General features: G+C 71.8%; 40 protein-coding genes, 1 tRNA gene, 2 pseudogenes and 1 riboswitch (1 of these 44 running past the window's edge). Of the genes and pseudogenes, 23 read left to right on the top strand and 20 right to left on the bottom strand.

Translation table 11 applies throughout. The features are described from left to right. The first annotated feature begins 223 nt into the window (after window positions 1-223). Both E0L36_RS23795 and E0L36_RS28025 read left to right on the top strand, forming a co-directional pair. A complete protein-coding gene (locus E0L36_RS23795; protein ID WP_180931321.1) occupies window positions 224-2,554 on the top strand; it encodes a sigma-70 family RNA polymerase sigma factor in 2,331 nt (776 codons plus the stop codon). 294 nt (window positions 2,555-2,848) lie between these two features. Continuing rightward, the gene (locus E0L36_RS28025) at window positions 2,849-7,447 is read left to right on the top strand and encodes a BTAD domain-containing putative transcriptional regulator (protein ID WP_374705580.1); all 4,599 of its coding nucleotides are present in this window, start codon (window positions 2,849-2,851) and stop codon (window positions 7,445-7,447) included. Between the two features lie 87 nt (window positions 7,448-7,534). Here the strand turns inward: E0L36_RS28025 and E0L36_RS23780 are convergent, their stop codons facing one another. The 3 genes from E0L36_RS23780 to E0L36_RS23770 all read right to left on the bottom strand — a co-directional run bounded on the left by E0L36_RS23780 (window position 7,535) and on the right by E0L36_RS23770 (window position 11,766). Next, a complete protein-coding gene (locus E0L36_RS23780; RefSeq protein ID WP_258016531.1) occupies window positions 7,535-8,119 on the bottom strand; it encodes a GrpB family protein in 585 nt (194 codons plus the stop codon). 274 nt (window positions 8,120-8,393) lie between these two features. Next, complete coding sequence (locus E0L36_RS23775) at window positions 8,394-9,371, bottom strand: phosphotransferase family protein (protein ID WP_180931320.1); 978 nt, start codon at window positions 9,369-9,371, stop codon at window positions 8,394-8,396. A gap of 223 nt (window positions 9,372-9,594) precedes the next feature. After that, window positions 9,595-11,766, bottom strand: coding sequence for an asparagine synthase (locus tag E0L36_RS23770; protein ID WP_180931319.1), 2,172 nt, complete (start codon window positions 11,764-11,766; stop codon window positions 9,595-9,597). Window positions 11,767-12,444: 678 nt separating this feature from the next. Between E0L36_RS23770 and E0L36_RS23765 the strand changes: the two genes are divergently transcribed. The 5 genes from E0L36_RS23765 (at window position 12,445) to E0L36_RS23745 (ending at window position 20,103) form a co-directional block, all read left to right on the top strand. Next, entirely contained in the window at window positions 12,445-13,950 is a 1,506-nt protein-coding gene (locus tag E0L36_RS23765; protein ID WP_180931318.1) for an MFS transporter, read from the top strand. Between the two features lie 562 nt (window positions 13,951-14,512). Beyond that, window positions 14,513-15,781 (top strand): L-2-hydroxyglutarate oxidase, encoded by a 1,269-nt coding sequence (gene lhgO / locus E0L36_RS23760; protein WP_180931674.1) that lies wholly within the window; start codon window positions 14,513-14,515, stop codon window positions 15,779-15,781. Between the two features lie 182 nt (window positions 15,782-15,963). Continuing rightward, window positions 15,964-16,806: a tRNA (guanosine(46)-N7)-methyltransferase TrmB gene (gene trmB, locus E0L36_RS27175; RefSeq protein ID WP_308416904.1), complete on the top strand. Its 843-nt coding sequence runs from the start codon at window positions 15,964-15,966 to the stop codon at window positions 16,804-16,806. Between the two features lie 556 nt (window positions 16,807-17,362). After that, window positions 17,363-18,109 carry a D-Ala-D-Ala carboxypeptidase family metallohydrolase gene (locus E0L36_RS23750; RefSeq protein WP_180931317.1) on the top strand — a complete coding sequence of 249 codons (747 nt, stop codon included), beginning with the start codon at window positions 17,363-17,365 and terminating at the stop codon, window positions 18,107-18,109. A 284-nt stretch (window positions 18,110-18,393) separates the two neighbouring features. Continuing rightward, window positions 18,394-20,103 (top strand): PrsW family glutamic-type intramembrane protease, encoded by a 1,710-nt coding sequence (locus E0L36_RS23745; RefSeq protein WP_308416903.1) that lies wholly within the window; start codon window positions 18,394-18,396, stop codon window positions 20,101-20,103. Window positions 20,104-20,739: 636 nt separating this feature from the next. Here the strand turns inward: E0L36_RS23745 and E0L36_RS23740 are convergent. Together E0L36_RS23740 and E0L36_RS23735 are read right to left on the bottom strand one after the other, a co-directional pair. Next, the gene (locus E0L36_RS23740) at window positions 20,740-21,882 is read right to left on the bottom strand and encodes a M23 family metallopeptidase (protein ID WP_180931315.1); all 1,143 of its coding nucleotides are present in this window, start codon (window positions 21,880-21,882) and stop codon (window positions 20,740-20,742) included. A 12-nt stretch (window positions 21,883-21,894) separates the two neighbouring features. Next, a riboswitch (cyclic di-AMP (ydaO/yuaA leader) is annotated at window positions 21,895-22,109 on the bottom strand. A 331-nt stretch (window positions 22,110-22,440) separates the two neighbouring features. Beyond that, entirely contained in the window at window positions 22,441-23,709 is a 1,269-nt protein-coding gene (locus E0L36_RS23735) for a PP2C family protein-serine/threonine phosphatase (protein WP_308416902.1), read from the bottom strand. Window positions 23,710-23,969: 260 nt separating this feature from the next. Here E0L36_RS23735 and E0L36_RS23730 point away from each other — a divergent pair, with 260 nt between their 5' ends. Together E0L36_RS23730 and E0L36_RS23725 are read left to right on the top strand one after the other, a co-directional pair. Then, window positions 23,970-25,172 carry a PP2C family protein-serine/threonine phosphatase gene (locus E0L36_RS23730; protein WP_308416901.1) on the top strand — a complete coding sequence of 401 codons (1,203 nt, stop codon included), beginning with the start codon at window positions 23,970-23,972 and terminating at the stop codon, window positions 25,170-25,172. A gap of 418 nt (window positions 25,173-25,590) precedes the next feature. After that, the gene (locus E0L36_RS23725) at window positions 25,591-26,292 is read left to right on the top strand and encodes a DUF1772 domain-containing protein (RefSeq protein ID WP_180931314.1); all 702 of its coding nucleotides are present in this window, start codon (window positions 25,591-25,593) and stop codon (window positions 26,290-26,292) included. A gap of 105 nt (window positions 26,293-26,397) precedes the next feature. Here E0L36_RS23725 and E0L36_RS23720 read toward each other — a convergent pair whose 3' ends face one another. Then, the gene (locus E0L36_RS23720; protein WP_180931313.1) at window positions 26,398-28,509 is read right to left on the bottom strand and encodes a serine/threonine-protein kinase; all 2,112 of its coding nucleotides are present in this window, start codon (window positions 28,507-28,509) and stop codon (window positions 26,398-26,400) included. A 298-nt stretch (window positions 28,510-28,807) separates the two neighbouring features. Between E0L36_RS23720 and E0L36_RS23715 the strand changes: the two genes are divergently transcribed. Both E0L36_RS23715 and E0L36_RS23710 read left to right on the top strand, forming a co-directional pair. Beyond that, window positions 28,808-29,737 (top strand): NADP-dependent oxidoreductase, encoded by a 930-nt coding sequence (locus E0L36_RS23715; protein ID WP_180931312.1) that lies wholly within the window; start codon window positions 28,808-28,810, stop codon window positions 29,735-29,737. A gap of 229 nt (window positions 29,738-29,966) precedes the next feature. Then, complete coding sequence (locus E0L36_RS23710; protein WP_180931311.1) at window positions 29,967-30,314, top strand: SH3 domain-containing protein; 348 nt, start codon at window positions 29,967-29,969, stop codon at window positions 30,312-30,314. 369 nt (window positions 30,315-30,683) lie between these two features. Here E0L36_RS23710 and E0L36_RS23705 read toward each other — a convergent pair whose 3' ends face one another. Together E0L36_RS23705 and E0L36_RS23700 are read right to left on the bottom strand one after the other, a co-directional pair. Then, complete coding sequence (locus tag E0L36_RS23705; RefSeq protein ID WP_180931310.1) at window positions 30,684-31,325, bottom strand: NAD(P)-dependent oxidoreductase; 642 nt, start codon at window positions 31,323-31,325, stop codon at window positions 30,684-30,686. A 5-nt stretch (window positions 31,326-31,330) separates the two neighbouring features. After that, window positions 31,331-32,221 carry an EamA family transporter gene (locus E0L36_RS23700; protein ID WP_180931670.1) on the bottom strand — a complete coding sequence of 297 codons (891 nt, stop codon included), beginning with the start codon at window positions 32,219-32,221 and terminating at the stop codon, window positions 31,331-31,333. 282 nt (window positions 32,222-32,503) lie between these two features. Here E0L36_RS23700 and E0L36_RS23695 point away from each other — a divergent pair, with 282 nt between their 5' ends. After that, window positions 32,504-33,046, top strand: coding sequence for a MarR family winged helix-turn-helix transcriptional regulator (locus tag E0L36_RS23695; RefSeq protein ID WP_180931309.1), 543 nt, complete (start codon window positions 32,504-32,506; stop codon window positions 33,044-33,046). A gap of 141 nt (window positions 33,047-33,187) precedes the next feature. Here E0L36_RS23695 and E0L36_RS23690 read toward each other — a convergent pair whose 3' ends face one another. Further along, entirely contained in the window at window positions 33,188-33,478 is a 291-nt protein-coding gene (locus E0L36_RS23690) for a GNAT family N-acetyltransferase (RefSeq protein ID WP_180931308.1), read from the bottom strand. Window positions 33,479-33,720: 242 nt separating this feature from the next. Between E0L36_RS23690 and E0L36_RS23685 the strand changes: the two genes are divergently transcribed. Then, on the top strand, window positions 33,721-35,550 hold the full coding sequence (locus E0L36_RS23685; RefSeq protein WP_180931307.1) for a ubiquinol-cytochrome c reductase cytochrome b subunit: 1,830 nt from the start codon (window positions 33,721-33,723) through the stop codon (window positions 35,548-35,550). On the opposite strand, the gene E0L36_RS23680 is transcribed toward E0L36_RS23685, so the two are convergent. Both E0L36_RS23680 and ctaD read right to left on the bottom strand, forming a co-directional pair. Beyond that, a complete protein-coding gene (locus E0L36_RS23680) occupies window positions 35,510-35,899 on the bottom strand; it encodes a cytochrome c oxidase subunit 4 (protein ID WP_180931306.1) in 390 nt (129 codons plus the stop codon). The two genes, E0L36_RS23685 and E0L36_RS23680, sit on opposite strands and share 41 nt — an antisense overlap. Continuing rightward, complete coding sequence (gene ctaD, locus E0L36_RS23675) at window positions 35,896-37,647, bottom strand: cytochrome c oxidase subunit I (RefSeq protein ID WP_180931305.1); 1,752 nt, start codon at window positions 37,645-37,647, stop codon at window positions 35,896-35,898. The genes E0L36_RS23680 and ctaD overlap by 4 nt, the downstream gene beginning before the upstream one ends. Window positions 37,648-37,983: 336 nt before the next feature. On the opposite strand from ctaD, the gene E0L36_RS23670 reads away from it, so the two are divergent. Then, window positions 37,984-38,057 (top strand) — tRNA-Thr (locus tag E0L36_RS23670). Window positions 38,058-38,189: 132 nt separating this feature from the next. Here E0L36_RS23670 and xerC read toward each other — a convergent pair. Both xerC and E0L36_RS23660 read right to left on the bottom strand, forming a co-directional pair. Continuing rightward, complete coding sequence (gene xerC / locus E0L36_RS23665; protein WP_180931304.1) at window positions 38,190-39,767, bottom strand: tyrosine recombinase XerC; 1,578 nt, start codon at window positions 39,765-39,767, stop codon at window positions 38,190-38,192. Beyond that, entirely contained in the window at window positions 39,764-40,429 is a 666-nt protein-coding gene (locus E0L36_RS23660; RefSeq protein WP_180931303.1) for a helix-turn-helix transcriptional regulator, read from the bottom strand. The genes xerC and E0L36_RS23660 overlap by 4 nt, the downstream gene beginning before the upstream one ends. 98 nt (window positions 40,430-40,527) lie before the next feature. Between E0L36_RS23660 and E0L36_RS23655 the strand changes: the two genes are divergently transcribed. The 4 genes and pseudogenes from E0L36_RS23655 (at window position 40,528) to E0L36_RS23640 (ending at window position 44,860) form a co-directional block, all read left to right on the top strand. Next, the gene (locus tag E0L36_RS23655) at window positions 40,528-40,764 is read left to right on the top strand and encodes a hypothetical protein (protein ID WP_258016528.1); all 237 of its coding nucleotides are present in this window, start codon (window positions 40,528-40,530) and stop codon (window positions 40,762-40,764) included. A gap of 550 nt (window positions 40,765-41,314) precedes the next feature. Then, window positions 41,315-42,457, top strand: coding sequence for a DUF3631 domain-containing protein (locus tag E0L36_RS23650; RefSeq protein WP_219637053.1), 1,143 nt, complete (start codon window positions 41,315-41,317; stop codon window positions 42,455-42,457). Window positions 42,458-42,721: 264 nt separating this feature from the next. Beyond that, window positions 42,722-43,156, top strand: a complete 435-nt coding sequence (mobC, locus tag E0L36_RS23645) for a plasmid mobilization relaxosome protein MobC (protein ID WP_308416900.1) — start codon at window positions 42,722-42,724, stop codon at window positions 43,154-43,156. A gap of 4 nt (window positions 43,157-43,160) precedes the next feature. Continuing rightward, window positions 43,161-44,860: pseudogene (locus tag E0L36_RS23640) on the top strand (relaxase/mobilization nuclease domain-containing protein). A 48-nt stretch (window positions 44,861-44,908) separates the two neighbouring features. Here E0L36_RS23640 and E0L36_RS23635 read toward each other — a convergent pair. Genes E0L36_RS23635 through E0L36_RS23615 form a run of 5 tightly spaced genes read right to left on the bottom strand, consistent with a single transcriptional unit; the run spans window position 44,909 to window position 49,429 of the window. After that, window positions 44,909-45,427 (bottom strand): ATP-binding protein, encoded by a 519-nt coding sequence (locus tag E0L36_RS23635; RefSeq protein ID WP_180931301.1) that lies wholly within the window; start codon window positions 45,425-45,427, stop codon window positions 44,909-44,911. Window positions 45,428-45,465: 38 nt separating this feature from the next. Continuing rightward, window positions 45,466-46,341 (bottom strand): glycosyltransferase family 2 protein, encoded by an 876-nt coding sequence (locus E0L36_RS23630; RefSeq protein WP_180931300.1) that lies wholly within the window; start codon window positions 46,339-46,341, stop codon window positions 45,466-45,468. Next, window positions 46,342-47,571, bottom strand: a complete 1,230-nt coding sequence (locus tag E0L36_RS23625; RefSeq protein ID WP_180931299.1) for a glycosyltransferase — start codon at window positions 47,569-47,571, stop codon at window positions 46,342-46,344. Next, complete coding sequence (locus tag E0L36_RS23620; protein WP_180931298.1) at window positions 47,568-48,272, bottom strand: hypothetical protein; 705 nt, start codon at window positions 48,270-48,272, stop codon at window positions 47,568-47,570. Before E0L36_RS23620 ends, E0L36_RS23625 begins: the two co-directional genes overlap by 4 nt. Beyond that, a complete protein-coding gene (locus E0L36_RS23615) occupies window positions 48,269-49,429 on the bottom strand; it encodes a glycosyltransferase family 1 protein (protein WP_180931297.1) in 1,161 nt (386 codons plus the stop codon). The genes E0L36_RS23620 and E0L36_RS23615 overlap by 4 nt, the downstream gene beginning before the upstream one ends. Window positions 49,430-49,576: 147 nt before the next feature. Between E0L36_RS23615 and E0L36_RS27170 the strand changes: the two genes are divergently transcribed. The 4 genes from E0L36_RS27170 to E0L36_RS23600 all read left to right on the top strand — a co-directional run bounded on the left by E0L36_RS27170 (window position 49,577) and on the right by E0L36_RS23600 (window position 55,737). Further along, window positions 49,577-50,551 (top strand): helix-turn-helix transcriptional regulator, encoded by a 975-nt coding sequence (locus tag E0L36_RS27170; RefSeq protein WP_219637003.1) that lies wholly within the window; start codon window positions 49,577-49,579, stop codon window positions 50,549-50,551. Continuing rightward, window positions 50,548-51,117 (top strand): peptide deformylase, encoded by a 570-nt coding sequence (locus tag E0L36_RS27165; protein WP_308416898.1) that lies wholly within the window; start codon window positions 50,548-50,550, stop codon window positions 51,115-51,117. The genes E0L36_RS27170 and E0L36_RS27165 overlap by 4 nt, the downstream gene beginning before the upstream one ends. A 315-nt stretch (window positions 51,118-51,432) precedes the next feature. After that, the gene (locus E0L36_RS23605) at window positions 51,433-51,747 is read left to right on the top strand and encodes a trypco2 family protein (RefSeq protein WP_219637002.1); all 315 of its coding nucleotides are present in this window, start codon (window positions 51,433-51,435) and stop codon (window positions 51,745-51,747) included. Between the two features lie 9 nt (window positions 51,748-51,756). Then, a complete protein-coding gene (locus E0L36_RS23600; RefSeq protein WP_180931296.1) occupies window positions 51,757-55,737 on the top strand; it encodes a hypothetical protein in 3,981 nt (1,326 codons plus the stop codon). Window positions 55,738-55,974: 237 nt separating this feature from the next. Here the strand turns inward: E0L36_RS23600 and E0L36_RS28020 are convergent. Then, window positions 55,975-56,325: pseudogene (locus tag E0L36_RS28020) on the bottom strand (site-specific integrase); the annotation flags it as partial. 44 nt (window positions 56,326-56,369) lie between these two features. Between E0L36_RS28020 and E0L36_RS23590 the strand changes: the two are divergent. Continuing rightward, the gene (locus E0L36_RS23590) at window positions 56,370-57,167 is read left to right on the top strand and encodes an SDR family oxidoreductase (RefSeq protein ID WP_180931295.1); all 798 of its coding nucleotides are present in this window, start codon (window positions 56,370-56,372) and stop codon (window positions 57,165-57,167) included. A gap of 56 nt (window positions 57,168-57,223) precedes the next feature. Here E0L36_RS23590 and E0L36_RS23585 read toward each other — a convergent pair whose 3' ends face one another. Further along, window positions 57,224-57,671, bottom strand: the end of a protein-coding gene (locus tag E0L36_RS23585; protein ID WP_180931294.1) for an SAV_2336 N-terminal domain-related protein. 5,309 nt of this gene lie beyond the right edge of the window; the window shows 448 of its 5,757 coding nt (coding positions 5,310-5,757); its start codon lies beyond the right edge, outside the window; its stop codon occupies window positions 57,224-57,226.

The following is a 57,671-nucleotide window of genomic DNA, read 5'->3' as shown; positions in this document are numbered from 1 at the left end:
CCCGCCAGCGGCCGCACCGCACCAGCGGCCGCCCTCCGAGGCGCTGCCCACCCAGACCCCACCCACCGGGGGCGTGCCGCAGCAGGGCACGCCGCCCCCTACCCCGCCCAGCGAGAGCGTGCCACCCCAAGCCCCGCCGCCCGAGAACCCGCCGTCCCAGGGAACGTCCGCCGACGGCGCCCCGCCCCACGGGGTCCCGTCCCAGGCTCCACCGTCCGAGAACATGACCGCTCAGAAACCGTCAGCCGAGAACCCGTCGCCCCAGAATCCCCCGCCGGAGAAGATGACCGCCCAGAGCCGCCCGCCGGAGAACGCTCCGCGAGCGCAGGGCGCTGCGGAGCGGGAGGGGCCCCCGGAACGGGAGGACGCCGCGCGGGTGCCCGGCGCCGGGCGGGAGCAGGAGGTGGCGCCGGGGTCCGGAGCGGCGGAACAGCCCGGAGACGGCGTTCCCGAGCAGCGAGCCGGGGGGAGTTCGTCTCGGCGCGCGAAGCGCGGGCCGGGCGCGCGGCGGCGGGCGACGGAGGAGGAGCGGTCGGTGGACGCCGTTCCCTCGGACGCGGAGCTGGTCGCGCGGATGCGTCGGGGCGAGGCCGGGGCGTACGAGGAGCTGTACCGGCGGCACGCCGAGCCGGTGCGCCGCTACGCGCGTACCTGCTGCCGGGACGCGCACACCGCCGAGGACCTCACCAACGAGGTCTTCGCCCGGACGCTCCAGGCCGTCCAGCGGGGTTCGGGGCCGGAGAGCGCGGTGCGCGCCTATCTGCTGACCTCGGTCCGGCGGGTGGCGGCGGCCTGGTCGAAGTCCCGGAAGCGGGAGCACCTGGTGGAGGACTTCGTGGTGTTCACGCAGTCCGCCGCCGCGGTGGGCGCGGGCCCGGTGGAGAACACGCAGGAGGTGGCCGCCGAGGTACGGGCGATGGAGGAGGCCGAACAGAGCCTGGTACTCCGGGCGTTCCGCAGCCTCACCGAGGAGGAGCAGACCCTCCTGTGGCACACGACGGTCGAGGGCGGAAAGCCGCGCGAGGTGGCGCCGCTGCTGGGCAAGACGCCGGAGGCCACCGCGACGGCCGCGCACCGTGCCCGGGAGAGTCTGAAGCAGGCGTACCTTCAGGCGCACGTGAGCCGGGCGCGTACCACCGGTGGCGACTGCGCGCGCTACGCGGAACGGCTGGGCGCCTTCGCGCGGGGCGGGTTGCGGATGCGGGCGGAGCGCGGGCTGCGGGCGCACCTCGCGCAGTGCGCCGAGTGCAGCGAGGCGGCGGTGGAGGTCCGGTCCCTCAACGAGCGCATCCGTGTGCTGGTCCCGCTGGCGGTGGTCGGCTGGTTCGGTACGGCGGGCGCGGAGGCGTTCGCCGCGCTGATCACCGGTACGGGGGCGACGCTCACCGGTGGCGCGGCGGCCTCCGGTACCGCGGCCGCGGCGGCCGCCGGAACCGCGGCGGGTGGCTCGACGGCGGGCGGTGGCGCGGGCGCGGCGGGCGGTGGCGCCGCCGCCGAGGGCGTGGGCGCGCCGGTGAAGGTGAGCGTCGCGGCGGGGCTGGTGGCCACCGCGGCCGGGGTGGCGCTGGCGATGGTGCTGAGCGGCAGCGGGGACAAGCCCAACAAGCCTGAGGCGAAGAGCAGTTCGTCGGCCGAGGTACCGTCAGCGCCCGCCGCGGAGCCGAAGCCGGATCCGCCGGCGCCGCGCCCCGAGCCGAGCGCGCCGCCCGCCAAGCCCCGGCCGGAACCGTCGAAGCAGCGGCCGACGCCGTCTCCGAAGCCGACCCCGACCCCGCCGCCCCCGCCGAGCCAGGACCCGCCGCCGTCCGCGCCCACCCCCACGCCGCCGCCCAGTGCGCCGTCGGCTCCGGTCCTCTACTACCTGCACAAGCTGAAGTGGGATGTCATCGGACGGCAGTTCCCACCCGATGCGATGAACTCCATGGCGGACAGGGTCGATCAGGACGCTCACGAGCGTGTCCGGAGTGCCGGAAACGATTCGGCGCGGGTCTGGACCGACCGGACGGACGCACACGTCTCGGTGAACGGCCCCTATTCGCCGATCAATTCGTCGACGTATCTCGGGTCCTTCGCCGGGACGGTGTCGTCCGGTCCGGGCGGTGAGGAGAGGCGCCGGGGAGCCCGGGCGGAGACGGCCACCTGGCCCGTCCCGGACTCCCCGGAACGCCCGAAGGTCCCCACCATCCGTGCGCTGGGCAGCGGTTGGCTCTGGCAGCGGGACGGGGGGCTGCGGATGGGCGGTGAGCGGCACGCCAACGGCGTGACTGTCCCGGCGCGTTCGTCGGTGACGGTGGACCTCAACCGCTCGTGCTCCGTGTACGAGGCGAGGACCGGGGTGGACGACCTGTCGCCCTCCGGGCACTCCGTGCGCTTCTCGGTGTACGGGGACGGCCGGAGGCTCTGGCGTTCGGGGGAAGTCAGCCGGGGCGAGCGGCCGTTGACCGTACGGGTGCGGTTGGAGGGCGTGCGCAGTGTGCGGCTGGTGGTCGATCCGGTGCGGTCCCACGACCATGTGGCGCTCGCCGACTGGGCGGACGCCAGGCTGAGTTGCTGACGCCGCTGGACATGCTGGCGAAGAGGGTGACTTCCGGCGCGGTCCGCGTCCGGAGGCGGGCAGGCACGCGCACGTTCCCCAGTGGGTCGGCGTGCGGGGCCTGTTCGGGGACGGGTGCGCGTCGCGTCGCGCCCGTCCCGCTCTTGCGATCGCGCTCGGTCCGGTTCTCCGCCGTCCGCCGTCGCGGGGCGGTGCTCGCGGATGCGGGCGCCCCGGGCCGGAGCCGCCGGGCGGAAGGGGCGTCCGGGCAGAAATCCAGCGGCGTTCGGACGGCGCTCGGCGACAATGGGGGGCGTGCGCTATCTGATCCTGGGCCCATCCGAGGCGCGAGACGAACAGGGCGAACGGGTGTCGCTACGCGGTCAGCGGCTCCGGACGCTGCTCGCGGCGCTCGCGTTGCGGGCGGACGGTGGGGGCGCCGTGCCGGTCCAGGAGCTGATCGAGGAGGTCTGGGCGGGCGCGGACTCGCAGCCCGAGGACGCCCCGGCGGCCTTGCAGGCGCTGGTCGCGCGGCTGCGCAGGGCGCTGGGCAGGGAGGCGGTGGAGTCGCTGCCCGGTGGCTACCGACTGCGCGCCAACCCGGAGGAGGTGGACCTCTTCCGCTTCCAACGGCTCGTCCACGAGGGGGATCGTGCCCTGGCGCGGGGCGAACCCCAGTACGCCGCCGAGGTGTTGCGTACGGCACTCGGGCTCTGGCGGGGACCGGCACTGGCCGACCTCCCGGACCGGACCTCGGTGGCGGCGCGCGCCTCGGCACTGCGGGCGGGCGCGGTGCGGCGGCGGATAGCGGCCGATCTCGCGCTCGGCCGCGCCTCTCATGTTCTGCCGGAACTGAGGGAGTTGGTGACTGAGCAGCCGCTGGACGAGCCGGTGCGGGCCTTGTTGATGCGGGCGTTGCACGCGGTGGGGCGTACCGCCGAGGCGCTGGAGACCTACGAGTCGGTGCGCCGGGCCATCGCGGAGCGGCTCGGCGCCGATCCCGGGCCGGAACTGCGGGCCCTGCACGCGGGGTTGTTGCGGGGTGAGCCGGAGTTCGCCGAAGGCGCACGTGGCCCCGTGGGGCTGTCCGGTTGGTGCGCGCGGCCCGGAGGTTCGGACGGCGGCGAAGGGGCCGTGCCGACGCGGGGCGCGTCGTCCCACGACATCGCCCCTACCGAGGGGGAGTTGAGGCTCCCGGAGGGCTCCGGGTCCACCCCCGTCGAGGATGTCTCGGACTCGGGCGGCGCGAGGGAGGCCGCCGGATCGCCGGAGACCACGAGGCGAGCGGAGACCGTGGGGCTGCCGGAGGGCGCGGGAGTGACCGAGGCCCCGTGGTCCGGTGGCTCCTCCTCGACTCCGGGGACCTTCCAACAGGCGCGAATACGCGCGGAGTCGCGGATCGTCGGAGGGCCCGGAGGGCCCTCGGAGACCGGGCTCGGCCCTGATCCTACCGAGGGCGCCTCCCCGGCGACGGAACCGCACGCGGATCCGGAGCCACCTCCGTTCGCGAGCGTCCGCCCGGTCCCGGAGGCGTACCCGGACGCCGACGGGGCGGCCCCTGGAGCCCAGCGGCCGGAGACCCTTCGGCCGGGGCGGCGCGAACGGAGCCGGGCGTCCCGGTCCTCCCCGGTTCCGAGGCCGGAGGCGGACCCGCCGAGTCCGTCAACGATCGTCCCCGGCACCGGTGTTGGGGGTCGTCCTGCCGTCGAGGCGCGGGGCACGGTGGTGGGGGCGCCGCAGCGGTCGGGGACCGGCGGGGTGGACGGCGGAGTGGGCGAGGCGGCGCGGCGGACGGGCGTCCGGCCCCGGCGCACCCCGGGCAACGTCCAGGAACGGCTCACGAGTTTCGTCGGCCGGGAGGACGAACTCGCCTCGCTGAGCGCGGAACTTCTCGGCACGCGGCTGGTGACGCTCACCGGGTCGGGCGGCTCCGGCAAGACCCGCCTGGCCGAACAGACCGCGACGGCGCTGGCCGAGCACTATCCGGACGGCGTCTGGTTCGTGGGGCTGGCCCCGCTCGACCACGCCTCAGCGCTGCCGGGTGCGGCGCTCAGCGCCGTCGGACGACGGGAGACGGCGCTGCTCGCGCAGGGGACGCAGGGAAGCCAGGGCGCCCAGGGATCGCAGGCGGCACACGGCGCGGCCGCCGCGTACGGGAGTCCGGCGACGTCCGAAGCCTCCACGGCCGACCGCATCGTGTCCGAACTCCCGTCTGTGGAGGGCGCGATGGAGCCCGTCGCGCCAGACCGGAGCGGTGTGACTCCGGTCGACGGCACCAACGCCCCCGGCGCCGGGACCGGTTCGGCGACGGCCTCCCCCGGTCCATCCGCCACGCCCGCCCCGCCCGACCCCTCCGGCCGAACGGCGTCGGGGGGCCGGGCGAACCACGGGGCGGGGCGCGGGTCCTCGGACGGTGGCTGGCCGGGTCCACAGACGCCGGGAGCGACGCCGGGCCCACGGGGGCAGGCGGGACACGAGGCGCTGGCGCGGCTACTCGAACACTGCGCGCATCGGCGTCTGTTGCTGATCCTCGACAACTGCGAGCACGTCATCGACGCGGCGGCCCGGTTCGCGGAGACACTGCTGGCGCACTGCCCCGACGTGACGGTACTGGCCACCAGCCGGGAGCCGTTGAACATCCAGGGCGAGACGGTGCGCCCGGTGGAACCGCTGCGGCCGGAGTCGGCGTACCGGTTGTTCGCCGAGCGGGGTGCCGCCGCCCGCGCGGGGTTCCGGGTGGAGAACGATCCGGCCGCCGTCGGCGAGATCTGCCGGAGGCTGGACGGGCTGCCGCTCGCGATCGAACTCGCCGCCGCGCGCCTGCGGTCGCTCGCGCCGCGCCAGATAGCGGACCGGCTGGACGACCGTTTCCGGCTGCTGACCGGCGGCAGCCGCACGGTGCTCCCCCGGCAGCAGACGCTGCGGGCGGTGGTCGACTGGTCCTGGGATCTGCTGGACGAGGCCGAACGCACGGTCGTGCGGCGGCTGTCGGTGTTCTCCGGTGGCTGTGTGCTGGCCGCGGCGGAGGCGGTGTGCGCGGACGAGGACCTGCCGGAGGGGGCGGTGCTGGACCTCGTGGGTTCGCTGGTGGACAAGTCCATCCTCGTCGCGGACCAGCACCGGGACGCGGGGGCCGCCGGTGTCCGCTACCGCATGCTGGAGACGATCCACGAGTACGCGCGCGACCGCGCAGCGGAGCATCCGGCGGAGCGGTCCGCGGCGGAGGAGCGGCACACCGCACAGATGCTGCGGTTCGTCTCGGCCGCCGAACCACGTGTCCGTTCGGCCGAGCAACTCGACTGGATGTGGCGGCTGGAGGCCGATCTGGACAACATCCGGGCGGCGCTGCACCGCACCATCCGGTGCGGCGACCACGCCACGGCGGCCCGTTTCGCCCTGGCCGTCGGCTGGTTCTGGTGGCTGCGTAACTACCGTGACGAGGGCGCCCAGTGGATCCACCGGATCATGGAGTCGTTCCCCGCCCGGTCCGAGGACCGCGACGCGGCGCAGGAGTCGGACTACCGCCAACTCCAGTTGCTGAGCTACTTCCTGCTGGCGGAGCAGTACAGCCAGGTGCTTCTCGGCTCCGAGGAGCACGCCAGGGGCGCACAGGCGTTGCTGGAGCGGTACGAGACGCCCGGACCGGAGTCGGCGCGGTTTCCCGGCATCCTCTGGCCGTTCATGGCGTTCCTGCTGGAGGGTCCGGCCTCCGTGGTCCGCCGGATGGAGACGTGTGTGGAGAACTGCCGTCAGTACGGCAGGGACTGGGACGTCGCCGCGGTGCTCCTCTTCCGCGCCCACATCCACGTCACCTCACCCACCGGGCGCCCGCTCGTACCTTCGGACATGTCGGAGCTGGAGGCGGTCTCCCGGGCGAGTGGGGACCGGTGGCTGCTCTGCCAGGCGTGTGGGGTGCGTGCCGAACTCGCCTTCGCGCGGGGCGACTTCCCGACGGCGCGTGCGGAGTACGCGGAGGCGATGCGGCACGCACGGGAGTTGGGTGTCCGGACGGAGATCCCGATGATCCTCGTCCGGATCGCCGACATCTGGTACGCGGAGGGCGAGGCGGACCGCGCCGACCGGCTCGCGGAGCGGGCGCTGGAGGACGCGGAGAGCCTGGGCATCGCGGACACCATGGGTTTCGCGTCCTATCTGCGATCCCTGATCGCCCTGGACCGGGGGGAGTTGGCCCGGGCCCGGGTACTGCGGGACGCGGCCTGGGGCCACGCCTGCCAGGGCACCCCGCCACACGTCATGTGGGTGGCGATGGGCGTGCTGGACGCGCGGATCACCGCGCTGGAGAGCCCGGCCGGGGACGCGCTGGAGCGGGTCGGCCGCACGCTGCGGCTCACGCTGCGGTCCGACTTCCCCGAGCGCTTCTTCGGCCACGTCCTGGTGAGTACGGCGGCGGTCGTTGTGGACACCTGCCTGACCGCCGAAGAAGCCCTATCCGCCCGGATGTTGGGCGACGGCGCAACCGACCCCCCGGCGTGCGCGACCGGTTCCGGCGCGGCGGCCGCGCCGTCGACCTCGGCGCCGCGCGCGGTCGCCGTTCCGGACTCAGACGTCGGCGTGCTCGTACGGAAGTTGCTGTACCTGGCCGACCGGCACCTGGACTGCCCACCGGGGCACGTGCCCGACACGCGGCTGGCCCGGCGGATCCGCGGATCCCTGCCTCCCCCCACCGCGCCGCCGGTACCGGCGGCGCGGTCCACGGGAACGACGGACGGTCCGTCCGGGCGGGAGCCCGGCGGGGAGGGGATGTGGCATGCGGAGCCGATCGGGACCGAGGAGCGTGAGCGTCGGCTGCGCGAGGTCGTCGGTCTGCTGGAGACCCTCGCCGCCTCCCGCGCCGAGCGTCGCGCTGCCCGCCAACCGCTGGGCCACGGTGGTCCGTCGACTGTCCCCCAGTGAACTGATCCCTGGTGTCCGGTCGTTGGCGCCGCAGCCTGCGGTCGGGGGTGGCGGTGCCTGAGCGGTGCCCGCTCGGCGAGCACCGCCTCAGGTGGTCCGGCGGGGGGCGGGGCGCCAGCCGGTCTCGGTGGCCCAGCGTTCGGCCGCCGCCATCAGTACGGTCGTGGCGGGGGCCTTGATCTGCCCGTTGTCGGAGAGGTCGGGCACGCTGAGCGCCAGGCGCTTCTTGAAGTCGCCCCACCCCTGACGGGCCGTTCCGTCGGCGCGCAGGTAGTCACGGAAGAGGAGCGCGAAGCGGGCGTTGGGGCCGTCCAGGCGTCGCAGGTGGACGTTGCACCGGCGGGCGCCGATCGGCGGCGCGAACACCAGCTTCCGGCACTCCTGTCCGGAGGAGGTCTCCGTGCGGTTCCAGGGCTCCGGGCGGCAGCGGAAGCCGATGGCGGCCAGGAGGGCGACCTGCCGGTCCTCCTCGATGTCGTCGACGAGGACCTGGGCGTCCACGCAGTCCTTCGCGGCCAGTCCGGGTACGGCGGTGGACCCGACGTGGTCGATCGCGCGGGCCTGGTCGCCCAGCGCGTCGCGCAGTGTCCCGGCCAGTCGCTCGAAGTCGGCCACCCACCGGGGCTGGTAGTCCAGCACGGCGACCAGGTGTGGCTCATCGGGGAAGGGCATGCCCGCCAGCATGAACCGCCACCGCCGTCGAGGACCAGGGACGGGCGTCGGCGGCGGGCCGGATGGCGCCTGGCCGGGGAAGGCCGGGGCGCGGCCGTGTCACGGAACCGGCCCTACGAGAGGGGTTGTTGGAACCGGGAGGTGACTCGGCGGCCGAGGGGTGCGGCCCCGCGCGTGCGGGGCCGCACCCGGCCAACTCCCCACGTGGCCCGGCGGGGGTACCGCGAGCCCGTCATCCGGGGCGGAGCGGAACGGGGGGGGGCGGGAAGCGGGGTCAGGGGCGGACGGCGTCGAGGCAGCGTTCCGACCAGCCGGTGTGGCGGCGACGCAACTCGGCGGCGTCCAGGTCGAGTCGGCCGAGGTCCGCGTAGTTCGGCACCCAGGTCTCGACGGTGCGGTGACCGCGGGCGACGCTGTACAGATCCCAGAGTTCCGCGTCGGGCGGGGACACCCCGGACGCCGTCCGGTAGGCGGCGGTGAAGGTGTCGACGGTCGTGGTGTCCGGGCCGTGCAGCAGTGCGAGGTCGAGGCGGAGCCAGCCGATGTCGAAGCCGCGCGGGGCGAGGCCCGCGCCGGACCAGTCGACCACCCCTGTGAGGGCGCCCTCCCGCCACAGCACGTTGCCCGACCAGTAGTCGAAGTGCGTCAACACCCGGGGCTGCGCGGCGAGTCGGTCGCGCTGCCCGGCAAGCGCCACGGCGGCCGGTCCGGTCACGCTGCGGGGGGCGGCCATACCGTCGCGGAGACCGGTGAGCCGAGCGCCCGGCACGGCGTGCAGCCGCGCGAGGGCGCGTCCCAGTTCGGCGGCGGCGCGCTCCGGATCGTCGGGGGTGATGTCGGCCCACCCGGGGAGGCGGCTGATCAGGACGGCGGGGACGCCGCACCGTTCGCCGTGCGGGTCGGCGCCCAGCAGGCGCGGGGCGAACCCGTCCAGTCCGTCCAGCGCGTCGAGAACCCGCGCCTCCCGCGCCGCGGCGTCGTCTCCGGGCCCGAACCGCCTCAGGACGGCGCTCTGTTCGGGATCGTCGGTCTCCAGGAGGTGGGTGGAGGCGTGGCTGCCGCCGTCGAGCCGGCGGACCGTCCGCACGGTGGCGCCGGAGGCCGGGCTCGCCTTGGCCAGCCGTTCGAAGGCCCAGTCGAGCGCGGCGGGCGAGGGTTCGGAGGGCGGTGGTTCCGGGTCGTCCAGCGGGTCGGCGGCGGCCGGTTCGGGTTCGGGTTCGGGCGCGGCGTCGCCGTACGGGGAAGTGGTCATCCGCACCACCCCAGCACGCCGACTCGGTCCACGGCGAGCGATTTCCGGGGCGACGGGCGGCCGCCGGGCCCGGCGGCCAACCGGCGTCAGCGCGGCTCCACGCCGAACCGGGTCAGCGACGGAGGACGGCGAGGGACGCGGCGGACCACGGCGCACGGGCACCAGCTACGGGCCTCAGCCCACGGGCGTCCGAGCCGCGGAGGCCGTTCCCGGTCAACGCCCCTCAGAGGGCGGGGCGTTGGGGGGCGGGGGCCACCCCGCCCGCACCGGCCCGCTGCCGTGGGGCGGCGGCGCCCGTCCAGCAGCTGCCGCGCCGGGCCATCAGGCGGCGGAGCCACAGCTCGGTGGAGACCAGGTCCGCGATGCCGTCCAGCGGGAGGCAGGCGCCCTCGGCGTCCGGTGACTCGGCGGCGGCGTCCGCGACCGCGCGGATGGCCTGGCGCACCACCCGGGCCTCGATCAGCCCGGCGTCGGCGAGCAGCGGCGCCGCGAACAGCTCCATCAGGTCGTCGGCGGCCAGCCGCAGTCCGGCGCGGACGGCGGCGGTCTGCGCGGCGTGCGAGGGGGCGCCCCAGCCGAGCGGCAGGTCGTGCACCCCCGCTCCGGCGAGCACCGCGCGCAGCACGGAGGCGCGGGCGCCCGGTTTGACGCGCAGGGCCTGTGGCAGCGCGCGGGCCGCGCGCACCACCTGGTTGTCGTAGAACGGGGCGTGCAGCCGCTGGCCGCGCACCTCGGCGGCCTGCTCGAAGATCCGGTGGTCGGCGGCCTGCCGGGCGAGGGCGGCGCGGGCCCGGCGTTCGCCGGGCCGCTCGATGGAGGGACGGGCGTGCGCGGCGGCCTCCAGGCGGAGGGACACCTGGGCCAGCGCCTCGCCGGTGAGCCAGCGGGCGGCCGGGCCGGGACGGCACCAGGTGAGCGCGGCCACCGAGGCGTCCACCGCGCTCTCGCCGTTCCACACCGGGATGTCGCCCTGCCGGAGCCGGGCGGCCGTGTCGTAGACGCCGTCCCGGTAGGGGGTGCGGGCGAGGCGGCGGGCGGCGCGGTACACGGTGAGCGGAACGAGCAGGCTGCGTCCGGCGGGTACGCCCTCGGCCTTCGCCAACGCGGTGACGGGGCGCAGGAGATGGCGTCGTCTTCGGTCGAGGAGGAGGTCGGCGAGACGGGCCGGGTGGGCGTCGAGAACGGGGCGGGCGCCGTGCCCGACGAAGTGGTCCGCGCTGCCGGAGGAGAGCCAACCGCGGTGGCGTTCCGAGCGGATGAGCGCCGGGGCGGGCTCGTCGGTGAGCGGGAAGCTCTCCAGGTCCGCGTAGGGCAGGGCCTCTTCACCGGCGGCGACGATGACGTGGCGCAGGCGCGGGTTGTCGCCGAGCACCCGGGCGCGTTCGAGTTCGGCGTCCCGGCCGGAGGGACGGTGCGTCACGCCGCCCGGGGCGTCCGACTGCTCCCAGGGTGAAGTGGGCCTGGTCGCCTGGTCGTTGAAGGTGACCGCGAGCAGCCGTTCGCCCGCCTCGGCGGCGCCGGTCCCGGCCACCGTGCCGGGCATGCCGGGGAGTCCGGCGGCGAGCAGCGCGAGGGTGCTGGATGCCGGGCCGCCGGAGAGGTCGGCGCCGATGCCGGGGGCCGGGCCGCCACGGGCCGCCCGGCGTTCGGCGGGGCCCATGCCGGGGACGGGACCGGCGTCGAAGTCGCTCTCGGCGGCGTGCCGGGGGGCGGCGAGCCGGGTGCGGACGGCCTCCACCAGGGCGTCGCGCACACCCTGGACGGCGGTCTCGGTCTCGACGGTGGGCGCGGAGACGACGAGCGAGGCGGCGGGTTCGTAGCTGGCGATCTCGCGGCTGCTGCCGTCCCGCAGGATCAGCGCGTGCCCGGGCGGGACCCGGCGGACGCCCTCGTAGGGCGTGCCGTCGCCGAGGGCCTCGGGGGCGTCGGGGCAGGCCAGCAGGGCGGCTAGGTGCCCGATGTCGAGTTGGGCCTCGATGAGGTCGGCGAGCGGCAGCGCGGCGGTGGCGTAGGCGGTGCCGCCCGCCCAGGGGGTGTGGAAGACGGGGCGGGCCCCGGCGAGGTCCCCGGTGATGGTGAGGCGGCGGCCGACGCAGGCGACGGCGGTGTAACTGCCGGACCAGGCGGTCAGATGACGGAAGGCACCGCCGCGCGCGGCGTACAGCCCGGCCCGCAGCTCCTCGTCGGTCGCACCGCAACTGCCCAGCACCGCGAGGCGGTTGCCGGAGTCGGCCCGGATGACGCGTACTTCGTCGGGCCGCCAGTCGCCGACCGCCCAGAGCGGGTCCGGGTCGCCCCACAGGGAGTGGGCGCCGACGGGCAGGACGGTGGCGCTGTCGGGGTCGGCACCGGTTCCGGCCGCTGCCGTGCTGCTCCACCCCACCAACCAACGCATGCGGTCATGTTGCCATGAGAGTGCCGTGCGGGAGGTGTGCGGATGCTGTGCGGCAGGGGGGCGGGGCGGGTTCGGCCACCGTGGCGCGGGCCCGCCGGGGGCGGCATATTCCGCTGGCCTCCGCACCCGGCACCCCTCATTCGACCGATGTCATTCGGCCAATTACCGGATGGTTGCGGGGAGTTGGACACGTCCGGAAGAGGAGCGGAACACTTCGGTCCGTACTGTCAGTCCGGGGGGCTCCACACCCCCCGGACCGAACCGTCGCCCGCGGGGAATGAGGCGACGGTGTCCCCCAGCCCACTGACCGCGCGGTGACGAGGTGCAGCGGGCCGACCCACGCACTCTCCATGGAAGCGGCCCCACGACCCCCGGCACAGGCGCATTCCCGGGCGCACGGCCACACGGCCGGAGCACGCGCCCCGGCGCCCCGCGCAGCCGATTTCGGCCGACCGCCCGCCCCCGGCGCACGGTTGGCACGTGACCCGCGCACGTACACCGATGCCAGAAAACCGGTCAGGAATGACCAATCTGGATCCCGCCATCCGGGAGACCGCCCCTTAACGGTCGGGATCCGGCGAACTACTCTGGGTTGGCGGTGCTCCTCGCCCCGGCTGTGCGGGGGGCACGCCCCGCGCACCGCCGTGGGGCGGCCGTCGGTGTGTGTCAGGGGTGCGCATGTCCAGGGAGTCACGCGGGCCGAACGAGAAACTCGGCACCGTCCTAGCCCTCGCGGGGATCAGCAATGCCGGGCTCGCCCGCAGGGTCAATGATCTGGGAGCACAGCGCGGTCTCAGTCTGCGCTACGACAAGACCTCGGTCGCCCGCTGGGTCTCGAAGGGCATGGTCCCGCAGGGGGCCGCGCCCCACCTGATCGCGGCGGCCATCGGCAGCAAACTGGGCCGCCCGGTCCCCCTGCACGAGATCGGTCTGGCCGACGCCGACCCCACGCCCGAGGTGGGCCTCGCCTTCCCCCGGGACGTACGGGCCGCCGTGAAGTCGGCCACCGACCTCTACCGGCTCGACCTGGCCGGGCGGCGCGGCGGCGGCAGCATCTGGCAGTCCCTCGCCGGGTCCTTCTCGGTGAGCGCCTACGCCACCCCCGCCTCCCGCTGGCTGATATCCCCGGCGGACACCTCCGTCGCCCGGGAGGTGGACGCGGCGGACGGCGCGAACGGCGTGCCCGCCCACCCGGCGAACGGCGCCCGTGGCGACGATCCCGTGCGGGACGCGCAGGACGCCGACGCGCCCCCGGGTACCCCGGCGCTGCGCGTCGGCCACAGCGACGTCTCCAAACTCCGGGAGGCGGCCGACGAGGCCCGCCGCTGGGACTCCAAGTACGGCGGGGGCGACTGGCGTTCGTCGATGGTGCCGGAGTGCCTGCGGGTGGACGCCGCCCCGCTGCTGCTCGGCTGCTACTCCGACGAGGTCGGCCGGTCGCTGTTCGGCGCGACCGCCGAACTCACCCGCCTCGCGGGCTGGATGGCCTTCGACACCGGTCAGCAGGAGGCGGCGCAGCGGTACTACATCCAGGCGCTGCGGCTCGCGCGCGCCGCGGCCGACGTCCCGCTCGGCGGGTACGTCCTGGCCTCGATGTCGCTCCAGGCGACCTACCGCGGCTTCTCCGACGAGGGCGTCGACCTCGCCCAGGCCGCGCTGGAGCGCAACCGCGGCCTGGCCACGGCACGCACCATGAGCTTCTTCCACCTCATCGAGGCCCGCGCGCACGCCAAGGCGAACGACAGCCACGCCTGCGCCGCCGCGCTCTCCTCCGCCGAGGGCTGGCTGGAGCGGGCCCGCGCGGGAGACGGCGACCCGCAGTGGCTCGACTTCTACTCCTACGACCGGCTCGCCGCCGACGCCGCCGAGTGCTACCGCGACCTGAAGGCCCCCCGCCAGGTGCGCCGGTTCACCGAACAGGCCCTCTCCAGACCGACGGAGGAGTTCGTCAGATCGCACGGACTGCGGCTGGTGGTGTCGGCCGTCGCGGAGCTGGAGTCGGGCAACCTGGACGCCGCGTGTGCCGCGGGGGCACGCGCCGTCGAGGTCGCCGGGCGTATCTCCTCCGCCCGCACCACCGAGTACGTACGCGACCTGCTGAACCGCCTGGAGCCGTACGGGGACGAGCCGCGGGTCGTCGAACTCCGCGAGCGTGCCCGTCCGTTGCTCATGACCCCGGCCTGAGGCACGACAACCACGCCGCACGGAAGGGGAGTTCGTCCCACGGGGCCCGGCACGGTGCTCCGTCCCACGAGGCGGGGACGTCGTCCGCGCGGCCCCAGGCCCGTCGTCGTCCTCGTTTCCCGGGCGTTCGGCCGCCTCCGGCGAACCGGCCGTCGAACTCGCCGCGCTTCCAGGGCTCTTGGCGTCAGCGCGCGACCGGTCGCGTGGCGCTCGCGCCCGGGCGGGGCTCCCGGCCGTCGGGCCCCGGCAGCGGGGGTCGCCCCGCGGCCGGGCGGCCGTGGCCGCGCGACCCGAGCGACCGGTGGCCACCTCCGGCACCCGGGTTCCGCACCGGGATCGTCCGGGGACGAGGCCAGCTGTCGGTGGTCCGGGCCATGATGGGGACGTGTCGTCGAAGCGCAGTACCGCAGCGGAACGTCCGCCCTTCCCGGACACCGGTTCCGGGCGGCCGGAGGAGAGCGGCGGCGGCCGCCCGCCGGAGGCCGGGGCCGCCGAGCGACCCACCCGTCCCCCGTCCACCGCCCCCACCGGTTCCCCGGTGCCCGCCAGCTCCTCCGTGCCCGTGGGGGACGCCCCCCGGCCCGCCCCGTCCGGCGGCCGCCGTCCCGCCGTCGACCGTGACGTGCTGGTCGTCGGCGGCGGCATCGTCGGCCTCTCCACCGCGTACGCCCTGACCCGGGCCGACCCCCGGCTGCGGGTCACCGTGCTGGAGAAGGAGCCCGGCCCCGGCCGCCACCAGACGGGCCGGAACAGCGGCGTCATGCACAGCGGCATCTACTACCCGCCCGGTTCCCTCAAGGCCCGCTACGCGACCGAGGGCGCCCGCGAGATGGCCGGGTTCTGCGCGGAACACGGCATCGCCCACGAGATCACCGGCAAGCTGATCGTCGCCACCGACCGCTCGGAACTCCCCCGGCTGCACGCGCTGATCCAGCGGGGCAGGCAGCACGGCATCCCCGTCCGGGAGCTGGGGCCCGCACAGCTCGCCGAACACGAGCCGCACGTCAACGGCGTCGCCGCGATCCACGTCGGCACCACCGGCGTCTGCGACTTCCCGGCGGTCGCCGACCGGCTCGCCACCCTCGCCTGGGAGGCGGGCGCCACCCTGCGATACGGGGCCCACGTCACCGCGATCGACCGGCGCACCGGCCGTGGGGTCGCCGTACGCCTCGCGGACGGGGCGACGCTGCGCGCCCGTGCCCTGGTCAACTGCGCGGGACTGCACTGCGATCAGGTGGCCCGGCTCGCGGGCGACGACCCCGTCGCGCGGATCATCCCCTTCCGGGGCGAGTTCTTCGACCTGGCCCCGGACCGCGCGAGCCTCGTGCGCGGCCTGGTGTATCCGGTGCCCGACCCGGCCTTCCCCTTCCTCGGCGTCCACCTGACCCGGGGGGTGCACGGCGGCGTGCACATCGGCCCGAACGCCGTCCCCGCGCTGGCCCGCGAGGGGTACGACTGGCGCACCGTGCGGGCGGCGGACCTGCGCGGCATCGCCGCCTACCCGGGCACCTGGCGGATAGCCCGCCGCCACTGGCGGTACGCCACGGGCGAGCTGCGCCGCTCGCTGTCCCGGCGGGCCTTCACCCGGGCGGTGCGCCGCCTGCTGCCCGAGGTCTCCAGCCGCGACCTGCGTCCCGCCCCGGCCGGCGTCCGGGCGCAGGCGGTCCTGCGGGACGGCACCCTGGTCGACGACTTCCTGATCACCGAGGCGCCGCACACCGTCCACGTCCTCAACGCCCCCTCCCCGGCGGCCACCGCCGCCCTGCCCATCGGCCGCGAGGTCGCCCGCCGCGCGCTCACCGCCCTGGCGGCGACCCCGTCCTCCCGCTGACCCCGGCCCCGGGCACCGCGCCCCGGACCGCGCGCCGAAGGGCGGGGTCGCCGCACGGCGGGGCCGGGCTCCGGGGGTCCGGGTCCCAGGGGGGCGGGCTCCGGAGGGCCGCGTCGCGGGGGTGCGGGAGGCGCGGGCGGCGGACCGGCGGCGGCCGGGCGGCACGTACCATCGTGCCCACTGTGACCAGGCGAACCCCTCACTCCAGCGACCGTCCGGGACCGGCCCCCGATCCCGCCGGAGACCACCACGAGCGGCGCATCCGCAGCTTCCAGCCGCGCCGAGGCCGCGTGACGACGGCGCAGCGCGGCGCGCTGGAACGGCTCTGGCCGCTCTGGGGCGTGGAGGTCGACGGCCGCCACCGCCTCGACCTCGCCGCCCTCTTCGCCACCACCCCGGCCCCGGACGCCAGCCCGGACTCGGACCGTCCGGCGGAGGGCGCGGCGCCCGAGGGAGCCCGGCCGCCCGAGGGTGGGGCGCCGTCCGAGGAAACGGAACTGCCCGTCGTCCTGGAGGTCGGGTTCGGCATGGGCGAGGCCACGGCCCGGATGGCCGCCGCCGACCCCACGACCGGCATCCTCGCGGTGGACGTGCACACCCCCGGCCAGGGCAACCTCCTCCGGCTGGCGGAAGCGGCGGGCCTGGCCAACGTCCGGGTGGCCAACGGCGACGCGATCATCCTGCTCCGCACAATGCTGGAGCCGGACTCGCTCGCGGGGATGCGGGTGTACTTCCCCGACCCCTGGCCGAAGGCGCGGCACCAGAAGCGCCGCCTCATCCAGCCCGAGTTCCTGGACGTGGCCGCCGGACCCCTACGTTCCGGAGCGCTGGTGCACTGCGCCACCGACTGGGCGGACTACGCCGAGCAGATGCTCGACGTGCTGACCGCGCACCCGGAGTACGAGAACACGCGGGCCGACGGCGGCTTCGCCGAACGCCCCGCGTCCCGCCCGCTGACCCGCTTCGAGGGGCAGGGGCTGGACAAGGGCCACGAGGTCTTCGACCTGCTCTTCCGCCGTCGCTGACCACCAGCCACCGGCCGGGCCACCCCGACCGCACGCCCCGGACCGCGCACCACTGACCGCCCACCCGAGCCACCCGGACAGCGCACCACTGGCCACGCGCCCCCTACTCCCCCGCGACGGGCACGACGGGGGCTCCGGGGGCCGAGCACGCGGACTCCGGTCGACGGGCACGAGGGCTTCCGGCGACGGGCACGCAGCCCCGCCGCCTCCGCCACCACTACCGCCGCCGCCTGAACTGGCCCCGCCTCGACCGCGGTTCAGCCCTCCACCACAGCCACCCACAGCCACCCACGACGGGCCCGCGACGCGTCCGCATGCCGGGCCGGAACCGGAATCCGGTGAAAATCGCACGCCGCACCCGGCTCGTTTGCGCAGCTCAGAAACGCGTCTACTGGTGGAGACCACTGCCGACCCCCGCCGGGTCTTGAACGTTGGTCCAGCTCATGCCCTAATCATGATCTGCTCTTGGCATGCCCGTGACGGGCGCCCGAGCAGCGTCGTACGGCCGTGACCGCCCGTACGGCCTTCGAGCACCTTCTCGCGATAGGACCATCCATTGACCACGAGACCCAGATCCTCCCTGCTCGGCAGCGCGGTGTTCGTGCTGCTCGCCGCCCTGCTGGCGTTCGGCGTCCCGCAGATAGCCGCCCCGTCCGAGGCGCACGCGTACAGCTGGTCGGGCACGCTGCGCGAGGGCTCCAAGGGCGCGGACGTCCGCGAACTCCAGATCCGCGTCGCCGGATGGGCGGCGGACAGCGCGAAGCGCACACACGTCGCGGTGGACGGCGAGTTCGGCCCGGGCACCAAGGCGGCGGTGATCCGCTTCCAGCGCGCCTACGGGCTCTCGGCGGACGGCGTCGTCGGCCCCGACACCCAGCGCAAGCTCAACTCCCTTGAGGACTCCGACGGTTCGACGGACCACTTCAACTTCTCGGAGTTCTACTCCAAGGACGGTTCCAAGTTCAACGGCGGCAAGGTCAGCGCCAGCACCGTCAAGGAGAACATCCGCCGCCTGATGTACAAGCTCGAAGCCGTACGCAAGAAGGCCGGCGACCGGAGCATCACCGTCAACAGCGGGTTCCGCAGCAAGCGGCACAACTCCAACGTCGGCGGCGCCTCCAACAGCCAGCACATGTACGGGATCGCGGCCGACATCGTGATCAGCGGGCGCACGGTCAGCAACACGATCTCCTACGCCCAGAAGTCCGGCTTCTCCGGCATCATCCGCTACAACACCTTCACCCACGTGGACAACCGGACCGAGTACTCCTACGGTTCCGGCGGCTACTACTGGGCCGTCTGACCGAACCACCGGTCCAGCACACGGCTCGCGGTGACGGAGCCCGTCTCACCACCGCGAGCCACCCCCTCACGCGAGCCACCCCGCACACGGCCGCCCCCTCTCGCGGGCCGGGCCGCTCCCCAAAGGCCCGGGGCCTTCGCCGCGCCCGGAACCGGGGGTTCCCGGCCTCCCGGCCGGGCGGGCTCACTCGTTAGTGTCGTCGGGTGAACCCCGAGGCAGCAGGCGCGCGGAGCGGCCCCCCGAGTACGGCGGGGCTCCCGGCACTTCCGCCCCAGGCGCCGGAAGTGCCACCACCGGAGCCCGAGCTACCCGCTCCCGCCTCCGCGTATCCGCCCGCGCCCGCCTGGTGGCGACGGCACAGCCGAGCGCTCCGCGCCACCGGACTGGTCACGCTCCTCGCCCTCAGCGGGCTGCTGATCATGGGCCTGGTGCGGGAGCAGACCGGAACCCGGGGGCTGCTGGTCGGACTGGCCCTCGCACTGCTGCCGGTACCGCTGTTGATCGCCGCGTTCCGGTGGCTGGGCCGCACGGAACCGACGCCCTGGCAGAGCCAGGGGTTCGCCTTCGCCTGGGGAGCGTGCGCGGCCACCCTCGTCGCGCTGCTGGCCAACGGCTTCGCCTCGGACTGGCTGATCAGCTCCGTCGAGGTGGACTCGGCCGACCACGCCGACCGGCTCACCACGACCGTGGTGGCGCCCGTCGTGGAGGAGATCACCAAGGGCGTCGCCGTGCTGCTGCTCTTCCTCTTCCGCCGGGAGCAGTTCACCGGCGTGGTCCCCGGAATCGTCTTCGCGGGCAGCACCGCCGCCGGTTTCGCGTTCACCGAGAACGTCCTGTACCTGGGCAGCGCCTACGACGCGGACAGCGTCGCGGGCGCCGCCGCGGCACCGTCCGAGACGGTCGCCACCTTCCTCGTCCGTATCGTCTTCTCGCCGTTCGCGCACCCGCTGTTCACCGCGTTCATCGGGATCGCCCTCGGCATCCTCGCGGCCCTGCCCCGGCTCGGCCGCCTCGCCCGGACGGTGATACCGCTCCTCGGGCTGGTCACGGCCGTCCTGCTGCACGCGATATGGAACGGTGCCGCCTCCTTCGCGGACCTGACCTTCCTCGCGGTGTACGGGCTGTTCATGCTCCCAGTCTTCGCCGCGCTGACCGCGCTGGCCCTCTGGGCCCGGTTCGACACGCTCCGCTCGGTGCGCGCGGTACTGCCGTCGTACGTGGCGGCCGGATGGTTCACCGCCGCCGAGCCCGCGGCGCTCGGCTCGATGCGGGCCCGCGCGCTCGCCCGCGGCCTGGCCCGGCAGCACCACGGCAGCGCCGGGGCGCGAGCCGTCGAGCACTACCAGCGCGACGCGACCCGGCTGGCGCAACTCCGCGCCAGCGCCGAGGCCCACCGCCCCGGCCCGGACTTCGGCCACCACGAGCAGATGTTCCTGCACCGGCTGTGGGAGCTGCGGCCCCTCGCCGGACCCGCCACCGAGCGGTCCGTCGCCACCCTGCCGGGCCCCCGCGCCCCCCTGCCGGTCCCCGCCCCCGCCTGGCGGTCCCCGTACTCCCCGTACTCCGGGTACACCGGGCACTCCGGGTACTCCGGGCACGCCCCACACCCGGCGCACCCCGGACACCTCGCCCATCCCACACTTCCCACCCACTCCGGACATTCGGGACATCCCTGGTCCACCCCGCTACCACGGCCCACCTCGGACCCGTGGCCCCCGCACGGGCATCCGTACGCCCCGCACCCGCCCGCCGCGCCGCCACCCCACCCCGAAGCCGCCACCGCACCCGCCCCGGACACCCCCGCCTCCCCCGACGGCGAGTCCGGGAAGGCCCCGGACGGCGACGGCACCCCGGACACCGAGGTCCCGGACGGCGAGCCCCCGATCACCGAGCCCCGGAGAGACGACGCCCCGAACCCCGAGACCCCGGACGGCGCGGGCCCGGACCCGGACAGCGACGCCCCGGACCCGGGGGGCGCGGGCGCGGTGGGCTGATCCGGGACGTACGGCGGCCGACGGGCCCAGCACGCGAGCCCCGCGAGGGCGGGCCGCGGGGTACCCCCGGGAGACGGCGTACGGCGCCGGCGCGCGGCGAAGGGCGGGAGACAGTCCGACGGCCCTGGTGCCGGGGGGTGGTTCACCAGGGCCGTCGGGGCCGGAGCGCGCGCCACGCGCGGGGTGGGAGTGGGGCTCCCTCGCCGCCGCCCCGTCCCCTCCTTGTGCTGAGCGGAGCGGAGCGAACGCGTCGCGCCGCGGGTCAGCGGTGCGGGGCGGCGGCGTGGTCTGGGTGGGCGGTGGCGTTCCTCCGGCGGGGGTGACGGTAGCGGTACGAGAGTACGAGAGTCGGTGGTGGCACCATCGACCGGGGGCGGCGAGCTGACCGACCCGGCGCCTCCCGGCCCAGGCGGCCGCGTCAGCGACCGTCGGGAGGCGGCACCGGACCGGAGCCCGTCCACGCCCGGGCCCCGAACCGGCCGGATGGCGGGAGACCCACGTCGCGCGGCGTCGGACCGGTCCCGGTAAGCGGGGAGGCTCGGGGACGGCGGCCGACCGGCCGGTGTGGCACCGGCACGGGGCGCGACGGACGGGACCTCCGACGACCGGACGGCCGGACGGGGATCACCGGGAGGCTCAGATGTTGATGCCCTTGCCGCGCATCCAGGCCAGCGGGTCGATCGGGTCGTCACCACCGGGCCGGACCTCCATGTGGAGGTGCGGACCGGAGGAGTTGCCGGTCGAGCCGACGCGGCCGATGACATCACCGGTGCGGACCTTGTCCCCGGACGACTTCGTCATCGAGGAGAGGTGGCAGAACCACAGCTCGGTGCCGTCTTCCAGGGTCAGGACCACGCGGTAGCCGTAGGAGCCCGCCCAGCCGGCCTCGGTGACGGTGCCGGTGTGCACCGCCTTGACGGGGGTGCCGGCCGAGGCGGCGAAGTCCTGTCCGGTGTGGTCGCTCTGCCACATGCCGCCGGCCTGTCCGTAGCCCGCGCTGAGCTGGTAGGAGGAGAGCGGCGCGGTGTAGCTGCGGGCCAGCTTGGCGAGGCGCTCCGCCTCGGCCTTCTTCCGCTTCTCCTCGGCGATCTTGCGCTTCCGCTCGGCCTCGGCCTTGCGGGCGGCGTCCGCCTTCTGGTCGGCCTCCGCGGCAGCCTTCTGCCGGGCCTCGTTGGCGGCCTTCGCGCGGGCCGCGGCGTCGGCGCCGCTCTGCTGCTGCTCGGCCTGGGCGAGGATGCGGGAGCGCAGGGCCTCGCCCGCGTCGGTCTGGCCCGCCTCCGCCTCGTCGGCGGTGACCCCGGCCGAGGTGAGCGGGGCCTGCGCGGCGACGGCGGTGCCGTCGGCTGACGCGGTGTCACCGCCCACCAGCCCGCCGACGCCGGGCAGTTCCTTGGCGTCGGGCAGCTGACTCGGCAGTTCCTTGATGGTGTTCGCGGCGCTCGCCAGGTCCGGCATCGAGATGGACGCCGGGTCCTTGTCCTTGGCCGTGGCCATGCCACCCGCGCCGACGGCGGCGATCATGCCGACGCCGAGCACCGCGCCGCTGCGAGCCATACCACCGCCGCGCTGCTTGCCCACCCGGTGACGGCCACGGACGGGGCGGATGGACTCCTCGGTGGGGTTCCACTCGTCCCACGGCTCGTCACTCCGCGGCCCATACGCCTCATGGGAAGAACGCGAACTGTACGCGTCATACGGGTCATACACGTCGTACGGTCCGGTTCCCTCGTCCTCATACGGTTCGTACGAGGCCGGGGGGGCATGCCTCTTGGACGCCACGGGGGGCGCACTCCTTTCCTTCCTTCTCGCCTACCGGGTTAGCTGTCGGGTTCGGAGCAGGAAGGTCTCCTACGGGCCGCCTCCGGAAAGGCCGCCTGATTCACCCCGGCCCCCCGGTCCGGACCGTGGTCCGGGCGCGAGGGGAAGTGGTTCCCCGGTTCCCTCGGTGCAGTGCTATCGAGTTGTGCCACGCATGGTGCACGTGCGGGATTCGGCGACGGCGCACGGTGCCGTCTCTCGTGACGGCTGTGACGACCGCGCTGCGTTGTTATCGGACGTTAATGGAAGGCCGGCCGTGATTCCAAGCCGGTCCGGGTTTTTTTGTCATCGCATTGGGTTGCCCGTATCGGGACAGGAGTAGTCAATTGGGGTGCCGGATCACGGGATTCGGGCCTCCGGTAGCCCTCAGTCACCACAACTCGCGGTCGCGAAAGCGATGTTCGCCACACACGACTCCGCCGCACCTCCCGCCCATCCTTCACTCTTCCCCCACGGTCAGGTGGTGACGCCACCCGCCACCCACCGCCCCGCGAACGCCGGTTCACCCCGCGCGCCGTGTCACTCCGTGCCGTGGGGCGGAGTTGGGGGTGCTGGCCTCCCCTTCGCCGGTGGCCCGTCCCGTGGGCTCGCGTCCCGCCGGGTCGCGCCCCGTGGGGCGGGGCCCGCGGCGCCGGGGGCCTCCGGGGTGGCGTCCGCCCTCACGTCCCGTGGCGCGGCGCGTCCCCCACCGGAGTCCTGGTTCTCGACCGCGAGCAGCACCATGTCGTCCTGCGTACCGCCGCCCGTGTGCTCGGCGACCTCCTCGGCCACGACCCGGAGCAGCGCCTCGGGAGAGTCGAAGGAGCGGCGCGCCAGTCGCTGGGCCGGGTCGTAGAAGACGCCGTCCGCGTTTCGGGCCTCGGACAGCCCGTCAGTGAAGATCAGCAGCTGGGAGCCGGCCGGGAACGGCAGCTCGTCGGGCTGGTCGGGCCAGGCGGCCACGTCACCCAGCCCGAGGGGCAGCGCGGGGGCGGACGGCTCCAGCACCCGCACCGCCCCGTGGTCCAGCAGCAGCGGCGCGGGGTGACCTCGGTTGATCACCCGAAGCAGCCCGGGCCGACGGGTGGGCACCTCGACGAGCACCGCCGTGGTGAAGCCCTCGGCCTGGTCGTAGCTGCCGGGCCGTCGCGAGCCCTCCAGTTGGAGGGCTCGCTCCAGCCGGGCGGCGACGTCCTCCAGCCGCTCCTCGTGCTCGGCGGCCTCCCGGAAGGCGCCGATCACCACCGCCACCGCGCCCACCGCGCCCAGCCCCTTGCCCCGGACGTCGCCCACCAGCAGTCGGGCCCCGTGGGGCGTGGACTGGGCGGCGTACATGTCCCCGCCGATCGTCGCGTCGGACTGGGCCGCCTGGTAGTGCGCGGCCAGGCGCAGTGGCCCCACCCGGTCGGGTGGAGTGGGCAGCACCGCGAGCTGCACGGCCTCCGCGGTGCTCCGCGCGGAGGCCAGCCGCCGCCCACTGCGCCGCAGCAGCATGTTGAGCCCGACGGCGAGCACGGAGACGGTGAACACGGTCAGCGTTCTGGTCACATCCTCGACGAGGCTCACCGCGATGTACCAGTGGGACATCGCCACGGCGAGCGTGGTCGCGGCGAACCCGGTGAGGACCGTGGCGCGGGTGGACTGGACGGCCGCCGCGACCACCGGGGCGGCGGCGAAGGGCGTCGTGACCGCGACGCCCTCCGGAGTGAGGATGGCGATCAGCACGCCCGCGAGCAGCAACAACGTCGGGGTCAGCCGCGCCAGGTACTGAAGCCGCCCGTAGGGCCGATCGTCCGAATTATCCGCCACTGTCCTAATCTGACTTCTACGCCCCGGGGCGTCCACTCGACCTCACGCCTCCGCGTCGGTGACGGTGACCGGCGACCGGGACAGGTGACCAGACGGAGTCCGCGGCGACGACAGGCCCCGGCGAGGGGCGACCGCGGCGGCGGGCGTCGACAGGCAGGGACGGAAGGGCACGGGCAGGGACAGGCAGGGACGGAAGGGCACGGGCAGGGACAGGCAGGCAGCGACAGAGAGCGGCAGGCAGCGGAGAGGAGTGGCGCTCGGTGGGTACGAGCAACGCGTCGGTCAGAGGGACCGAGACCTGGCCGCCCCGCTGGCTGCGCTGGCTCCCTCCGCTGCTGATCACCACGTCGATGGTGCTCCAGGTGGTCGCCCCGCCCCAGTACTTCTTCGGCTCGCTGCTGAGCGGCGCGGTCCTGCTCGGCGCGCTCGTCTACTCACCACGCACCACGGCCCTCGTCGGCGCGGTCGGCGTCCTGCTGCTGCTGGGGCTGGACCTGTGGAACGGCGTCGGCTTCGATCCCCAGCTGACGGGCGCGATCATCACCCTGGCGGTGGTGACCGGGCTGGCCGTCCTGCTCTCGTACGCCCGGCACCGCACCCTGCTCCAGCTCTCCCGGGTACGCGCCGTCGCGGTGACGGCGCAGCGCGCGCTCCTCCGCCCGCTCCCCGAGCGACTCGGCACCCTGCGGCTGGCGGGCTTCTACCGCGCGGCCGACGACGAGGCACTGATCGGCGGCGATCTGTACAGCGTGCAGCCGACGCCGTTCGGGGTGCGGGTGCTCGTGGGGGACGTCCGGGGCAAGGGCCTGGGCGCGACGGAGACGGTGGCGACGGTGCTCGCCGTCTTCCGCGAGGCGGCCGTCACCTACCCGGCGCTGCCGGACGTCGCCAGCCGGATGGACCAGGCGCTCGCCATCGACCGGGAGACCCTGGCGACGGGCCCGGACCTGGAGGAGATGTTCACCACCGCGGTGCTGATGGAGTTCCCGGAGGACCGTCCCGTCGTCCGGGTGCTGGACCGGGGGCATCCGCCGCTGCTCCTGCTGGCGCCCGACGGGGTCTCGCTGGCCCACACCGAACCGGGACTCCCGCTCGGCCTCAGCGAGTTGGCCTCCTTCGAGACGCCGACGCAGACCTTCGAACTGCCGCCGGACCGGGTGCTGGTGGCCTACTCGGACGGGGTGACGGAGGCCCGGGGCCCGGACGGCGGCTTCTACCCCCTGTCACAGCGGATGTACGAACGGTTCGTCCGGACCACCTCCGCGGACCGGGACGCCGCCGCCCGGCCCACGGAGGTGGCCCGGTTCATCCAGCGGGACGTGGTCGACTACGCGCGGTCCCTGGACGACGACATGGTGGTCGTCGCGATACGCCACGAGGCGCGCGACAGCGCGCGAGCCGAGGGGCCCCCGGCGCTCACGCCCCCGTCTCCCCATCCCGTCTCCCCCGCACCCCCGGACTGACCCCGCACCCGGAGCCCCACCCGAACCGGCCCCTCCTCCCCGCGCCCCCACTTCCCCAACTCGCCCCGCACGACCGGGCGTCGGGACGCTGACCGCTCAACCCGCGCCACCCGCCGCGCGTCCGGTCCCCCGCACCGGCCGCCCGTCGCCGCGCGAAGGGACCCGTCCGCCGTCCCACGGGAGGGTTCACCCGAAGCCGCGCGACAGGCGCCAGCGCCGCGCGAAGGGCTCCCGAGGGGCTACGCCGAGACCCCCACCGGCAAATAATTGACAGACTTGTCAGAAATGAATCACGTGCATATCTTACAGCTCTGTAAGCGATAGCCCGGGGAGTCCCCCGGCCATCCGGCCGGGCACCGGACACGCCGCTCCCGACGCACGGGGCGGCCAACTCGGGCCCAGAGCACGGAGGTTCGGCATGCGTGTCCGCATCACCCAGGGGATCGCCCTGTTGTCCACCGGCGCCCTCTCGGGAGCCTTCGGCTACGGGGCCGCCAACCTCGTCCCGACGTTCAACGTCGTACCGCTGGACACCAGGCTGTACTTCCACAGCGAACTGATGCGGATGAACAGCATCACCATGCAGGCCACGATGGCGATGTCCTTCCTCAGCTGCGTCACCCTCGCCGTCCTGACGCGCGGCACCACGCGGCGGCTCGCGGGGGGCGCGGGACTGCTGGCCCTGGCGTCCTTCCTGATCACCCGCTTCGGCAACGTGCCGATCAACGGCAGGATCAAGAAGTGGGTCACCTCCACCCCTCCCCCGGACCACGCGGAGATCCTCAACCGCTGGGAGGCGTTCAACTACGGCCGCACCGCCACCGCGTTCCTCGCCTTCGGCCTGCTCATCTACCTCACCCTCCGGACGCGCGCACGCGACACGGAGACCGGCGAGCGAGCCACGCCCATCCCCGTACCGAACGCCAACGCCCCCGAGCGGGGGGCGGGTTCGGCCGCCCCGGAGGGGAACGCCTCCGCCCCGCGTCGTACGGACTCCCCGGGCCGTACGGAGACGGCCGGGCCGGAGGATGGGCGGCGCGCACACGACGAGCACGGCGGGCGGAACGAGCGGAACGTGTCCGCCGGACGGGGCGAACGCGCGCACCGCACCGGCGACTGACGCAACCCGCCCACCGCCGGGGGATGTCGGCGACACCGGTCCCGTACGAGGTCCAACGAACCGCGAGGACACGGAGCTTGGGCGGACGAGCGAGCCGGGGGACGGTCAGGGGCGGCGGGACGCCTCGTCGCCCGGACGCCACCGTCGGCCGGCGTGCCGGGCGAGAGCGTCGGTGAGTTCGGCGCGCTGCCGCTCCGTGAGCGGCCCCAGGACGCAGAGCGGGGCGCTGCCGTCCCGGCGCGTCGCGGGATGGCTGGCGTGCGTCCACCCCGCCGGGTGCCCACTGACGGTGGACGGGGCGTCGGAGGTGTAGCGGATGTGGAGCCCGGAGTAGCGGTGCGGCGCCCGGCCACGGATGTGCTCCATGGTGACCGTCCGAACGTGGGACCAGGGCCAGGTCCGGCGACCGGTCGGGCCGGTCGCGGGGGTCGCCTTGGAGGCGTCGGTGGTGGTGATGCCGTCCTGGTCGATACGGAGCGACCAGGACGGTCGCGTACCGAACCCGAGCGTCTCCCGCACGCTCTTGACCGTACTGGGCACGGTGGAGGCCGCCAGCCTGATCGTCCACACCCCGCCCAGCACCCAGATCACCGTCACCAGCAGCCACGGATTGTCGCCCTGCCCGGGGCCGAAGGCCAGGGACCCCGTCCGCAGCGGAAGGACGGCGCTGACGAGCGTGACCCCCGCGACGCAGAGCAGGAGCATCCAGCCCTGCCACAGCGGCGGGCTCGTCCGGCTCGCGTAGTCCGCCAGCCGCTCCCTGCCGCTCCAGGCCATCTCGAAGGAGTCCACAACGGGCGGCGGCAGCACCCGTGTTCGGGGCGGGCGGCGCGGCGTACGCGCCCCGGGTCCGCCCTCCACGGGGGAGGACGGGACCGGGGCGGACGGACCGGCGCCGAGCGGGTTCGGGACGGCCGGACTCGGGACGGCCGGGTTCGGCACGGCCGGACTCGGGGCGGGGGCACTCCGGGGCTCCTCCGGGTCCGCGCGTCCCTCCACTCCGCCGGACCCCGCCGAACCCCTTCCTCCCGCCGAAATCCCTTCACCCTCCGGGACGTTCTTCCGAACGGGCCCGTCCGGCCCCTCCGCTCCACCGGGCACCCCGGACCGGCCAGGCTCCCCGGGCGAGCCCCACGACTCGGACGAGTCCGGTTCCTCGGGACCGGCGAACTCCCGTCGCCCGTCGGGAGAGTGACCGCCGTCTCTCACCAATTCCCCATCTCCTGTGGGGAGTTGATCACCCGGAAGCCCCACCGGCTCCAGCCGGGGCGGCTGTTCGGCGTCACCGTCCACGTCGGCGTACCCCTCCCCGCCACCGTCCACGTTCCCGTCCGGTGTACCCGTCCGGAGACGGCCGCTGGCGACGGTGACAGCCTCCGAGGCGTCCGCACCCGGGAGTTGGGCGCGCAGCCGCCGTAGCGCGGCGTACACCACGGCGGCGGAGCGCGGGCGGTCATCGGGATCGCGCCGGAGCAGGTCCTCGACCAACTCCACGACGCCGCCTGGCAGATCGGGACGGTACTCGCTCACCCTCGGGGCGTCCTCGTCGAGTTTGCGGCGGACGACGGCCAGCCCGTTGTGGCCGGTGAACGGAGGACGCCCGGCGAGCAGTGCGAAGAGCACCCCGCCGAGGGCGTAGAGGTCCGAGCGGGCGTCGCCGCGCTCGGTCTGGAACTGTTCGGGGGCGCCGTACTCCGCCGTTCCCGCCGGGGCGAGCTGCGAGGAACGGGCCAGGGTGAAAGTGTTGTGAATGAACCCGGCGATGCCGAAGTCGACCACCTTTGTCCGGTCGCCGTCCGTGGTGAGCATGATGTTGTGCGGCTTGATGTCGTAGTGGATGACGCGCGCCTGGTGCGCGGCGACGAGCGCGGCGCAGACCTCCTCGGCGATCCGCAGCGCGCGGGCCGGGCCCATCGGGTGCTCCGGGTTCAGGTGCTCGGCGAGGGTCCGCCCGTCGACCCACTCCATGACGAGGTAGAGCAGGTCCTCGTGGACGCCCCGGTCGTACAGGGCCACCACGTTCGGGTGGTTGACCTGCGCGGCGGCGACCGCCTCCCGCTCGAAGCGGCGGGGGACGTCCTCCGGCAACGCCTCGTCCGTCACCAGCAGTTTGAGCGCCACGTCCCGGTACAGGTCGCGGTCCCGGCCGACCCAGACCTCGCCCATACCGCCCCGGCCGATCCGCTTGACCAACTCGTAGCGCCCCGCGATCAGCACACCGCGCTCCACACTCCACCCCCGACGGCCGGTTCCGCTGTGCCCCGAGCGTACGAACTCCTGTTGTGACACGAGCGTACGAACCATCGGGGGCCGCGCGCGACACGCCCCGCACCGTCCCTGCGCCGCCCCGGGAGCCCGCGCGGAGACCTCGCGGAGCCACCCCCGGATCCCTCGCGCGCTCCGGGACGGCGGGCGCCTCCCCACCCGCGTCCGCTACGTCCGGCGGTCGCCCGCCCGGGCCGGGAGACGGCATGGCGAGCGGAATAAAGCCCACCGCTGGGCGACCATGCAGGACATGAAGGCCATTGCACTGGACAAGTACGGATCCGCCGACGAACTGCACGTCACGGAGCTGCCCGAGCCCAAGGTCACGCTGGACGAGGTCCTGGTCAGGGTGCGAGCCGCCGCCGTCAACCCGGTCGACTGGAAGATCGCCGCGGGGCACCTCGACCCGGTACTGGAGACCCGCTTCCCCCTGGTCCCCGGCTGGGACGTGGCCGGGGTCGTGGAGCGCACCGGTCTCGACGCCGGCGAGTTCTCGGTCGGCGACGAGGTCTTCGGCTACGTCCGTAAGGACTGGGCGCAGCAGGGCACGTACGCGGAGCTGGTCTCGGCCAACGTGCGGCTGCTGGCCAGGAAGCCGCGCACGCTGAGCTGGGAGGAGACGGCCGGGCTGCCGCTGAGCGGGCTGACCGCGCTCCAGTCCGTGCGGCGCGTGCGGCTCAGCGAGGGCGAGACGGTGCTGATCCACGCCGCCGCCGGCGGCGTCGGCACCTTCGCCGTCCAGCTCGCCGTCGACCTCGGCGCCCGCGTCATCGGCACCGCGAGCGAGGCGAAGCACGAGTATCTGCGCTCCCTCGGCGCCGAGCCGGTGACCTACGGCGACGGGCTGGCCGACCGAGTGCGCGCGCTGGCGCCGGACGGGATCGACGCGGCGCTCGACTTCGGCGGCGACGACGCCGTCCGGCTCTCCACCGGGCTGCTGAACGCGCACGAGCACCGGAGCCGGATCGCCTCGGTCGTGGACACCGAGGCCGAGCGGAAGGGCGCCCACTACGTGTGGGTGCGGCCGGACGCGGCCGGGCTCACCACGCTGGCCGACCTCGCCGACGCGGGCCAGCTCCGCGTGCCCATCGAGCGGACGCTGCCGCTGGAGGAGGCGGCTGAGGCGTGGCGCCTCAGCCAGACGGGCCGCGCCAGCGGCAAGATCGTGCTGACGGTCTGAGGCGCCGCCCCACCGCGTGACGCTCCCCGCGCGTCTCCGGACGCCGGGGAGGCGCGGGCGGAGGGCCCGTGCAACCGAGAACGTGCGAGCGCGGAACGAACCGGACGCACCCCGGTGCAGAACCGGCCATTCCGGATCGAAGCCCTCGCATGGGCAGGGGTCGGGGCCGGGGTTCCGGCACCCCCGGCGCGGCGCTCTCCTGTCAGTACCCCATGGCAGCCTGGAGGGCATGACGATCCGGGTAACTGCGATCTCCGCACATCAGATCCCCACGCGCGATCCGCTCCGACTCACCACCGGCGACGAGGTACACGCCGGTGAACGGAGTCCCGAATGGCCCGAGTTCGTGTTCGTCACGGCGAAGCACGGCGCGGGCTGGGTCCCGGCCGAGCACCTCTCGGCCCCCTCCGGCGCCGTCACCGTGAAGCAGGAGTACGACACCACCGAACTACCCACCACCCCGGGGGACGTCCTGGAAGTGCTGGACGAGGACCCGGCGGGCGGCTGGATATGGTGCCGCGCCGACTCCGGGCGCGAGGGCTGGCTCCCCCTCCGTACCGTCGGATCCCCGCACTGACCCGGTAGACCCACGACGGCCCGGCGCGCACCGCCCCACCGGTGCGCGCCGGGCCATCTCGCGTCCGCGTCCCCGTACTTCCGCACGTACCGCCGGAACTCCACGTACCGCCGGAACTCCCCGCCGCCGCCCGCAACGTCCGTCCGGCTGCCCGGAACGCCCGCTCCGTTGCCGGTAGTTGGCGGGGCACGTCGCTCCGGCGGGCCAGACCGGTGGCGATCGGGACGGACGGTAGCGGCGCTCCGGCGGTCCGAGCCGCCCAACTCGGCGGGTGGCACCGCCTCGACGGGCGAACGCCCCGGCGGACGGGGGCGGTTCGGTGGTCGGGAGCGGTTTGGTGGTCGGAGCGGTTCGGTGGTCGGGAGCGGTTCAGTGGGCGACGGTGAAGCGGGTACGGCGGTGCCTGGGGTGCTCCGCCTCGTCCAGCAGGGCGATCGCGAAGTCCTCCATCGAGATGGCGGAGTCGCCGTCCGCGTCCAGCAACAGCTCGTCCCCGCCCGTGCGGTAGGAGCCGGTGCGCTTCCCCGGGGCGAAGAACGCGGGCGGGCTGAGGTACGTCCAGTCGACGTCCTCGGAGTCGCCGCGCAGCACGTCCAGTTGGTGGTTGCAGGCCAGGGCTATGGGCCGCCACTCGGGGGCCACGTAGCGCGGGTCGTCCACCGCGAGCAGTCCCGTGTCGGGAACCGTCAGGCTTCCCGCGCCGCCGACCACGAGCAGCCGCACCGGCAGGCCGGCCAGCCCGTCCAGTAACGCGCGGGCAACCACGGGGTGTTGGTCCTCGCTTCCGGGCGCGGGCCGGATCGCGCTGACGATCACGTCCTGCCCGGCGCTCAGTTCGGTCACCACGGCGGGCGACGCGGCGTCGGCGAGCTTGGGGAGGGCGCCGGGCGGCAGCTCCGCGAACTGCCGCGCGTCGCGTACCGCGGCGGTGACCCGGTGGCCCCGGGCCAGCGCCTCGGTCACGACACGGCTGCCGGTGGCGCCCGCTGCGCCGAGAACGGTGATGTGCATGGCTGTCAGACCTCCTTGGAGCGCCCTGGGGCGCTGAACAGGGTGGGTGGGCTGAGTTGGGCGGCGGCGATGGCCGTCAGCGCGAGGACGAAGCCGAGCGTCTGTCCGGCGGTCAGGGACTCGTCGAGCACCAGCCAGCCGAGCACGGTGGCGACGACGGGCGAGAGCAGCGACAGGAACGAGAGCGCGGTGACGGGTAGTCGGCCGATCCCGTTGAACCAGAGCACGTACGCCAGCAGGGCTCCGACCAGCGACAGCCAGGCGTAGCCGCCGAGTTCGGAGACGCCGAGCGCCGGGGGTGGCCCCTCGACGGCGAGGGCGAGCGGCAGGATGAACAGTCCGCCCGCGGTGAGCTGCCAGCCGGTGAGCGCGAGGACGCCCACGCCCGGCGGCCTCCCCCACCGCTTGGTGAGCACGACCCCGGCGGCCATCACGCCCGTACCAGCGAGCCCGGCGACGATGCCGACCGGGTCGAAGCCGAGCGGGCCGCGCAGCACCATCAGCGCGACGCCGACGATGCCCACCAGACCCCAGCCGAGCCGCCAGCCGGTCACTCGCTCCCGCAGCAGCAGGTACGCGAAGGCCGCGACCATCAGGGGCTGCGCCGCCGAGAGGGTGGCGGCCACCCCGCCCGGCAGCCGGTAGGCGGCGACGAAGAGCAGGACGAAGAAGGCGCCGATGTTGAGGGTGCCCAGCAGCGCCGCGCGCCACCACCAGGCGCCGCGCGGCAGGGCCCGGCCGAGCGCGAGGGCGATGAGCCCGGCGGGCAGCGCCCGCAGGACGCCGGAGATCAGCGGCCGGTCGGGCGGGAGCCACTCGGTGGTGACCAGGTAGGTGGTGCCCCAGACCACCGGGGCGACCGCGGAGAGCGCGGTGATCGCGCCGGTGCCGCCGATGTCGCTCGTCCCGCCGGTCCCGTCAGTCCCTCCGGCGCCGGGCGTCTCGGCGGTGCCGCCCGGGCCGTCGGGAGCGCCCGACCCGTCCGGGGCGCTCGGCGCGGTCCGCGCGTTCACGCCCGGCTCCCGGGCGCCGCGTCATGTTCGAGCCGTCGTATGGAGCCGTGGCAGCCGTGGTCCCGCACCATCGGAGCATCCTCTCAACGTTGAACTGTTTGACGCAGAGGAGATTACGAGCCTGATACCTTTTCGTCAAACAGTTCAACGTGAAGGGTTTTCGAGATGCGTGACAACCTCGACTGGGTACTGGCCCAGTGGCAGGCCGAACGCCCCGACCTCGACGTGAGCCCGATGGGCGTGGTCGGCCGGGTACAGCGCGCCGCCCGCCTGCTGGAACGCGGACTCGGCGAGACCTTCGCCGAACACGGCCTCCAGCTCTGGGAGTTCGACATCCTCGCCACGCTGCTCCGCGCCGGGCCGCCCTACCAGCTCAGCCCCGGCGCCCTCAGCAGGGCCTCCATGGTCACCGCGGGCGCGATCACCAACCGGCTCGATCGGCTGGCCGCCAAGGGGCTGGTCGACCGCGAGCCCGACCCGTCGAGCAGACGCAACGTCCTGGTGCGCCTCACCGGTTCCGGCCTCGCGCTGGTCACCGAGGCGCTGACGGCGCACCTCGACAACGAGGTGCGCCTGCTCAGCCCGCTGGACGAGGCGGAGCAGCGCCACCTCGCCGACCTCCTGCGCAAGCTCCTCACCGGACTCGGCGACCATCCCCCGGCCTCCCCCGCGCCCCCGGCGTCACCCCCGTCCTCCCCCACCCCCTGACCACCCCTGACCACCCCTGACCACCCCTGACCAGCCCTCATCTGACCACCAACCAGCCCCGACCAGCCCCGGACAGTCCCGGATATTCCCGGACAGCCCGGCCCGGCCTCACCGGCGGGGGCGGGGCGGTGGAGCGGGCTCTCAGGCGCCCCTCGTCAGCGACTGGTAGTCGGGGTGCCGCTGGATCCAGCCCGCGATGAAGGGGCAGGACGGCAGGACCACGTCACCGGCCTCGCGGGCGGCGTCCAGCGCGGTCCGCGCGAGGGCACCGCCGACCCCGCGCCCCTCGTACGCGGGATCGACCTCGGTGTGCGTCAGCTCGACCGCCCCCGGTGACCGCGTGTACGCGACGAACCCGGCGAGCCCGCCGTCGACGTACGCCTCGTAACGGCGTGCGCCCGGATTGTCCTGGACCTCGGTTCCCTCGGCCATGCCCGGCTCCCTCCGTCACTCGCCCCCAGCTCAGCGTACGAGCGCGCCGCCCGCCCCGCCGCCGGAGCGCCCCGGCCCGGCACCCCGGACATCCCGGCTCGCCCGGGCCTCCCCGGCACCGCTCCCCTCCGCCCCTCCCCCGTCACGGGGTATCGGGCGGGCCGTCCGGTGGCATCTGCCCCGGCGCGCGTTTGCCCACCGGGGCGCGGGGCACGGACGAACCTCGCACGGAGGAGGTACCGGTGGTCCGCACACGGGAGAGGAACCGGCGGAGCGCCGGAACGAGCGGTCTGGTGGAGCGGGGCTATCGGGCCATCGACGAACGGCTGCCGCTCTCTGACGGCGCCGGCGCCCTGCTGCGGAAGGCGTTCCCCGGCCACTGGTCCTTCCTGCTCGGCGAACTGGCGCTCTACAGCCTGCTGGTGCTGCTGCTGACCGGCGTCTACCTCACCCTGTTCTTCGACGCGAACATGACGGAGGTGGCGTACCAGGGCTCGTACGCCCCCCTGCGCGGGGTGCGGATGTCCCAGGCGTACGCCTCCACCCTGCACCTCAGCTTCGACGTACGGGGTGGGCTGCTCGTCCGGCAGACCCACCACTGGGCGGCGCTGGTGTTCCTCTCCGCCATCGGGCTGCACCTGCTGCGGGTCTTCTTCACCGGCGCCTTCCGCAAGCCCCGCGAGATCAACTGGCTGATCGGCGTGACCCTGTTCGTCCTGGCACTCGCCGAGGGGTTCAGCGGCTACTCGCTCCCCGACGACCTGCTCTCCGGCACCGGCCTGCGCATCGCGCAGGGCATCATGCTCTCCATCCCGCTGGTCGGCACCTACCTCAGCTTCCTGGTGTTCGGCGGCGAGTACCCGGGACACGACGTCATCGGCCTGCTCTACCCGCTCCACATCCTGCTCCTCCCCGCCCTGTTGCTGGCCCTCGTCGGGGTGCACCTGGCCCTGGTCTTCTACCTGAAGCACACCCAGTGGTCCGGACCCGGACGGCACCAGCGGAACGTCCTCGGCAGCCCCATGTACCCGCAGTTCGCGGCGAAGTCGGGCGGCCTCTTCTTCGCGGTGTTCGGCATCCTGGTGCTGCTGGGCGGGGTCGCCCAGATCAACCCCGTCTGGTCCTACGGCCCCTACCGCCCCGGCGACGTCTCGACCGCCGCCCAGCCCGACTGGTACGTCGGCTTCCTGGAGGGCGCGCTGCGCCTCGTCCCCCCGTTCGAGTCGACGCACCTCGGCCACACGGTGATGTGGAACGTGCTGCTCCCGGCCGTGGTCCTGCCAACCCTGCTGTTCCTCACCCTGTACGCCTACCCGCTCTTCGAGAAGTGGGTCACCGGCGACCACGCCCCACACCACCTGTGCGACCGCCCGCGCGACCGCCCCGTACGGACCGCGCTGGGGGTGGCGGGCACCGTCTGCTACGCGGTGCTCCTCCTCGCGGGCGGCAACGACGTCCTCGCCGACACCTTCGACGTCTCCCTCAACGGGCTGACGTGGACGCTGCGGGCGGCACTCGTCCTCGCCCCCCTGCTGGCCTTCTCCGTCACCCGGCGGTACTGCGCGGCGCTCCGCCGCTCGGACCGCGAGCGGCTACGGCACGGCGAGGCGACCGGCGAGGTCTGGCAGTCCGTCGAGGGCACCTTCCACCCCACCCACCGTCCGCTCTCCGACGGGGCGCGCTACACGCTCCGGGCGCAGGAGCTGCCCCGCCCCCTCACCGCCACCCCCGGCGACCGCCGCCGTCACCGCGTCCGAGCCGCCCTGAGCACCTGGTACTACCGCGACGTCCCGCCCCTCGACTCCCCTGACTCCCCCAGCTCCCCCGACTCCCTCGGCTCCCCCTCGTCTCCGGACCTGCCCGGCCCCCCGCGCTCCCCACGCTCCCCGAAACCGGCGACGGGCGGGGCCGAGGGCGCGAAAGCGGGGACGGGCGAGGGCGCGGAAGCCTGGACGGGGAGGGGGACGGGGACGGGAGCGGCGACGGGCGGGGCCTCCGAACTCCCGTGTACCGCCCGGGTGCTGGGATGGTTCAGTCGCGCCGCGAGGCGTACTGGAGGGCGAAACCGCTGACGCCCGCGGCGGTGACGCCCACCCCGACCAACAGCAGCCAGAGCGCGACCACCACGCCGGAGGCGGTGAGCGCGACCCCCAGCGCCGTGACCACCGGCCACGGACTCCGCGGCGGGAAGAAGTCCACCGGCCCGGCACGGTCACGGATCTCCCCGTCCCTCCGGTCCTCGGGACGGGCGCCCCGGCGGCCGTACTGCACGGCCAGGAACGTCGCGATCAGCGCCGCCATCAGAACCGCCACCAGCAGCGCGGCGGTACCGGCCGGATCGCGCGCGGAGAGCGCGTAGGGCACGGTGACGGCGGCGAAGAACAGCGCGACGCCCGCGAAGATCACAGCCTCCGTCCTCATCGGCGGCGCCCCTCCTCAGCCGGGTCCGGCCCCTCCCCCGGGCGCCCAGAAGCCCCGGCCCACCCCGCGGACGACGACGGAGCCGGGGCCGAAGACGCGGCCGAAGACGCGGCCGGGGAGGACGGAGCCGGGGAGGGGTGCGCGGGCGGGACGGACATGAGCCGGTGCCGCTCACCGGCCTCCGGATGGTTCATCCAGAACGCGGGCGACTCCGACCGCACCCGGGGAACCGCCACGAAGTTGTGGCGCGGCGGCGGACAGCTGGTCGCCCACTCCAGGGAGCGGCCGAAGCCCCAGGGGTCGTCCACCCCCACCGGCTTCCCGTAGGCCGCCGTCCACCAGACGTTGAAGAGGAAGCAGAGCGTGGAGGCGCCGAGGATCAGCGCGCCCAACGAGGAGACGCCGTTGAGCAGGGTGAACCCGTCCGCGTGCAGGTAGTCGGCGACCCTGCGGGGCATGCCGTTCTGCCCGAGCCAGTGCTGCACGAGGAACGTCGTCTGGAAGCCGACGAAGGTGAGCCAGAAATGGACGGTTCCGATCCGCTCGTTCAGCATCCGGCCCGTCAACTTCGGCCACCAGAAGGAGAAACCGCCGAACATCGCGAAGACGACGGTCCCGAAGAGCACGTAGTGCAGGTGCGCCACGACGAAGTAGCTGTCCGTGACGTGGAAGTCCAGCGGCGGCGACGCGATCAGCACCCCGCTCAACCCGCCCAGCAGGAACGTGACCAGGAAGCCGACGGCCCAGAGCATCGGCGTCTCGAAACTCAGCGACCCGCGCCACATCGTCCCGACCCAGTTGAAGAACTTCACCCCGGTGGGCACCGCGATCAGGAAGGACATGAAGGAGAAGAACGGCAACAGCACGGCGCCGGTGGCGAACATGTGGTGCGCCCACACCACGGCGGACAGCACCGTGATGGTGGCCGTGGCGCCGACCAGCCCGAGGTATCCGAAGAGCGGTTTCCTGCTGAACACCGGAATGATCTCGCTGACGATCCCGAAGAAGGGGAGCGCCACGATGTACACCTCGGGGTGGCCGAAGAACCAGAACAGGTGCTGCCACAGGATCGCGCCCCCGTTGGCCGGGTCGAAGACGTGGGCGCCGAGCTTCCGGTCGGCGGCGAGCGCCAGCAACGCCGCGGTGAGCACGGGGAAAGCCAGCAGCGCCAGCAGGGACGTGAAGAGCACGTTCCAGGTGAACAACGGCATCCGGAACATCGTCATCCCCGGCGCCCGCAGGCAGATGACGGTGGTGATGAAGTTGACGGCCCCCAGCGTCGTACTCAGCCCCGCCACCACCAGCCCCAACGTCCACAGGTCCCCACCCGAACCCGGTGAGTAGACGGCGCTGTTGAGCGGCGCGTACGCGAACCACCCGAAGCTCGCGGCCCCGCCCGGAGTGAGGAAGCCCGCCACCACCATCAGGCCACCGAACAGGTACAGCCAGTAGGTCAACGCGTTCATCCGCGGGAACGCCACATCGGGCGCCCCGATCTGGAGCGGCATGAGCGCGTTGGCGAACCCCGCGAACAGCGGCGTCGCGAACAACAGCATCATGATCGTCCCGTGCACGGTGAACAGCTGGTTGTACTGCTCGGCGGAGAGCAGTTCCAGCCCCGGCTGAGCGAGTTCCGCCCGCATCACCAGCGCCAGCAGCCCGCCCAGCAGAAAGAACCCGAACGCGGTGACCAGGTACAGGTTGCCGATCACCTTGTGGTCCGTCGTCGTCAGCCACCGCAGCAGCATCACGGCCCTCCTAGGGAAACCCCCGCGCGGCCACCCGGGGGTAGGGCCGGTCGGTCCCCCCGTCCCACGCCCCGGGAAACCCCGCCCGCGCCGCGACAACACCTGGGCGTGACGCCGGACCCTGGATGGCGCACACCCCCCACCCCACCGTTGACCCGCCCCACCCCGCTCACCCCCGCGCCCACACACCACCCACCCCGCCGACCGCCCGCCTCCGACGCGCCCCGCACCGGACGAACCTCCCAGCTGACCAGCGCCTCGACCCGGTCGGGACCACCCCCACAAACCCTGTAGACTTACCGTCGCTGCGGCTGCCACCCTTGGCAGCGACAGCCTGCCGCCTTAGCTCAGTCGGCCAGAGCGACGCACTCGTAATGCGTAGGTCGGGGGTTCGACTCCCCCAGGCGGCTCGGTTGAGGGTCAGGTCAGACACCGTCTGACCTGGCCCTTTGTCGTGCGCGGGGGTATCGGCGCATGACGAGCCGGGCCCGCCGAGGGGCCGTGCGTGAGCGATGCGTGAGCGGGAGCGTCCCGAGCTGGGGCTACACCTTTGTGGCCTTGCTCTTCTTCTTGGCCTTCCTCTTCCGGTCCGTCTTCCCCTTCGCGGCCTTCTTCGCCTGTGCCTTCCGCTGGATCGGGACCAGGCCGGCGGCGGCTTCGGCGGCGTCCTTGGCAACCTCGGGGAAGACGCTCTGGTAGATGTCCCGCGTGATCCGGGTGTCGCTGTGGCCGAGCGTCTCGGACACGACCTTCACGTCCACACCGGCCGCGAGCATGAGCGTCGCTGCCCCGTGCCGCAGGTCGTGCAGGCGTATCGGCGGGAGGCCGAAGGAGGCAACGAGCCGCTCGAAGCGGTCCGTGATCTTGCCGGGGTGCAGCCAGGAGCCGTCCTCCTGCGTGAAGACGAGTCCGGTGTCGACCCAGCCGGACGCCCATTCCTCGCGCTCCGCGCGCTGGCGCTTCCGGTGCTGCTTGAGCACGCTCACGGTGTCGTCATCGAGCGCGACGGTGCGGAAACCGCTGTCGGTCTTCGGGTCGGACTCCTCGACATCCCAGCCGTCCTGCACCAGCTGAGTCGACACCGTCAGGGCGTACTTCTTCAGATGGGTCTCCGACCACATCTGCCCGCATGCCTCACCGCGACGCAGTCCGCGAAGGGCAATGACGTGCCACATCGCGTAGAGCCGGTCGTCTGCCACGTGATCGAGGAAGGCGCCGGTCTGCTCGGGAGTCCAGACCATGACGGGCGAAGGCTTCTCGCCGGTGGCCTCCCACCTGGCGACGCGTTCGTCAGTCCACACCAGCGCCTTCGGCTTGCGCGCCGGGTCGAGCTCGACGTGCGCGGCCGGGTTGAAGGTGATGATCTGCTGCGCCATGGCGTCGTTCAGCGCGGCGCGGAGCGTCCCGCGGATGCGTTGGCGGGTGGCCGCGCCGGTGGTCCGGCGGAACGGAGGCATCTCGTCGATCGCGGCCCTCATGGCCTTGCGACGGGCGCGGTTCTCGACGCCCTTCCACGGAACCGTGGCCAACTCGTCTATGGCAGCCCGTCGCTGGGCGTTCTGCTCCAGGATCTCGGCGTTGCCGTCCGAGATGGCGGTGAACATGTCCGAGAGGTGAGTGACGCGGAGACGGTCGAGTCGCCGACCGCCGATGTGCGGCTTGAGGTGTACGCGGATGTCGGTCTCGTAGCGGGTGACGCTGGACTTGCGTATGCGCTTGGAGGCTAGCCAGCGGTCCAGCCAGTCGGCGACGGTGAGCCGACCGATCAGCTCCTGACCCGAGTTGAGCCGACGTCGGGTCTCCTCGACATCGGGCAGCGGTGACTTGTCGTCGGCCACCTCTTCGAGCATCTCGGTGATGAGGGCGATGCCTTCGGGGTCGTCGCCGTCGGGGATGTTGAGAAGCGCGCGGACGTGGTCAAGTTCAGCCTGGGCGGCTTTGAGGGTCTCGTAACCGGCGCGGTTGAAGGCGCGTCGGGTGCCGTCGTCGTGCGGCGGCAACTCTTGGCGGATGGAGTACGTGCCGTGCTTCTTGCTCCTGCGCTTGGGGCAGGCAGTGCCGAGGGGCTTCCCGGTCTCGGGGTGGCGGCAGTAGCAGCGGCGGTAGGTGGAGCCTTTCAAGCGTCGTTCTCCTGAGGGGTGTTGCGGTCTTGCGGGGGTTCGTCGATGAAAGCGAGTTCGGGGGGCAAGCGCGGCACGTGGAGGTTCTCGCTGCGCATCTGGGCGCGGACGCGGCGGAGGGTGTCGTGGTCACCTTCCGCGAGCTGTTCGAAGCGCTCGGCGGAGCGCAGTGCCTCGGAGCGCTGCTGGGGGGTGGCGGCGTTGCTGGCCTGGTAGCGGTGGAGAGCGACCTTCCTGGCGGCTTCGTATGCGGAGCTGAGGGCCGTGTCGTGCATGCGGTAGATGGTCAGGGGCCAGTTGCCGAAGCTGCTGCTGTCCTCGCCAGTGAACCAGCGCAGGGCGTCCAGGGGCTCGTCGGCTGACTCCAGGGGGATCGACTGGTACTTGGCGATGTAGCCGACGGGAACGATCAGGCAGATCGGGCTGGTGTCCAGCGCTTGGGCGAGGACCATGACGTCCGTGAGGGGAAGGGAGGATCTGCGGCCTGCCTCCATGTTGGCGATGACGTTGCGGGGGACTGGGTGGCCGATCTCCGCGCAGGCGTCGGCGAGATCCTGCGCGCTCATGCCCATCTCCTTGCGCCGACGACGTACTTCTGCGGCCACGGTGGCGACGACCTGCGTCGACCACTCGGGAACATCGTCCTCATCGTGTTGTGTCATGGCGACACATTAACTCTGCCTATGGTCTTTCTCGTACTGCTGGAGGCAGGCGCGTTCCGTGTGTTTGCCGCCCGTCCGTGATTCGAAGGGAGTCCTGCATGAGCAGCGACCGAGACAACCCCATCCGCGGTCGTCGTGAGATGAGTCAGGCCGAGCTGTTGGAGCTGCCTGCCACCGTCGACCTGGAAACTGCCAACCGGGCTCTGGGGTTGGGGCGGAGCAAGGGGTACGAGCTGGCGAAGCGAGGCGAGTACCCGTGCCGTCTGCTGAAGCTCGGCAATGCCTATCGCGTGGTGACGGCGGAGCTGCAGGCCCTGCTGGGTCTGGCTGCCTGAGTGCCGGATGCTAGCTGACAGTCCTGTGTGGAGGAGACACAGAATCGCTGGACTGTGGATCAGTGCAGCCGTATGTTGCTCGTCGCCGCTCGTCAGCGGCAATGGGAAAGGCCCCCGGCGTTCCCGCGCCGAGGGCCGATGACTCCCCAACTGATCGCCCATGCCTGAACGATGAAGACGGTGGTGCGGGGCTTGCCGGCCCCGCGCCACCGGGTGAGGAACGTCTATGGATGAGCCTACGACGACGCCCCTGGAGGGCGCATCCCCCAACTCTGCGTGGCCGCCGGTCGCTGTCCCCGGAGAGGGCGGTGGTCCGCACGCGGCTCGGGCGGACGTGCTCGGCGCGGACCGGTCCGCTGCGCGTGCGGACCAGCGGACCGAAGAGGCGGACCGGTCCGCTGAGATACCGGGCCGGGCGCGGACCGGTCCGCTCGTTGGTCCGCAGGTGGACCGTTTCGAATCTTGCGGACCGCAAATCCCGGACGCTGTCGACCCGTCCGGTCCGCGGAGTTCGGTCAGGAGTGGACCGGAAATCCCAGGCTCTGATGGGCTGTCCGGTCCGCAGGAGCCGGACGGACCAGCGGACCGGTCCGCCGGTGGGAGCGAGGGCGCGGTGCTGCTGGATGAACTGCGGTCGGTGCTCGCCCAGTACGTGATTCTGCCGAGCCGCGAGGCCCTGGATGCGATCACGTTGTGGGTGGCCGCGACACATCTGCAGCCCGCGTTCCAGCACGCGCCGCGTCTGGCGGTGGTGGGTCCGGCGAAGCGGTGTGGGAAGTCGAGGTTGCTGGATGTCGTGACCGAGACGGTGCACAAGCCGGTGATCACGGTCAACGCGAGTACGGCGGCGATCTTCCGGTCGGTGACCCAGGAGCCGCCGACGCTGCTGGTGGACGAGGCGGACACGCTGTTCGGCAGCCCGAAGATGGCGGAGAAGAACGAGGACCTGCGTGGTCTCCTCAACGCCGGTCACCAGCGCAACCGGCCCGCCCTGCGGATCGCCGGACCCGAGCACAAGCCGGTCGAGTACCCCACTTTCGCCATGGCTGCGCTGGCCGGGATCGGGGACCTGCCGGACACGATCATGGACCGGGCGATCGTAGTGCGGATGCGCCGCCGTGCCCCGGGCGAGAAAGTCGCCGCTTTCCGTGCTCGACGGGACACCCCGCACCTGCACGTGCTGCGTGACCGGATCGCCGCCTGGAGCACGAACCTCGTAGAGGCGGCTGCCGAGTTGGAGCCGAAGATGCCGGTCGAAGACCGGGCAGCGGACACCTGGGAGCCGCTGGTGGTGGTCGCTGACCTCGCCGGTGGTCACTGGCCGGTCACCGCGCGGTCAGCGTGTGCCGCGATGTCCGCGTACGAGGCCGGTCAGGACGAAGAAGGCGGACTGAAGATCCGCATCCTGGCCGACATCCGCACCGCCTTCGCCTCCTGCGGTGACCCCGAAGCCCTGGCCACCACCCGCCTGCTGTCTGTCCTCAAGGAGGACCCCGAGGCCCCGTGGGCCGATTACGGCACCAGCGGACTCTCCCCGCGTCATCTTCAGCTGCTGCTGAAGGACTATGGGATCAGCTCGGCCAACATCCGCTTCCCCGACGGTACCCAGGCCAAGGGCTTCGCCCGGAACAAGTTCCTGGATGCCTGGGCCCGTTACTGCCCCAGCACTGCCCCGGCCCCGGCCGGGCCCTGACCGGCACAGACCGGTCCCAGTGGTCCCCGCGCAGGTCAGCGCGGGGACGACTTTCTTCCCCGCAACGAGTCCACTCGTCACACGCCACGTAGTCGTACCTGTCCTGACCAGGCACGGAACCAGTGGGACCAGTGCGACACCACCCCGCCCAGGAGCCGCCCTGCCATGCCCCAGCCCGACCCTGCCCACACGCACACGACCCAGCCCACCGACAGCGCAGCAAGTTGTCGGGTAAGGAGTCCTTACCCGAGCCCCGCCCCAGGGGTGGCGGGGCAGACCGGCCCGGGGGTGCCGGTCGAGGGGGTGTTCGCCGCGTCTCCGCGCCGTCGCCTGCGTCAGCCTGCCCAGCGTGATAAACGTGTCTGCCCGCGCTTCAGCGCCGACGAGTACGCAGAGCTCCACCAGGCCGCCAGCGCCAGCCGGATGACGGTCGGCGGCTATCTGGCCGAGGCCGGTCTTGCTGCCGCCCGCGCGGAGAACCCCGAGGCGGCCGTGGCCGATTACCGTCGTGCGGTGCGGGAGCTGATGGCGTCCAACCGGCAGGCCGCCGCGGTCGGCAACAATCTCAACCAGCTCGCCCGCCACCTCAACTCCGATCAGGCGCTACCCGAACGTGAAGCCGTCCATAGGCTGTTGGCGCGGGTGCAGGACGTACTCGACGAGGTGGACTACGCGGTCGAGTACCTGGTGCGGCGGTGACTGCATGATCCCGAAGATTCTCACCGGCAGGACCAGCAGCACCGGCCTCATCCGCTACCTGTTCGGTCCGGGGCGGGCCAACGAGCACACCGACCCGCACCTGGTGGCGTCCTGGAACGGCTTCGCTCCCGACCCCGGCCGCAACCCGCAGCACACCACCGCCCGGCTTGCCCGCCAGCTCGACCAGCCCGTGAAGGTGCTCGGCGACCGCGCACCGAAGGACAAGGTGTGGCACTGCCCTGTGCGCGCCGATCCCGGCGACCGGTACCTGAGCGACGCGGAGTGGGCCGAGGTCGCCCGGCGGATTGTGCACGCCACTGGCATCGCTCCCAACGGCGATCCAGAAGCCTGCCGTTGGGTGGCCGTGCGCCATGCGCCCGACCACATCCACATCGCCGCCACCCTCGTACGCCAGGACGGCAAACGCCCCACCCGCGACTTCGACCGCAAGAACGCCCAGGCCGAGGCCCGTCGTATCGAAATCGACTATGGCCTGCGCCGCCTCAACCCTGGGGACGGGGGGAGTGCGGCCAAGCGGCCCACCAGCAAGGAGCACTTCAAGGCCCGCCGCACCGGCCAGGCACAAACCTCCCGCGAACTTCTCCGTGCCCGGGTCCGGCAGGCCGCCGCAGCAACGCGCAGCGAGACCGAGTTCTTCACGGCTTTGGAAGGCATGGGCATCAAGGTCCAGATCCGGTACGCGCCTTCCGGGGACGCGCTCGGTTACAAGGTCGCGTTGCCCGGTGACAGCAACAAGGCTGGTGAGCTGGTGTACTTCTCCGGCTCCACCCTGGCCCCGGATCTGTCGTTGCCCCGTATCCGTGAACGCCAGACCGCCACCGACACCACTCCCGGTCGGCGAGCTGTACGCCGTACCGATCCTTGGCACCAGGCCACCGCGAGCATCGACCGCATCCCCGCTGCGCTCGCCTCCGACGAAGCTCCCGCCGCCCAGGCCCACCTCGCCGCTCTCGGCGAGACCCTCGACCTCCTCCCCGCCGTCACAGACCGTGGGGCACTGCGTTCCGAGCTACGGCAGGCCGCCCGCGGCTTCGAACGCGCCACCCGCTCCCGCATCCGCGCCGACCACCAGCACGTCCGCGCCCTCCGCAACGCCGCCAAGGAGCTGCTGCACACCCCGAGCGGGGACGGCTCCGGGCTTGCCATGCTGCTCAACGCCGCCGTACTCGCCGTGATCGCGGCAGCCCGCTGGCACGCCTCCCAGCAGCATGCCCAGCAGGAAGCCGCAGCTCGCCAGACACTGCATCACCTTCAGGCGGCCTACCAGCAGGCAGCCACCCAACCGCTGACCGAACTCCGCCGTCACACACCCCGCAGGACACTGTCCGCCGCTACGCCCACCACATACGCCAGACCACCCCCGACCACGCCGAGCGCATCCTCACCGACCCCGCCTGGGACGCACTTACCGCTGTGCTCGCCGACGCCGAGCAAGCCGGCCACAATCCCGCCGAACTCCTCCAACACTCGGCCCGGCAGCGGACGCTGGACGACGCCCGCTTCCCCGCCGAGGTCCTCACCTGGCGCCTCCACCGCCTCGGACAACGCCCCGCACCCAGCCCCCGAGCCCAAGCCGCACGCTCCCGCAGCACTCGCGCAACCACCGCTGCCCCACAGCCCGTCCGCGCGACGGCTGTCCCGCAGCAGCCCGTGCCCACAGTCACGCACCGGCGCCGACGCTGAGGCACCCACTGCGCGGTGGCTCAGGGCTTACACGCCCGGAACAACCACTCAGCGGGCCTGGGCGAGTTCTGTCACGAGTGCGTCCACGTCGCCGGTGTAGACGATGACGTCCTCGTCGTCGGCCGGGGGGTCGAAGCGGGCGAAGAAGTCGTCGAGGGCTTCGGGGGTGACGGCCAGCGCGTTGGCGTCTTCGCGCTGGTTGCGTTCGGCAAGGCGACGCAGCAGTTCTGCGCGGTCGGCGGGGAGGTAGACCACGAGGGTGTGGCCGCCCGCTTCGCGGGCGGCTCGCTCCCAGGCTTCGCGCTCGGTACGGCGCCAGAGCCCGTGGTCCAGGACGACGTCGTGACCGGTTTCGATCTCCTTGATGAACCGTTCCCGGGTCGCTTCGACGACGGGCCGTTCGCGTTCGAAGTAGGTGTGCTCGGGATAGTCCACGCCGTAGCGGCCGTGGAGGCGGTGGACTTCCTCGTCGACGGACAGTCGGACGTAGCCGTGGTCGGCCAGGACCTGGGCGACGGTGGTCTTCCCGGAGCCGGTGAGGCCGGCCAGAAGTACGGCGAGGGGCACGTGCCCATCCCTTTCGCGGCGAGCGTGCGTGAACGCGGTCATTGTCGCTGATCCTGGCCGGTGCGTGCGTGGGGCCGCCAGGCGGTGACGATGCTGCGGGCCTCGGCGGGCCAGTTATCGGGCATCCGGTCCAGGGTTACCCGGCGGAAGGTGAACCGCGGGTCGCTGGTGTTGATCACGCCGCCGTGGCGGCCTACGTGGGCCAGCAGGCGGCCGGCCTCGTCACGGACAGCAGGGGTGTGTTCCTGCCAGGTGCCGGTGGTGAAGTGCCGGACGCGGCGGCGGAGATCATCCAGGACGCCTGATCGCCATTTGAAGTGGTGGACCGCGCAGATGTGGTCCGCGTCCGGACTGTGGCCGGGGGCCCGGTGGTTGCCGGAGGCCAGGGGCACGTCGTGGCGGGCGAGGACGATCTTGCGGGGGTCGCCGTGCAGGAGCCGGTGGGTGAGGTGACCGCCGAGGGGATACGCGAGATCCAGGCCGCCTTCGGGCCTCCAGCCGGTGAGGCGGCCGCTTGCGGTGACGCGGTCGAGCATCAGGCCGCCGACCACGCGGTGCCCGGACTTCTCGGCCTGGGTGATCACCTCGCTCAGCGGGGCGGGGTACTGCTGGAACTCGTCGGCGTCTGCGATCAGATGCCAGCCGGCCCCGGCACGGTGCCGCAGTGCGTCTCGGAGCTGGGTGTTGGTGTGCTCGTGCCATGGGCCGACGGATGTGCCGGTCGGGATGATGCCCAGCTCGCGGACGGCGGCCTGGAGTTGGTGTCGCTGTTCGTCGGGGACGTGGTCGGGGAAGTGGAAGGCGATCAGGAACTGTTCGATGCCGAGCCACCGGTAGTGGCGGACCCAGGCAGTCAGCAGGTCCGGCTCGACGGGGCCGATGACGGCGACCAGGGCGGGAGGGGTGCACGGCATTCAGGACTCCTTCGTACGGAGTGCGGTGAAGGTGCGGGTGAGGAAGTCGGCCTGTTCGGTGGCCGAGTGCATCCCCAGCAGAACGGGGGCGTCGGGGCCGGGGCGTGTTGGCGCCTGGCGGGCGACGTTGTGCAGGGCCTCGGCGAGGGCGTCCGGGTCCCCGGCGGGGAAGGTCAGGGCCCAGGGCAGACCGTGTAGGCGTGCGGTGAGGGCCGAATCGTGGTCGGAGACGACCAGGGGGACGCCGAGGCGGGCGGCGTCCATGACGAGCCCGGATTCCTTGCCGGTTCCGGGGTGGCGGGTCACGAGGGCGGCGTCGGCAGTGGCGTAGACGAGCCGCAGCACGCCTTCGGCGACGGGGCCGGGCACGGTGTGCAGGTGGACACAGGGCAGGGACCGCCACCGTTGCAGTGCCGCTTCGTCGAGCGGGGCTCCGGCGACCACCAGGTGCAGCGGTTCCTTCAGCCGGGCCAGGGCGGCGTCTATGACGTCGATGTCCTTGTACGGCCACCAGCCGCCCACCAGGCACACGACGGCTGCGTCAGCCGGGATGTCGAAGGCCGTCCGGCTGCCCTCGCGTTCGGCGTCGGTCAGGCGGTGGCCGTCGTCAACGGCGAAGGCCCGTACCACCGCGGGCAGTTCCGGGAAGGTCGCGGAGATCTGCCGGCCGACGGCCTGTGTCGGATACACCGCGACCACCTGCTTCTCGCCCCGGCGGGCGAGTCGGCCGAGCAGTCGCACGACGGCGTCCTCGCTGGTGACGGCCTCGTGGACGAACCGCAGGTGCGGCAGGCCGCCGAGGAGTGCGGCGGCCCCGTGCAGGGCCTCGCTCGCGGTCAGGATCACCACCGCCTCGGCGTCGGGCTCGTGTCGGCGGGCTGTCCGCAGGGCGGAGGCTTCGGTCAGGCAGCGGGCGATGAGGGTGATCTGGTGGGGCAGCCGCCGCAGGGCGCGGGGCCAGCGGCGCGAGCGGAAGGCCCGCTGTCCGGCCCTGGAGAGCACGGACGCCCGCCGGGAGGCGGCCAGCAGGGCGCGGGCGGGGAGTCCGGACGGTGCGGTCACCAGCCGGGCCCCGGCCTCCCGCAGGGCCGCTGCCGTTTCGGGGGCGGCGTCGTGCGGGGCGATGACCAGGCTGTTCGGCCTCGCTTGGGCCAGGGCCGTCAGTGTGCGCTGGTGGTGTCCGCCCAGGCGGTCGGCGTACGGCTCAATGAGCATGAGGGGGCAGGTCATCCGGAGACCACCTGATCCCCATGGGCAGCGGTGAACCGGTCCCGCAGCCAGGACGGATCGTTGAGATCGTCGAACCGGCTCACGTCGCGGGCAGCCTCGCGAGCGAAGGCGACGCCCTCGCGAGCCCCGGCGGCGGCGTACGGAGCGAACTCGCCCTGCTCGCTCGTCGTCCATGCCTGAACCCGCTGTTGGGCGCCGTCGTTGGCCATGCCGTACTCGCTGCCGCGGGCGAGCATCGCGCACTCGCGAAACCCGGCCTTCCAGGCGTGGAAGGGGGTCTGGTTGAACCGTGTGACGCCAGCGGTGTGCCCGGCGAACTCGATGCGGCCGGGCAGGGCCGCGAGCACGTCCACGGCCTCGCCCATCTCACGCAGGGCACTGCGGCGGATCAGCTTCAGCCCGCCGTAGCCGTAGGTCAGACCGTTGACCGGGTTCACCGCCCGCCACACCCGCATCGACACGCCCTCGTCGAGCGGGGCGACGGCGGCCGGGTCGAAGTCGGTGTGGATGGCGAAGTCGCCGTCGGCGAGGAAGAACTGGTCGCGATCGACGATCTCGGCGCACAGTCGGTAGGCCCGGCGCATCCCGTGTACGCCGTGCAGGCGCTTGACTGTGCCGCCGAGGGTTCGCTGCACACGAGCGTGCAGGGAGGGGGCCATCGGCTCGTCGTAGGAGAGGAAGACGGCGTCGAAGTCGGTCACGAGAGGGCCTCCAGGTAGCGGGCGGCAACCAGGGCAGGGGCGAACTCGGCGGTGGAGGCGTGGGCACGCTTGGCGTGCAGGGCGTGGAACTCGTCGTCCACAGCGAGGCGTTCAGCGAGGTCGACGGCCTCGGCCGGGGTGGTGAAGCACAGGTCGGGATCGATGTGCTCGGCAAGCCAGCCCAGGCGGGGCGAGATGACCGGCAGGCCCATGCCCTGGCAGTCGATCACGCTCATCGACCAGGGGCAGCCGGGGCGGAAGGGGGCGATGCCGAAGCGGGCACCGGCGAGCAGGTTCTTGTAGCGGACGCGGTCGCCGCGGTCGGAGACGACCTGAACGTGCGGCATGGCCGCAAGCTGGTCACGCATCTTCTCGGGGCTGTCGTCCAGGCCCGTGCGCTCGGCCCGGCGCTTGCCGAACAGGTCCATGACCCGGAGCCGTACGGTGCCGGAGGCTGCCAAGTCGCGGGCCAGGTCGACGAACTGCTGGGTGCCGTAGTGCGCGTACAGCCGGTGGTTGTAGACCCCGACCGCCCCGGCGCTGTTCTCACAGCGGGCCGCTGCTGCGGGGTCGCGGACCAGCCGCTCATCGCGCGGGGCGGGGACCACCCGCAGCTTCTCGCCGAGATCCACCGTCACGCGGGCCGCGGCAGCCGACACCCAGGACGCGGCCGTGACCGAGTGGACCATCACCCGGTCACAGGCAGCCAATCCGGCAGCGAAGGCCAACAGCACCGGCCGTCCGAGCCCCGCGTCGTTCACGGACGGGTCGAGCATGAGCTGACCGCCCTCGGCGAAGGAGAACGGCAGGTAGTGGCAGTACCCGGCCAGCACCGCGGCCGAGCCGGCCTCCAGCAGAGCGGTGCGGATCGCCGGGGCCTCCTCGATCTGGTTGGCCACCACCGCGTCCGGCCTCTCCGCCCGGATCAGTGCCACCAACTCCTCGACGTCCGTGGAGAACCGGGCCCGGTACTTCGTCCCCGGCACCTTCGTCCGGTGGAAGCCGCAGCGGGCATCCCCGGCCGCTGCCGGGGCCGCGACGGTCACCTCCGACCCGGCATCCGCCAGGGCCGGGGCAAGCAGGTCCGCGAAGATCCATCCCGAATCCGCCGAAAGCCGGTCGGGGTTGGAGATGTTGAGCAGGTACAGCACGCGCATGATGCCTCGCCTCCCTCATCTGCCCGGAGGGTCTATCCGGGCTGGTAAGGGAAGGAAAACGGCGACGCGGGCCGTGACGGGATGATGAACTTGGATCACTCACGGTTCATTCATGCTCACCAAATCGATGACGCGGGCGGGGCTTCGATGGACGCGCACGACGAGGACACCACCGTCGAGCAGGCAGCCGCGGACTACGCGGCCGAGGTGGCGCGTTGGCGGGAAGTACGAGGCATGTCCAAACGGGCGTTGGCCCTGGCCATGGGCTTCGACCCGTCCTACGTCAGCCACGTCGAGTCAGGCCGACACAAGCCCAGCGAAGAGTTCTCCCGCCATGCCGACGAAGCCCTGAACGCCGGAAAAGCGATCTGGCGACGATGGCTCGACTACGAGCAGGCCCGAACACGGTCCCGGCGCCCGCCCGCAGCTCCGCCCGCCCCACGCAGGCCCGAGCAGCCGTACGCCACCGGCTCCGCCCTCGTCGTCGAGCACGACGCCGCCCGGCTCCAGTACGACGGCAGCTCCTACCGGCTGACCATGCGGCGCCGGCTGCGGAACACCGGCACTGAGCCAGTGACTCGCTACCTGATCCGCATCTCCGTCGACCGCTACCCCGGGGCGCCGGAGCGGTCCAACGCCCATTACCGCGCCCACCCGTTGACCTGGGACGAACTCGACCTCACCGCCACCTGCCGGGGCGAGGCGATGCGGTGGCAGGCCAAGCACGACCGCGATGCCTTCAAGGAGGTCTGGCTGCTGTTCGACAACGAGCACGGCCGTTTCCCGCTCTACCCCGGCGAGTCCGTGTGGATCGAGTACGCCTACTCCGTCGGCGACGACAAGTGGGGCCACTGGTTCCAGCGCGCCGTTCGCCTGCCCACCGAACAACTCGAAGTCCAGCTCGCCTTCCCCGCCGCTCTCGACCCGGTCGTGTGGGGCACCGAGACCTCCATGACCGCCGAAGCTTCCCCGCTACGAACCCCGCCCGTCCGTAGCGACGACGGCGAGCTACGGCAATTCACGTGGACCACGGCCACACCCGCCTTGCACGCTCGGTACCGTCTGGAGTGGCGGTTCCGGGCACGTCCCGAACCCAACACGGAACAAGGGGAGTTCAGGTGATTGACGTGCGACCCAGCCAGCGCATGCGAGACCTCGGCATCGTCCAGCACGATGCCCGCATCCTCGCCGAACCGGCCCGCGCCTTCGACCTGCCCACCGAACGCGAAGAGGCCGAGCGCATCACCGACGAACTGTTCGCCGCCATGGAGCGGGTCGGCCAGGTCCACCCCTTCGCCAAAGGCATGGGCATCGCCGCCCCGCAGATCGGCATCGGCCGCGCCGCAGCCGTCGTCCAACCGCCCGGCGACGCGCCCGCCATCACCCTGCTCAACCCCCGGATCACCGGCCACTCCGACGAGACGGACGAACAGTACGAAGGCTGCCTGAGCTTCTTCGACGTCCGCGGCCTCGTCCCCCGCCCCCTGAAGATCACCGTGGAGACGACGGCTCTGAACGGCGCAACCGTGACCACCACCTACGAACGCGGACTCGCCCGCCTCATCCACCACGAGATCGACCACCTCGACGGCCTGCTCTACACCTCCCGCATGCGGACCGGCGTCGACCCGCTCCCCGTCGAGGAGTACCGCCAGACTGGCCGGAGCTGGGCATACGACGGTTCCTGACCCCAGGAGCCCGATGACGGCGGAATCGGGACACGATTAGGGGTTCAATTGCCCTCTGAGCAGCGAATGTCGGGCGCCCAGCATCTCTGGCCGGTTCCTACGCTCGCTGGGCGGCAAGACACGCACGCCGCGCTCGCCCCCGCGCCCACGCCGCCGGACAAGGACCACGGCCACCCGGCACCGCCGGTGCTGACCGGCGGAGTCGGCCGTCACATCTTCCTGCCCACTCACATGGCAAAGACCCAGACGGGATGCTTGGAATCTCGTACTGTGATCGTCTCGGTATCAAAGGCCAACCGTAGGGAGACGGCTCTGATGGCAGATGAGGCGTGGGTGGGATTGGCTGATGCTGTCCGTGGGGTACGGGCGGAGCTAGCTGCAGCCCAAGCTGAAGGCGCGGAACAGGATCTCGGCTTTGAGGTCGGCCCTGTGGAGCTGGAGTTCGCGGTGGATGTACGGCAAGAGAATACGGGCGAGGCGAGGGCCCGTGTTTACGTGCTATCGCTCGGGGCGAAGGGAGTAGAGAATCATGGGGCCACGCATCGTATGAAAGTGACACTCAACCCCAAGGACAGGCAAGGCAATACGCCACGAATTTCCAGCCAGGCTGACAGTATCCCAACACGCTGAGGTCGACGTATGCGTGTCGAGGCAGTTGCGGAAATTTGGGTTCGAAAGCCTGAGTCAGGCTGGCAAACTGGATCGGGGTATCTGATTGCTCAGCGACTACTGCTGACTGCAGCGCACACCCTGTCCTCAGATGAGGTAAAAGTACGCCTATTGGGAGACGGCGTGCTGCGGAAGGCGCGGGTCATCTGGCAAGGAGCCGGATTACTGGATGCCGCGTTAGTAGAGATTATCGACCCTAACCTTGAGTTGGCCTGGAAACAGCCTATCCGGTTCGGCCGATTCATGAGCTCTTCTCCCAGAGTGGACTGCGAGGCGGTTGGATTCCCAGATTCAGCGATGGCATTTGAGGGGCCAGAGCAGATTCGTGACAGCGAACATCTTAGCGCTTGGATCAATCCCTTAGCTCGACGTAAGCAGCAACTCCTCGACGTTCGTCTGGACAATTGGCCAGACAGCGATTCAGGTGAACCATCACGCTGGTCAGGAATGTCTGGATCGGCATTGTGGTGCGGAGATCTACTCGTGGGCGTAATCGCTTGGGATACTCCAGCGTTCGCCCAGCGTCGGCTGACAGCAGTGCCACTACACTCCCTGAGTGCTCAAGACGGATTCCGCCATGCGGTAGAGGCCCATACTGGACGCCCCCTTCGGCTTGAACCTGTAGAGTTGTGCGATCTGTTATTTCCATGGTATCCGGCCCAAGGGGCAGCATCCCCGGCCGGCCTCCTCCGTGCCGAACATGAGGTCGTTCCTTTCATCGGGCGTGAGGACACTATTAAGCAGCTCGCTGGCTGGTGTTTGGAACCGGCGTCGTTGTCTGCATGGTTGATCACAGGACCTGGCGGTCAAGGCAAAACTCGCCTTGCCCGTCGCCTTTGTGAGGAAATGGAGACAGAGGGGTGGGTGACGGGGCTCGTTGCCAACCAAGCTGATGTCGCCGCCCACCTGTCGACTCTTACTCGGACCACTTCACCGGTTCTCTTGGTCCTTGACTACATTGAAACAGGGCCCAACCAGGCACAACAGATTATCGACTGGCTTGCCGAACATCCACCTTTCCATCCAGTAAGATTGCTGTTGCTTGCTCGTGCATCCGGCGAGTGGTTCGCGCATTTGCACGCTGCTTCCGCAGCGATTCCGGGGGTTCTGCGATTCGACCCACTCACCCTACCCGGACTCGTCGAGACACCAGCTGGGCGAGAGCATCTCTGGCAGAGAGCAGTGGCTGCGTTTAGCGAAGGGCTCCAGAATCTGGGGTACGAGGTGCTGGAATCCCGACGAAAGCCCCTAGACTCATCAAGAGCAACAGCCGGTCAAGCACTCGCACTTCATGCATCCGCGCTCACTTCGCTGTTGCCCGAAGAAGCCCCTCGGGTATCCCCAGAGGAAGTCCTTCTTTCCCACGAACGGCGATATTGGAACCGAATTGCCGAGAGTCGCAACTTGGGACTGGGGCATGTTCGGCAAGTGGCGATGATGGCCGCTCAGCTCTGTGGGCCGACGCCACGTGCCGAGGCATTGCAGATCCTTGCAGCGCTTCCTGGTTTGGGAGGGGACGGAGCCGAGGAGTCCCGTCGGGCCCTGGCCGAATGGGTCGGAGATCTGTATCCACCTCGACCGGCTGGCAGTTCTCTGTGGGGAAGCCTCCAGCCTGATCCGCTAGCCGAGTGCTACATAGCAACTGCAGTGGCCGGCGAATCTGACGTGGTCACCAAGGTGATCACGGGCGCGGGCCCAGAGCAGCAGAGCCATGCAGTGACTCTGCTGGCCAGAGCCGCTGCTCGCCCTGGCGGTACCGCAGCCGCTGAGTCCTTGGCCCGTGCAGCTGCCTACAGCCCGATCGACCTATCTTCGGTCCTCATCGAAGCTGCGCGCCGTGTCGAGTCGCCGATGGCGCTGGTTGGTTCTCTTGAAGCGGCGGTCCATGAGTTACGCAATGAGATCAACTCCCTTGAGGAACTCTACGACAAGCTCCCCGAAGAGACCATTGCGCTGGCCGGATTTGCGGCTGAGTTGACTGCGAAAATCGTGGAATACTACCGAGAAAGCGGCGATAGTAAAGCGCTAGCTTCGTGGCTTAGCGATCACTCAGTCCGTCTCGGTGCTGTCGGCAAGAGGGAGGAGTCCCTAAAAGCAATCAGTGAGGCTGTGGCGCACAGTCGCCGACTCAGTAGCGTGGGCCCGGAAGAAATGCTTCAGCTGGCTGTTAACCTCACTAATCAGTCAAACAGCTTCGGTGAACTCGGTCTACATGAGAAGGCTCTTCAAGCAGGCGCAGAAGCCGTTGAAATCTTCAGCGGGCTGAACCAGGCTAGCCGCGGTCAATTTACTCATCGACTCGCTGACGCGTTGACCAATCAGGCTGCCAGTCTAAGTGCGCTGGGAGAATGGCAAGATGCTGTGAATGTCAGCGCTTCCGCATTGGGCATGTTTCGCAGCCTTGCCGAAGTTCACCCAGACTTGATGGTACCGAGACTTGCATTGGCTCTGGATAATCAGTCGAGAGCCTTTATGCATGTCGGGAGGAACGAGGAGTCCCTTGCTGCCATTGCGGAATCGGTCGAAATCTACCGGGGCTTGGCCGAGCGCTTCCCAGATCAATTTCAGGTCAGACTTGCGGCCTCCCTTAGTAATCAGTCGATCTGTCTAGGTCGGCTAGGGCGCCGTCAAGCTGCGCTGGTATCCATCTCGGAGTCGGCGGAGATCCGTCAGAAGCTGGCTGAGGAGCGCCCCGACATGTTTGGGCCCAGTCTTGCTGCTTCACTTACCAATAAGGCGCAAATCCTAAGAGAGAATGGGCAGTGTGAGATTGCTCTGCAGGCAAGTAGTGAGTCTGTAAGGGTATATCGAAAGATAGTTGATGGCGCGCCAGAGGCGTTCCTTCCCGAACTTGCGACCGCATTGGCTAATCAATCGTCTGATTTCAATTCACTGGAGATGTTGAGGGAGGCGCTTGACGCCAATGCTGAGGCTTTGGAGATTTTCGAGAGCCTCGCCCAGTCTAACCCTAAAGCATTCCTTTCGAAGGTTGCTGGGTTGCTAAACAATCAGTCCATTCGACTTCATCGGATTGGCGAGTTTGATGAGGCTGTCAAGGCCAGCACTCGCTCGGTGGAGCTCTTTCAGGCTTTGATGAAGGAGCACCCTGGAGCATTTCTTTCTGACCTTGCCTTGTCCTTGACTAACTACTCGAGTGACCTGAATGAAGTGGGTCGCGGGGTTGACGCTATTGAGGCTATATCGTCGGCCGTTTCCCTGCTGAGGAAACTGACGCGAAGCAATCCCGGTGCCTTCCTTCCTAACCTGGCGGGTGCGCTCGGTAATCAATCGACTCAACTGCGAAGTCAGGGCCGCCTAGAGGAGGCTCTTGCGTCCAGTGAGGAGGCAGTCGGAATATTTCAGGCGCTGTCCTCGGTCGAGCCGGATGCATTTGAGTCAGATCTCGCGCTTTCTCTCGAGAATCGTGCATCTATCTTGAATCTGCTTGAACGGGCGCAGGGCGGGTTGCGAGGAGGTATTCCAGGTGTCCAATGGACCCCTTTGCTTCATCCGTGCGGGTGTGTAATCGAATGGGGGTGGGAAAGCGATTCAGTGCCGCCGCCATTGTTTATTGATTGGTGTGTCTACGTTGTTGGGCATGCGTGCCCGTGGCATGGAGGAGAGGCGGGTCTGCCTACCTCGGCTCCGGATGGGGCGATCCTTGCTTTGCCAACTCGCGACTCGGGATTCGTCTTCTACGCGCGGTTGGCGACTGGAGAACAGATCGTCCTTGGAGAGTCACTCTCTGGCCAGTTGCATGGTCTGATGGCGAAGGCGGGAACTCAGGACCGCTCTGCATTGCTGGAGGAGATCCCACCTCGGTACCGCGAGTGGCTGAGCTCTCAAGGGCACGACCCCGTTGAGGCGTGGTTCGGGCAACGGCTGACCGACATCCTGCTCAACCGACGCACAGAGAGTGGAGAGGTATGGAGCCCTGGTGGTTCGGGCTGAACTTGGCCGCCGCACTACGTGAGCGATGCGTGAGCGGACGGTCTAGCACCCGTTGGACGGGGCGCCACGTCGCCGAGCCCTGCACGTCTCTGACCAGGCAATAACGGATCGATCCCGAGTACGAATCACCACCCGTCACGATCATTCCGGCCCTCGTAATGCGTAGGTCGGGGGTTCGACTCCCCCAGGCGGCTCACCAAAAGCCCAGGTCACCTAGACCGTGACCTGGGCTTTTTCTTATGCTCGGACCTTCCGGGGACGGAACTCGATGATCTTGGCACCTTCATGTGTGGCCGTCGTGTGGCCATCGTGCTCGACGGCCGCCTCTGCGATGTCCGCGACGAGCTTGTCGGTGGCCAACGTGGCGATCTCGTCGAGGGCGGCCTGCTCCTTCTCTGTCGGCTTGGGCTGACGGGCGGTGCCGCGCGGAACGATGGCCGCGGTTGCCTCGGCGGCCTCGGCGGCCACCTTCGGCATGACCGACTGATACGTGTCTCGCGTGATCCGGGTGTCGCTGTGGCCGAGCGTCTCGGACACGATCTTTGCGTCGACGTCGGCGGCGAGCATGAGCGAGGCAGCGACGTGGCGGGGAAGGGGGCTGTGGGAGCGGCGGGACCGTCAGGATGAGGGGCATGAGTGACGCGAGGCGGGTGGTGAGTCCACAGGAGGCGGGGCGGGAGGAGCGGCCGGTCGCCTTGGTCACCGGGGCCGGACGTTCGGCGGGGATCGCGGCGTCTGTGGTGCTGAGTCTGGCGCGGGCTGGCTGGGATGTGGCCTTCACGTACTGGACTCCGTATGACGCGCGGATGCGGTGGGGCGTGGATCCGGGGGCGGCCGCGGAGTTGCGGCAGCGAGTGGTGTCCCTCGGCGCGAGGACGCACGCGATCGAGGCGGATCTGAGCGACCCGGCCGTCCCGGGTCAGCTTTTCGACAGCGTCGAGCGCGAACTGGGTAACGTCACCGCGCTGGTGCTCTGCCACTGCGAGTCGGTCGACTCCGGTCTGCTGGACACCACCGTGGAGAGCTTCGACCTGCACTTCGCGGTCAACGCGCGGGCAACGTGGCTGCTGATCCGGGAGTACGGGCTGCGCTTCCGCGGGCAGCGCGGGAGTGGGCGGATCGTCAGCCTGACCAGCGATCACACCGCCGGGAACCTGCCCTACGGTGCGAGCAAGGGTGCGATGGACCGGATCACGCTGGCCGCCGCCCACGAGCTGGCCCACCTGGGCGTCACCTGTAACGCGATCAACCCGGGACCGACCGACACCGGGTGGATGACCGACGGACAGCGGGCGGACATGATTCGCTCCACGCCGCTGAGCCGCCTCGGTGTACCCCAGGACTGCGCGAACCTGGTCGTCTTCCTCTGCTCGGCGGAGGGCGGCTGGATCAACGCCCAACTACTCCACAGCAACGGCGGATTCGGGTAGTCAACCCTGCGAGAGGCGGCTCGCCGACCGCTTGGCGTGGGGAGCGGAAGTGGGGCTCAGGTGGGGCGGGGCTTGTTGTAGAGGAGGGTTCGGACCGTCTGGGCCTCTACGGGGTGGAGTTCGCCGAAGAGGTCCAGTGCGTCGGACCAGTGGGTGCGGGCACGTGTGGTGTTGCCCTGCGCGTCGAGGGCGCGTCCGAACAGCGTGAGGATGGTGCCGCGCAGCCAGGGCGCATCCTGGTTACCGAGGATTGTCAGCGCCTTCTCCGCACCCGTGACCGCCTCTTGTGGGAGTTGTTCCGCCAGGTCCACGTTGGCGAGGGCTAGTTGGGTCTGGGCTTCCCAGATCCGCTGGTGGCCGTCCTGGAACTCCCGCCGGGCCTGGTGGAGCACGGTTCTCGCCTCGTGGTGTAGACCGTCCTGGGCGAGCGCGAGGCCCAGTGCGTAGCGCGCGGCGGCACCCTGCTCGACCAGGTTCAACTCGTCGTGGACGGCGATGGACTTC

Origin of the sequence: Streptomyces sp. AJS327, from assembly GCF_013450295.1 — a bacterium.
Classification (GTDB): Bacteria; Actinomycetota; Actinomycetes; order Streptomycetales; family Streptomycetaceae; genus Streptomyces.
Note: the sequence above shows the minus strand (reverse complement) of the source record. Positions and strands in the feature narration are given on the sequence as shown.

Bases quoted from the DNA above. Each gene is read 5' to 3' on its own strand.
- E0L36_RS23795 (WP_180931321.1), top strand. From the start codon at position 224: ATGACCGCTCAGAAACCGTCAGCCGAGAACCCGTCGCCCCAGAATCCC.
- E0L36_RS23780 (WP_258016531.1), bottom strand. From the start codon at position 8,119: ATGCCCTTCCCCGATGAGCCACACCTGGTCGCCGTGCTGGACTACCAG.
- E0L36_RS23775 (WP_180931320.1), bottom strand. From the start codon at position 9,371: ATGACCACTTCCCCGTACGGCGACGCCGCGCCCGAACCCGAACCCGAA.
- E0L36_RS23770 (WP_180931319.1), bottom strand. From the start codon at position 11,766: ATGCGTTGGTTGGTGGGGTGGAGCAGCACGGCAGCGGCCGGAACCGGT.
- E0L36_RS23765 (WP_180931318.1), top strand. From the start codon at position 12,445: ATGTCCAGGGAGTCACGCGGGCCGAACGAGAAACTCGGCACCGTCCTA.
- E0L36_RS23725 (WP_180931314.1), top strand. From the start codon at position 25,591: ATGCGTGTCCGCATCACCCAGGGGATCGCCCTGTTGTCCACCGGCGCC.
- E0L36_RS23715 (WP_180931312.1), top strand. From the start codon at position 28,808: ATGAAGGCCATTGCACTGGACAAGTACGGATCCGCCGACGAACTGCAC.
- E0L36_RS23710 (WP_180931311.1), top strand. From the start codon at position 29,967: ATGACGATCCGGGTAACTGCGATCTCCGCACATCAGATCCCCACGCGC.
- E0L36_RS23705 (WP_180931310.1), bottom strand. From the start codon at position 31,325: ATGCACATCACCGTTCTCGGCGCAGCGGGCGCCACCGGCAGCCGTGTC.
- E0L36_RS23695 (WP_180931309.1), top strand. From the start codon at position 32,504: ATGCGTGACAACCTCGACTGGGTACTGGCCCAGTGGCAGGCCGAACGC.
- E0L36_RS23690 (WP_180931308.1), bottom strand. From the start codon at position 33,478: ATGGCCGAGGGAACCGAGGTCCAGGACAATCCGGGCGCACGCCGTTAC.
- E0L36_RS23680 (WP_180931306.1), bottom strand. From the start codon at position 35,899: ATGAGGACGGAGGCTGTGATCTTCGCGGGCGTCGCGCTGTTCTTCGCC.
- ctaD (WP_180931305.1), bottom strand. From the start codon at position 37,647: ATGCTGCTGCGGTGGCTGACGACGACGGACCACAAGGTGATCGGCAAC.
- E0L36_RS23660 (WP_180931303.1), bottom strand. From the start codon at position 40,429: ATGACACAACACGATGAGGACGATGTTCCCGAGTGGTCGACGCAGGTC.
- E0L36_RS23655 (WP_258016528.1), top strand. From the start codon at position 40,528: ATGAGCAGCGACCGAGACAACCCCATCCGCGGTCGTCGTGAGATGAGT.
- E0L36_RS23630 (WP_180931300.1), bottom strand. From the start codon at position 46,341: ATGCCGTGCACCCCTCCCGCCCTGGTCGCCGTCATCGGCCCCGTCGAG.
- E0L36_RS23625 (WP_180931299.1), bottom strand. From the start codon at position 47,571: ATGACCTGCCCCCTCATGCTCATTGAGCCGTACGCCGACCGCCTGGGC.
- E0L36_RS23615 (WP_180931297.1), bottom strand. From the start codon at position 49,429: ATGCGCGTGCTGTACCTGCTCAACATCTCCAACCCCGACCGGCTTTCG.
- E0L36_RS27170 (WP_219637003.1), top strand. From the start codon at position 49,577: ATGGACGCGCACGACGAGGACACCACCGTCGAGCAGGCAGCCGCGGAC.
- E0L36_RS23605 (WP_219637002.1), top strand. From the start codon at position 51,433: ATGGCAGATGAGGCGTGGGTGGGATTGGCTGATGCTGTCCGTGGGGTA.
- E0L36_RS23600 (WP_180931296.1), top strand. From the start codon at position 51,757: ATGCGTGTCGAGGCAGTTGCGGAAATTTGGGTTCGAAAGCCTGAGTCA.
- E0L36_RS23590 (WP_180931295.1), top strand. From the start codon at position 56,370: ATGAGTGACGCGAGGCGGGTGGTGAGTCCACAGGAGGCGGGGCGGGAG.